The 57,671-nt window shown below is 43.5% G+C and carries 38 protein-coding genes (2 of these 38 running past the window's edge); 4 read left to right on the top strand and 34 right to left on the bottom strand.

The window, feature by feature from the left end:
• From FW774_RS04240 to ffh, 4 genes are all read right to left on the bottom strand, one after another.
• Positions 1-702, bottom strand: partial view of a site-specific DNA-methyltransferase gene (locus FW774_RS04240; protein WP_149346880.1) — the beginning only. Its footprint begins 978 nt before the window's first position; the window shows 702 of its 1,680 coding nt (coding positions 1-702); the start codon lies at positions 700-702; its stop codon lies off the left edge, out of view.
• Between the two features lie 23 nt (positions 703-725).
• Positions 726-1,157, bottom strand: a complete 432-nt coding sequence (locus tag FW774_RS04245) for a GxxExxY protein (RefSeq protein ID WP_149346881.1) — start codon at positions 1,155-1,157, stop codon at positions 726-728.
• 24 nt (positions 1,158-1,181) lie between these two features.
• Positions 1,182-1,487, bottom strand: a complete 306-nt coding sequence (locus FW774_RS04250) for a helix-turn-helix domain-containing protein (RefSeq protein ID WP_149346882.1) — start codon at positions 1,485-1,487, stop codon at positions 1,182-1,184.
• Positions 1,488-1,752: 265 nt separating this feature from the next.
• The gene (gene ffh / locus FW774_RS04255) at positions 1,753-3,093 is read right to left on the bottom strand and encodes a signal recognition particle protein (protein WP_149346883.1); all 1,341 of its coding nucleotides are present in this window, start codon (positions 3,091-3,093) and stop codon (positions 1,753-1,755) included.
• A 135-nt stretch (positions 3,094-3,228) separates the two neighbouring features.
• Between ffh and FW774_RS04260 the strand changes: the two genes are divergently transcribed.
• The 3 genes from FW774_RS04260 to FW774_RS04270 are packed head-to-tail and all read left to right on the top strand — an operon-like array spanning position 3,229 to position 4,695.
• Entirely contained in the window at positions 3,229-3,804 is a 576-nt protein-coding gene (locus FW774_RS04260) for a DNA-3-methyladenine glycosylase I (protein WP_149346884.1), read from the top strand.
• A gap of 43 nt (positions 3,805-3,847) precedes the next feature.
• Positions 3,848-4,072, top strand: coding sequence for a DUF6922 domain-containing protein (locus FW774_RS04265; protein ID WP_149346885.1), 225 nt, complete (start codon positions 3,848-3,850; stop codon positions 4,070-4,072).
• 59 nt (positions 4,073-4,131) lie between these two features.
• A complete protein-coding gene (locus FW774_RS04270) occupies positions 4,132-4,695 on the top strand; it encodes a nucleotidyl transferase AbiEii/AbiGii toxin family protein (RefSeq protein WP_187774804.1) in 564 nt (187 codons plus the stop codon).
• Positions 4,696-4,845: 150 nt separating this feature from the next.
• Here the strand turns inward: FW774_RS04270 and FW774_RS04275 are convergent, their stop codons facing one another.
• The 23 genes from FW774_RS04275 to FW774_RS04385 form a co-directional block, all read right to left on the bottom strand.
• Positions 4,846-6,435, bottom strand: a complete 1,590-nt coding sequence (locus tag FW774_RS04275) for a glycoside hydrolase family 28 protein (protein WP_149346887.1) — start codon at positions 6,433-6,435, stop codon at positions 4,846-4,848.
• A 20-nt stretch (positions 6,436-6,455) separates the two neighbouring features.
• The gene (locus FW774_RS04280) at positions 6,456-7,511 is read right to left on the bottom strand and encodes a sialate O-acetylesterase (RefSeq protein ID WP_149346888.1); all 1,056 of its coding nucleotides are present in this window, start codon (positions 7,509-7,511) and stop codon (positions 6,456-6,458) included.
• An 11-nt stretch (positions 7,512-7,522) separates the two neighbouring features.
• Positions 7,523-9,973 carry a glycoside hydrolase family 2 TIM barrel-domain containing protein gene (locus FW774_RS04285; protein ID WP_149346889.1) on the bottom strand — a complete coding sequence of 817 codons (2,451 nt, stop codon included), beginning with the start codon at positions 9,971-9,973 and terminating at the stop codon, positions 7,523-7,525.
• 50 nt (positions 9,974-10,023) lie between these two features.
• Positions 10,024-10,470, bottom strand: a complete 447-nt coding sequence (locus FW774_RS04290) for a carbohydrate-binding protein (protein WP_149346890.1) — start codon at positions 10,468-10,470, stop codon at positions 10,024-10,026.
• A 49-nt stretch (positions 10,471-10,519) separates the two neighbouring features.
• A complete protein-coding gene (locus tag FW774_RS04295; protein ID WP_149346891.1) occupies positions 10,520-13,687 on the bottom strand; it encodes an alginate lyase family protein in 3,168 nt (1,055 codons plus the stop codon).
• A gap of 68 nt (positions 13,688-13,755) precedes the next feature.
• On the bottom strand, positions 13,756-15,048 hold the full coding sequence (locus FW774_RS04300; protein WP_149346892.1) for a hypothetical protein: 1,293 nt from the start codon (positions 15,046-15,048) through the stop codon (positions 13,756-13,758).
• 22 nt (positions 15,049-15,070) lie between these two features.
• On the bottom strand, positions 15,071-16,015 hold the full coding sequence (locus FW774_RS04305) for a DUF5017 domain-containing protein (RefSeq protein ID WP_149346893.1): 945 nt from the start codon (positions 16,013-16,015) through the stop codon (positions 15,071-15,073).
• Between the two features lie 30 nt (positions 16,016-16,045).
• Complete coding sequence (locus FW774_RS04310; RefSeq protein ID WP_149346894.1) at positions 16,046-17,863, bottom strand: RagB/SusD family nutrient uptake outer membrane protein; 1,818 nt, start codon at positions 17,861-17,863, stop codon at positions 16,046-16,048.
• Between the two features lie 30 nt (positions 17,864-17,893).
• Positions 17,894-21,082 carry a SusC/RagA family TonB-linked outer membrane protein gene (locus tag FW774_RS04315; protein ID WP_149346895.1) on the bottom strand — a complete coding sequence of 1,063 codons (3,189 nt, stop codon included), beginning with the start codon at positions 21,080-21,082 and terminating at the stop codon, positions 17,894-17,896.
• A gap of 688 nt (positions 21,083-21,770) precedes the next feature.
• Complete coding sequence (locus tag FW774_RS04320) at positions 21,771-25,853, bottom strand: hybrid sensor histidine kinase/response regulator transcription factor (protein WP_149346896.1); 4,083 nt, start codon at positions 25,851-25,853, stop codon at positions 21,771-21,773.
• Positions 25,854-26,156: 303 nt separating this feature from the next.
• Positions 26,157-27,011, bottom strand: coding sequence for an HAD-IIA family hydrolase (locus FW774_RS04325; RefSeq protein WP_149346897.1), 855 nt, complete (start codon positions 27,009-27,011; stop codon positions 26,157-26,159).
• 87 nt (positions 27,012-27,098) lie between these two features.
• Entirely contained in the window at positions 27,099-28,580 is a 1,482-nt protein-coding gene (locus FW774_RS04330) for an MFS transporter (protein WP_149346898.1), read from the bottom strand.
• Positions 28,581-28,808: 228 nt separating this feature from the next.
• The gene (locus tag FW774_RS04335; protein WP_149346899.1) at positions 28,809-30,146 is read right to left on the bottom strand and encodes a sn-glycerol-1-phosphate dehydrogenase; all 1,338 of its coding nucleotides are present in this window, start codon (positions 30,144-30,146) and stop codon (positions 28,809-28,811) included.
• Positions 30,147-30,816: 670 nt separating this feature from the next.
• The gene (locus FW774_RS04340; protein WP_149346900.1) at positions 30,817-31,614 is read right to left on the bottom strand and encodes an NUMOD4 motif-containing HNH endonuclease; all 798 of its coding nucleotides are present in this window, start codon (positions 31,612-31,614) and stop codon (positions 30,817-30,819) included.
• A gap of 122 nt (positions 31,615-31,736) precedes the next feature.
• Entirely contained in the window at positions 31,737-34,211 is a 2,475-nt protein-coding gene (locus tag FW774_RS04345) for a YfhO family protein (RefSeq protein ID WP_149346901.1), read from the bottom strand.
• A 570-nt stretch (positions 34,212-34,781) separates the two neighbouring features.
• Positions 34,782-36,845 carry a T9SS type A sorting domain-containing protein gene (locus FW774_RS04350; RefSeq protein ID WP_149346902.1) on the bottom strand — a complete coding sequence of 688 codons (2,064 nt, stop codon included), beginning with the start codon at positions 36,843-36,845 and terminating at the stop codon, positions 34,782-34,784.
• A gap of 271 nt (positions 36,846-37,116) precedes the next feature.
• Positions 37,117-38,784 (bottom strand): alkaline phosphatase PafA, encoded by a 1,668-nt coding sequence (gene pafA, locus FW774_RS04355; protein ID WP_149346903.1) that lies wholly within the window; start codon positions 38,782-38,784, stop codon positions 37,117-37,119.
• Between the two features lie 11 nt (positions 38,785-38,795).
• On the bottom strand, positions 38,796-40,730 hold the full coding sequence (locus FW774_RS04360; RefSeq protein WP_149346904.1) for a phosphodiester glycosidase family protein: 1,935 nt from the start codon (positions 40,728-40,730) through the stop codon (positions 38,796-38,798).
• Positions 40,731-40,813: 83 nt separating this feature from the next.
• Positions 40,814-42,142, bottom strand: coding sequence for an IPT/TIG domain-containing protein (locus FW774_RS04365; RefSeq protein ID WP_187774805.1), 1,329 nt, complete (start codon positions 42,140-42,142; stop codon positions 40,814-40,816).
• 38 nt (positions 42,143-42,180) lie between these two features.
• On the bottom strand, positions 42,181-43,107 hold the full coding sequence (locus tag FW774_RS04370; protein WP_149346905.1) for a phosphodiester glycosidase family protein: 927 nt from the start codon (positions 43,105-43,107) through the stop codon (positions 42,181-42,183).
• A 28-nt stretch (positions 43,108-43,135) separates the two neighbouring features.
• Positions 43,136-44,416 (bottom strand): RagB/SusD family nutrient uptake outer membrane protein, encoded by a 1,281-nt coding sequence (locus tag FW774_RS04375; RefSeq protein ID WP_149346906.1) that lies wholly within the window; start codon positions 44,414-44,416, stop codon positions 43,136-43,138.
• 19 nt (positions 44,417-44,435) lie between these two features.
• Entirely contained in the window at positions 44,436-47,732 is a 3,297-nt protein-coding gene (locus tag FW774_RS04380) for a TonB-dependent receptor (protein WP_149346907.1), read from the bottom strand.
• Positions 47,733-47,954: 222 nt separating this feature from the next.
• Entirely contained in the window at positions 47,955-49,130 is a 1,176-nt protein-coding gene (locus FW774_RS04385) for a FecR family protein (protein WP_149346908.1), read from the bottom strand.
• Positions 49,131-49,374: 244 nt separating this feature from the next.
• Between FW774_RS04385 and FW774_RS04390 the strand changes: the two genes are divergently transcribed.
• Positions 49,375-50,412, top strand: a complete 1,038-nt coding sequence (locus FW774_RS04390; RefSeq protein WP_242457719.1) for a Fic family protein — start codon at positions 49,375-49,377, stop codon at positions 50,410-50,412.
• 182 nt (positions 50,413-50,594) lie between these two features.
• Here FW774_RS04390 and FW774_RS04395 read toward each other — a convergent pair whose 3' ends face one another.
• The 7 genes from FW774_RS04395 to FW774_RS04425 all read right to left on the bottom strand — a co-directional run.
• Positions 50,595-51,164 (bottom strand): RNA polymerase sigma factor, encoded by a 570-nt coding sequence (locus FW774_RS04395; RefSeq protein WP_149346910.1) that lies wholly within the window; start codon positions 51,162-51,164, stop codon positions 50,595-50,597.
• A 185-nt stretch (positions 51,165-51,349) separates the two neighbouring features.
• Complete coding sequence (locus FW774_RS04400) at positions 51,350-52,741, bottom strand: Gfo/Idh/MocA family protein (protein WP_149346911.1); 1,392 nt, start codon at positions 52,739-52,741, stop codon at positions 51,350-51,352.
• Positions 52,742-52,774: 33 nt separating this feature from the next.
• The gene (locus FW774_RS04405; RefSeq protein WP_149346912.1) at positions 52,775-54,484 is read right to left on the bottom strand and encodes a T9SS type A sorting domain-containing protein; all 1,710 of its coding nucleotides are present in this window, start codon (positions 54,482-54,484) and stop codon (positions 52,775-52,777) included.
• Between the two features lie 39 nt (positions 54,485-54,523).
• A complete protein-coding gene (locus FW774_RS04410; RefSeq protein ID WP_242457726.1) occupies positions 54,524-55,366 on the bottom strand; it encodes an endonuclease/exonuclease/phosphatase family protein in 843 nt (280 codons plus the stop codon).
• 9 nt (positions 55,367-55,375) lie between these two features.
• Entirely contained in the window at positions 55,376-56,188 is an 813-nt protein-coding gene (locus FW774_RS04415; protein ID WP_242457727.1) for an endonuclease/exonuclease/phosphatase family protein, read from the bottom strand.
• Positions 56,189-56,228: 40 nt separating this feature from the next.
• Positions 56,229-57,140 carry an endonuclease/exonuclease/phosphatase family protein gene (locus FW774_RS04420; RefSeq protein ID WP_149346914.1) on the bottom strand — a complete coding sequence of 304 codons (912 nt, stop codon included), beginning with the start codon at positions 57,138-57,140 and terminating at the stop codon, positions 56,229-56,231.
• Positions 57,141-57,146: 6 nt separating this feature from the next.
• Positions 57,147-57,671: the end of a RagB/SusD family nutrient uptake outer membrane protein gene (locus FW774_RS04425; RefSeq protein ID WP_149346915.1), read on the bottom strand. The gene runs 1,071 nt beyond the window's last position; the window shows 525 of its 1,596 coding nt (coding positions 1,072-1,596); the start codon falls outside the window, past its right edge; it ends in the stop codon at positions 57,147-57,149.

The following is a 57,671-nucleotide window of genomic DNA, read 5'->3' on the forward strand; positions in this document are numbered from 1 at the left end:
GTAAAACAAATTTGGACGATTGTGCTTTCCGAATTTTGGATTACGGTTTCTAAGTTCACGAACATTAAAAGCACCTATTTCGTCATTTAAGTTTAAATCACTTGTTTCGCTATCTTTTTCGAGTTCAAATAATTCAGTTTCTGGATTTTTGGTGTAAACGATTAAATACTCGTGTGTTTTCGCAATTTGATTATAGGTTTGCCCTCTACTGTTTGCTCTTACAATTACTTGACTGTAAAAATTGGTTTCGCCAAAAATTTCACTTAACAATACTCGTAAATTGGCAAGTTCATTATCATCACAAGAAATAAAAATAACACCGTCTTCGCTCAATAATTCACGCAACAGTTTTAGGCGTGGCATCATCATACAAAGCCATTTGTCGTGTCTTGTCAAATCTTCAATATCTACGGCTTTGCCCAACCATTCTTTAATCATCGGGCTGTTTACATTGTCGTTATACACCCAATTTTCGTTTCCTGTATTGTAAGGGGGGTCTATGTAAATGCACTTTACTTTACCTGCGTAAGTAGGCAAAAGTGCTTTCAATGCTTTCAGGTTGTCGCCTTGTACAATCAGGTTATCGTGCAAAGAAACTTTGTCCGTAAGGCTCAATTCTGCCTTTGGCACAAGTTGGTGGTATTTAACCGCCAAATGGTGGTTTTGCACAAATGTTTTTCCTTTGAAATTGAGTGTTGGCATATCTGTACCTTTGATTAAGTTGATTATTTTGATTGAGTTGATGTATGTGGCTTGTTGGGGTCAAATTTTGAATTTATCAACCGCTTGTACTCTAAACTTTTTGCTCCAAAATTGATTAACAGCCCGATTTCTAAATTATATGCTTCCAAATAATTAATAGCTTGTGTTAAATGAACGTCTTCCAATTTAATTAATGCCTTTATTTCTAAGGAAACTGCGTTATCAACGAAAAAATCGACTCGTCTTGTTCCTACAATCTTTTCTTTATAAAAGACTTTCATTTCAAATTCTCTTTGCGCAGGAATTTTTTGAAGAATAAATTCTTCTTCTAATGCCCTTTGATAAATGACTTCCTGAAAACCATTACCCAAAATTTTATGCACTTCCATAGAACAGCCAATTATCTTACCTGTCAGTTCGGAATACTTATATTTTTCGTTTATTATTTCCTTCATATCAAAATCATTTAATCATAAAAATCAGGTCAACCTGTGGTTCAGACGGTATTTTACTTTTTCCTCCGCCACTTTCAAAGCCTGTAATGCCAAATCTTCATCTTGCACTTCGTAAGCCAATTTGTCGGAAAGCCACGCAATGATTACATCATTTTTGTGCTCTTTGTAAAAGTCGGAAAGTGCTTTTACCTGTTCTCTTGTCGGCATACGTTCATCTCGTTCTATTTTGCTTAAAATAGTCGGGTCAAGCGAAAGTTCAGCTCCGACTTCTCTAAGCAAAAGCCCTTTTGCCTCTCTCAATTCCCTTAGTATTGTTCCTATCGTTTTCAATTTGCTTTATTTTGACTTGACAAATATTGGCGAATATAAGAAAATGATCGTGTTGCTAAGTAAAGGCGCTTAGACATTTTATCAACAATATTGAATTTGCCGGGTGTTAGGTGCGGTTAGGCAATTTAAACATACTCTCTCTGGCACGAAAAACTATATTAATCTGTGAAATGTTAGGATCTTCTCATTTCTATATTTCTATTAATGCTTGTATAGCCGTTCGGCAGGATTGCATCTATCTTACCAGGATAGACTGCAACTACTCTTATTTCCCAAAAGGCATTTTAGGCATTCCCCGCATCATTTTTGATGCCATTGCCGGGTTAGAGAACATTTTCATCGCTTTGCGCATATCCTCAAACTGCTTGATGAGCTTATTAACCTCAGCGATGTTTGTTCCTGAACCTTTTGCTATACGGGCACGACGGCTTTGGCTGATGGCATCGGGATTTTCGCGTTCGTACGGGGTCATGGACTGGATAATGGCTTCAATGGGCTTAAAGGCATTATCGTCAATATCAATATCTTTTATGGCTTTACCAACGCCGGGTATCATGCCCATCAGGTCTTTCATGTTACCCATCTTTTTGATCTGCTGGATCTGGCCGATAAAATCGTTAAAGTCAAATTTGTTTTTGCGGATTTTCTTCTGAAGTTCGGCAGCCTGCTTTTCGTCAAACTGCTGCTGGGCACGTTCCACCAGCGAAACCACGTCGCCCATTCCCAGGATACGTGAAGCCATACGGTCGGGATGGAACACGTCCAGCGCTTCCATTTTCTCACCGGTACCGATAAACTTGATCGGCTTGTTTACTACCGATTTGATGGATAAGGCAGCACCGCCGCGGGTATCGCCGTCCAGCTTGGTGAGCACCACACCGGTAAAATCCAGGCGATCGTTAAAAGCCTTGGCTGTATTTACCGCATCCTGACCGGTCATGGCATCTACCACAAACAGGATCTCATCCGGACGGGTTCCCGCTTTAACGGCCGCAATCTCGTTCATCATTTCCTCGTCAACTGCCAAACGACCGGCGGTATCTACAATAATTACATTATTGCCGTTGCGCTTACCTTCGGCGATACCTTCCTGTGCAATCGCAATCGGGTCTTTTGATTCGAGGTTAGCATATACCGGAACACCAATTTGTGTACCTAAGACCTGTAACTGATCAATCGCCGCCGGACGGTAAACGTCGCCGGCTACCAGCAAAGGTTTCTTGCCTTTCTGTGTTTTCAGGAAATTAGCCAGCTTACCCGAAAAGGTGGTTTTACCCGCACCATTTAGTCCGGCAATGAGTATGATGGTTGGATTTGCCTGCAGGTTCAGATCCGATGCTTCGCCGCCCATTAACCGGGCAAGCTCATCGTTCATGATCTTGGTAAGCAGCTGTCCTGGTGAAATACTGGTGAGCACATTCTGTCCCAGCGCTTTCTCTTTCACCTCATCGGTAAATGTCTTGGCCGTTTTATAGTTAACGTCCGCGTCCAGAAGAGCCTTACGGATCTCTTTCATGGTTTCGGCAACGTTTATCTCGGTAATGCTTCCCTGACCTTTCAGAACTTTAAACGCTCTGTCAAGTTTATCCTGTAAATTTTCGAACATGGTAGTAATCAGCTTTTAGCAGCCTGCAAAGTTATCATTTATCCTGTAATGCCGGTAATGATATTTGGATAAATTGCCGGCGTTTACCACACAATTTACCATCTGAAACATCCGCAATTTGTTTACCTTAGCTGTATGACTGCAAAAAATCAATCTGACCTTAAACGTTGCGGCTGGTGCGGCACAGACCCTTTGTATGTAAAATATCACGATGAGGAGTGGGGCAAGGAGGTGCATGACGACCGGATATTATTTGAGTTCCTGGTACTGGAATCGGCACAGGCCGGGCTAAGCTGGATAACTATTTTAAAACGCCGGGAGAATTACCGTGAGGCTTTCGCCGGATTTGACCCGGTTAAGGTTGCTCAGTTTACCGAAAAGGATGTGGAACGACTGATGCAGGATACGGGGATTATCCGTAACCGGATGAAGATTGAAGCTGCAATAACCAATGCCCGTTTGTTTTTGGATATTCAAAAGGAATTTGGCTCGTTTGATGCCTATTTATACAGTTTTATGCCGGATGGCAAGCCTATATCGAATCATTTAAGTGATCATAAAATGGCTCCGGCACGCACCGAAATATCGGATGCCATTGCCAAAGACATGAAAAAGCGAGGCTTCAAGTTTTTCGGTTCTACCATTTGCTATGCCCACATGCAAGCTACCGGCATGGTGAATGATCATGTGGCTGATTGTGCGTTCAGATAACAGCCTCCCTCTGAATCTTTCTGATATTTAGTATTTTTGTGTTATGCAATTGAGCAACACAGCCTTTTGGGATGTCGATATGGCGAAGATGGATGAGGATCAGCATGCAGATTTCATCATTGCCCGTGTGTTTCAATATGGCCTGATGTCCGATATTAAGGCGGTCATTAAGCATTATGACGCTCAAACAATCAACCAGGCATTAAAGAACTACCGGGGGTTAAACCGCCAGACTGTTAATTTCGCCAAAGTATTAGGCTATTTGTAATGTTGCATTTCAACACCATATCTACACCATTGCGACAATTAATCGAGCAAGTCTGTATCATGCCCGACTTTAATCAATTTTATTTATGTGGGGGTACTGCTTTAGCGCTGCAACTTGGACACAGGATATCTGTTGATGCTGACTTTGTTTCTGAAAACAATTTTGATAAAGACAATCTGATTAAAGTTCTTATTGAGCGCTTTTCGGACGTAACTGATATACACCAAAATCAATATGGCGTTTTTCTGAGAGTATCTGGCTTAAAGCTGGATTTTTTGAGCTGGAATCTGCCTTTTATTGCAGAGCCTATAGAAGAGAATAATATCCGGATGATTTATAAAAAGGATATTATCGCGATGAAGCTGTTTGCCATATTACAACGCGGTGAAAAGAAAGATTATATGGATATTGCAACGCTGCTTGATGAATATTCGCTAAAGGAGATGTTGAATTTTTATCAGGAGCGTCATAAAAATAGTGATATATCCCTCGTATTACGTTATTTGTCAAGTTTTTCTGATATAGATTTTCAGCCGGAGCCTAACATGCTGAATAACTTAACATGGGCTGTTGCGAAACAACGCTTACAGGAAGCAATAAAACAATATACGTTTAATAATTAGATTTTATTTCATTGCATTTTTAACACTTTAGTGTTTTGAACGAGTGTGTCTAGAAGGGTCCTCCGTTAGTAGTGCTCAAAGAAGAGAAATAACGGTATTTTTGATTTTCCAGGCACACTCGTTTATATCAATCAGCTCAATAGCACAGTGTTAGTTGTTCTTTGCCGTTATTTGCTTTTCATCTATTTTGCCTTTTAGTATATATGGAACTGAGGTCCCTGACAGATCATTATTGACAATGCTTACATCTTCTGCCATCCCCTCAAAGGAGCAAAATGGAATTTTAGCAAAGCGTGGTTTGTTATTGGTAATGTAGGCTCCTTTTATGGTGTTGAAACGAATGTAAGATGGCGCTGAGGATGATGTTTTGGCCTGAATATTGTCCAGTACAACATCGCCTGAGTTTTGAAAATAGAATGCCGGACGCTCGTCCTGGGCTGCTATAAAATCCATAACAATGTTATTGAACCTGATACCGTTAACGTAATTACAGTTTATACCATAGGCCGGCGTTATTCCCCAGGTATAGTAATCGGGATAACCATGAGCATTTTTATCTACCATAGTGGGTTGGGCATCCCCGGCTTTTGCGCCTCCTGCAAACTGCAAATGAATGTTGCTTAGCGTTACATTTTCTATCGGGCATTGGTCATTACCTGATATCACCATACCGATGCGCTCATCAAATTCCTTTTTATGATATTTTATGGTGGTATCTGCCCTCCATTTACCGATACCATCGGCAATGATATCAGAGATAATGATATTCTTAACCTGGGTTCCAACGGCATCTGCCCGGGTATCGCACTTTAAAAATATTGCCCCGTTTGTATTATGCATGGTAATATTGCTGAATATTACCCGGTCTGCCCTGCCTCCGTCAACAATCTCGAACGCAATGCCTGATAAACGGGTGTCATATACCGTACAATTGGAGAATACAATGTTTTCAAAAGGACCCCTGCCAACGGCTCCTAATTTAAGTGCATTTGATTCGCTGCTCACCACGCAATTAGTAACGGTTACATTTTTTACGCCGCGTTTCGTGTTACTTTTTAAGCAAATACCGTCGTCTCCGGAAAATACATTGCAGTTGGCTATACGTACATTATAACAATCAACGATATCAATTCCGTCGTTGTTGGCTACAATACGGCTTTTAATGGTAATACCATCAATCAGTACATCGTCGCAGGCATCTATTTTCATATTCCAGAATGCCCCGTTTATAACGGATATGTCTTTTATTTTTACAGCGGTTGAGCGTGAAATGGAAATAGGGAAGGGCCTTACACCGCCGCCAATGCCACCATAGTTATTTTTGCCCTGGAAGTTTTTATGACCGCCGTTTCCGTCTATGGTTCCCCGGCCTAAAATAGCCACATTCGTTAGGTTCCTTCCGCTAATCAGTGCCCGCCGCTTTTCGTTTTTCCCCACTTCATACGGTTCCCATTCATAATCTTTGTAATCGGGGCTTCCTTTTAATACTGCGGAGGGTTCCAGGTACAATGCCACATTGTCCTTCAGCTTGATGGTGCCTGAGATAAACACCCCGTTAGGAATAATTACCTGGCCACCGCCATTTTGGGCACAGGCGTCAATAGCTTTCTGGATAGCTTTTGTGTTCACGGTTTTACCATCGGCAACAGCCCCAAACTGCTTGATATTAATTATCTCCTGGGCTTTTAAGGATACCAGCAAGCTTCCTAAAAGGTACGTTAAAATCAATTTCTTCTTCATTATTGTTCTGCTAAAGGTTTTTACCGGATGGTTATTGATGAAACCGGGTTTGTCAAACGGTTGATACTTTTAGTGTATTTTGCAGGTTTATCATTCAAATTATCCGGATAACAAAGCACCTGTGCACCTTTGTTAATGTCTATGGATCTGATTTCCTGCTTGCCTATACCGAACCGCTCCAGGTCCGTACTGTTATAAGTTCCTGGCTTGAGGATAACAGACCGGCCAGTATAATCTTCACCGGTATACAGCGTTACGTCTCCCGGTGACAATTTATAAATTATTTGCAGCACCTTATCCGCGTAACGGCCACCCAACACCAACTGACTGTATGTATCGAAATGCGGATTATTCTTTTTCACATCAATGGATGTAAGTCCGGATGAAGATACCCAGGTACTGTAAGGGATACTGTCCTGTATTTGGCGAATTACCGGATTGACACCTTTTCCCCGGCCGTTCCAGGTTCCTACCTCACCAGCTATGAACGGCAGCTTGTCATTTCCGAGATCAGTCCGTAAATCTGCTACCAACTTCTTCAAACGACTCATATACAATTCATTTTTAGGAGAGGAGTTATCACTTTCGCCCTGATGCCATATAATGGCCTTGATAGTGCTGCCGGGGGTAGCTGCCAGGGCAGCTTTTGCCCTTGCTATAGCCTGTTCGTATAAGTTATAATCATTCGGCCCTTCATATCCCTTTTGCCACCAGACTATGGATGTGCCTCCTTTCGCATTAACAACAACGCCAATGTCCTGCTTAACATAAGCTGTTAATTTCTGGGCAAAACCATAACCCGGTCCCAGTTTCTGAGGATATGATTTTTTTACGGTAGAATACCGGTTAAAGCCTTCTTCCTGGGTACACACCGCTTTTTCCCATTGGTTTTTATCGTTAAACAGAAAGACTTTTGAGAGCGTATCTCTTTGTAAAGTACTCACTTCGGCTACACCAGCCATGTTGGATTGCCCGATAAGCAGGTAAATATCTAAATTTTTAACGGGTTTATCTTGTCCCTTTACTGTTGCTGTAAGTAATAGCAAAAGGCTTACTTGTCTGACAAAATATTTCATGCTAGTTGATTTTAAAATGTTAATGTTGCTGTTTTCAAGCCATCACTCTTGACTATAATGGTATTGATACCGCTGCCGGTTTGCACCCGGATGCTGCCTCTGCCATTAAATGCCTGTACCTTGGATGAGCCGGTAGGAGTGCCCAGGTTTTTAATCAGTTTACCGTCTCCTGCAAGCGAAAAGTACAGGTAGTTTTTCGCGTCCAGGCAGGGAACGCCATTCGCATCTGTTAAGGTAACATTCACCTTAACGGTATCATCATTTTCGATGACCTTTTCTAATTTAATAGTTGCAGGCTTTCCCCATTTCTGCGTTTGATAGGTAAAAGTGATGGTATCCCTCACAAGCGCTTTGTCCTTAAAGCCGGTAACATGGATCTTATTTTCACCTTCCCTGAAATACAGGTTCCACCGCAAGCCTGCGGCGGGAAAATCCTGGCTGTGTCGCTTTCTCTTACCCATGCTTTTACCGTTGAGGAATAACTCCACCTCATCGCAATTGGAATATACTTTAACCTGCTTTTCCTCGTCCGGCTTTCCCCAGCGCACTGGCCACGTATGCCCATAGATATGTACCATGGCTTTCTCTGTCCAGTAGGATTGGAATACATAGTAAGCTTCTTTTTTGGTGAAATCGCGTTCTACAACGCCTTTCTGATTCACATAGGGTACCGGATTTTCGGGCCGTAAGGGTGTAGAAAAATCTTTAAAACACCAGTATGCAGTCCCGTTGAGCCAGGGCATGGTTTCCTGCTCTTTCAGGTGCCAGTCAATCAGGTCGCAAACATAGGTTTCGCTCCAGTCGCCGTCCTTGGCTATCCTTGGCGGACCGCCGTTCAATAACGCATCGCCGTCTTTTTCGGCTCCTCCGTTACCGGTTTTAATAGGAGGTAGATTTTCATAAGGATTTTCCGCATGACGCCCCGCATGGCTATCGCCGCCCCACTCTACATGCAGGAAATGGTTCACCTGTTTCATTTCAGCTTCTGAAATGGTTTTGTACTCCTTATACAAGCCCCTGTACCAGCCGGCCCATATAGATGGCGAATAAACATCCACAATGTCCTTACAAAAGTCGCACCGGCGGATAGCGGTTTTCCGTGACGGGTCTAAGCGATGAGCCAGATCATTCAGCTCTTTCATAAAAGTCCGGATCTTTTGCTTATCAAATTCCTGGAAATCACCGGGCCAGTCGTTCTCATTCCCCAGCCCCCATATCATCACCGAAGGGTGGTCATAATGCTGCTCGATCATGTTGGTGAGCATCCGTTTTGCCTGCTCCTGGTAAACGGGGCCGCCTAAACCACCGCGGCACCAGGGAATTTCTTCCCATACCAGGATGCCCAGGCTGTCGCACAGGTTAAGTACAATCTGCGACTGCTGGTAATGCGCCAGACGAATGAAGTTCACGCCCATGGCTTTGATCAGCTTCATCTCGGTGCGTATCATATCTTCGGTCATGGCAGCGCCTACGCCGGCATGGTCTTCATGACGATGAGTTCCGCGTAGAAGCAATCGTTCTCCATTCAGGAAGAATGGCCCCTGTTCTTTAAAGATCACATCCTTGAAACCGATTTTTTCAGTATGTGTGATTTCACCGACAGCGGAACGAAAGCTTGCTTTTACAGTATATAATGCCGGGGTTTGCGGCGACCATAGGCGTGGGCTTTTAATAGTTAGGTTCCAGAACGCTGTTTCTGTTACGGCTTTCTCTCCCGACTCTTTTTCTAAAACCAGTTTGCCATCCGGCCCGTATACCCGTAATGTGCCCGACACTGTAGCGATATGATCCGGGTTATAAAACCGGGGCGTTACCTGTAAACTCCCCAGTTTATCAGCCAACGACACATGCGTTTTGATAAATAATTTTTCTACAGACAAAGGCGGGTTGTATACCAGGTTCACATACCGGTAAAGCCCTCCATATACATTAAAATCAGAAAGACTGGAAGGGATCATTTCCCTGTCGCGTGAATTATCTGTTCGGATAACAATGGGGATTTTATGTTTAAACCGTGTATTGTATACGGCTTTTTTCTTAAAATCGGCTACAGCCTGGGTAATATCTACCGTCCACTCATCATACCCGCCTACATGACTTCCTACTTTCTGGTCGTAAATATAAACCTCGGTTTTTTGCCCGGCTCCCTCAAAATGCAGCAGGGTATTGCCGTTCGGATAGGGATTATTAATATCGAGCACGGTACGATACCAGGCGGGGCCCTGGTAATAATTTACATCCGGATCAACCGCATCTTCCGCATTGTAGCAATGCGGCAATGTAACAGGCTGCCACAACGGTACAATTTCTGCACTATCGCCCTCCACAGGTCTGACAGCTTCCCACGCTGTACTTAAATCCTGTTTAATAAACTGCCAGTTAGCGTTTAGCCGCTGTGCCTGCTGTGCATAAGTGGCCGGAATAAGCAGGAATAAGACAATGATCAATTTAACTTCTTTCACAATAAATTAAGTATACGTATCGGCAAAAAAATTTCAAGCTGGTTGGCAGCTTATTGTTCTAATGAAATCCAGTCTAATATAACTCCTCCCTGGCTGGAAACTACCACAAGGTCTTGTATTCCTGAAGTTCTAGTAATATCAATAACCTGTTCAGATAATACGGTCCATCCTGCTGTTTTAATATCAGCTTTACCCAACAGCGGGCCCGTTTCACTTCCTGTCCTGAATTCGAGCGTCGCTTTTCCGTCTGAACTTCCGCTGCCTGCCTTTATCCTGATTTTGGATATTCCGGTCTGGAAATCGATCTTATCAAAACGAATCCATTTACCCTTATCGAATTTATTGACTACGGTACCGGTTTCGGTCTTTTTACGGGCTGCTCCGCTTGTTTCGCTAAAACTTTCTGCTTCTATTTTATGACTGCTTTGTGCATATACTGCTACAGATATGCTCAAGGCCATGATACATAGGGCTACTACTCTTTGGTTCTTTTTCATTGTTCTCTATTTATGTTATGTATATCTGATAATTTTTCATTTGCAGGTTTTAAAAAATAAATTTAGAGGTGACTATGCCAGGCTGCATATCCAGCTTTCCTACGTAAATTCCAGGCAATAAGGTTGAGGAGGGAATTTGAATATCCTGACTGCCCTGATTTAACATGATACTATGGCTAAAGATCACCCTGCCGGATAGATCGTTTATCACGAGTTTGCCCATACCCGTTTTCACAGCATAAATACGAGCATAAAGTGATAGATCGCCGGCTTTATAAAAGGACAGACTTGCCCGCGGTGATAAGGATCTCACACTAAGTGTGCCCAACAGGTTAGAACTACCATTAAAATCTACTTGTCGTAACTGGTAATACCCGGTATTTGCTAAAGGCTGATAATCGATATAGCTATAACCCCGGGTACTTTTTGAGGTTCCGTTTCCTTGAACAGCTCCCAGCAGGCTGAACGTTTTGCCATCGGCCGACCGCAGAATATCGAATTGCATAGTATTATATTCTGACACAGTTGTCCAGTTTAATTGAATACGACCTGACTGATAATCAGCATTAAAAGCTTTCAGGGATACCGGAAGTGTAAGGTTCGGAAAAGTCATATTTATATGGCTTAGCGTCAGGGTAGCTGAATTTGCCGATGGTGATGTGTTGCCTGTACTGGTAATGAGAAAAGCGTTTAAAGCTTTATCTGAATCGAGCTCCGTTTGCTGGGAGTAGGGGAAATTATAATTGCCCAGATCTGACATCCGCAGACCGTTTACCCAAAACTGGTAACGCTGCGGTGGTACAGTGTAACCTACGCTTCCGCGGATATATTCCTTACCAACAGTGTCATTATTCAGATATAATTCAATATCGTACTCATTCCCTTTAACAAAGTTTGCAATGGTGGTATATGATATCACACCATCTGACACGGAGCGGTAGCATAGCCTAATACCTGAATCTGAATATATCCATCGCAGGGATGAAAAAATACTGCTGTTCACTGTCGATGTACTCACCTGGCTACCGCTCGTAAATACACCACCCGTTCCGTTACCTACGCTAAAGGCATACTCACCATTTGTTCCGCCAGTTCCAAAGATGATTTTAAAGGAGAAAGCGGCGGCAGGACCAGCCTCCGTAATATCGTATACCGAGAATTTATTTAGTGCTGCTGAATTCGCAGTAATTTTTAAAGCCGCATCTGATGTCCCTAAATTCAATAGCTCATAACCTCCATTGCCGGTAGAGCCCTGTGCTACCCGGGCCGAACCTGACGGGGGTGAAGGCAGGAAACCAACACTGCTTCCCGATGAAACAGAATTGGAGGCAGATGTGCTATGGTAAGTTGTTCCCAGTGAACCGCCGGAACTTAAGTCATAACTCCATGTAGTAACGGGGTAGTTCCATACACCGGCGCTGTCCAGTTCTGTAGTTAACTGCAAGTTGGTGTAGGTAGTGAAGCCCAAAAAGGTATTATCACTTTTTACTCCGTAGGGGCTTTGCTTATTCCGGAACGAGGCCAGCGAATCGGTCTGGTAATAACGGTAGGCCGTTTCTATGGCAGGCTGGATAACGTTGTTTGCCGTTGAGCAATCGCGGCAGCCAATCTGTCCTGCAAAGGCTTTGGCAATCCAGTTCCACCCCTTTCTCAGCCGTTGTGCATTGGCCTCGTATAAGGAACTATCCGTCTGTATCCTGGCCATTTCTGCGGCATAGGTGAACCCACACATGGAGTACTGCGGATGCGTACAATCTCTGGAACAAAGCTCAAATACCTCACCTGTGCTTCCATCAATAATCTCAGGCAATAAGCGTTGTATGATTCTTTTCCCTTCGGCATATTCAACAGCATTATCCTGGAATATGCCAATAGCCATTTTCGCATAACCGGCAGATACCCCCTGGTTATTCAGTCGTAAAGGTTCATTAGCGTCAACAGCTTCTACCATCTTGCTGATGTAGGTAGTATCCAGCCTGGTTAAAAAAGCAGAGCAGGCAGTAATAGCTGTAGATTGCCATCCGGAGCCGTTGCTGTTTACGGTGTAATTTTTTAATATCTCGGCAGCAGCGGCAAATGAGGGTGCCACCCACGATGCCTCCAGCCATTTTTGTGCTTCGGAAGTGCCGGAAACTACCTCATATCGATCAAAATTGCTTGCCCAGCCATTTAAAATATAGATCGCCGAATCAGCATCGGCAGTTAAGCCGGTACGGGCCCAACGCAATGCCCAGGCATAGGCTAAAATAGCATCTGTTCTGATCTGGTCTTCTGTTGGTGTACCGCCTGCTCCTTTTGCATATACTACTGAAGGGAAAGATGTCGGTACAGGGTTTGCAGCGATAAACTCTTCTACTTTCTGATATCCGGCCAGGCGGTATCTGTTGCCGGCATTGGCCTGCATAGCTATTTCGTCCAATTGCTCTTTACTCACACTGATACCGGGATGCGTAAAATTGGCAAGCGAAACTACCATCAGGTTATCCATATCATAGGTGGGTGTTCCTCCTGTCGCAATGAATTTGAAATTGGATAAGCTTATCGTAGCCGTTGTAGCGTTGCGATCGGTTGAGAATTGTTTTACATCGTCTACCCAGATATTCCATTTGCCGTTTGCCAGGGTATATTTATTCCCATCCGGACCGGTATATTGGCAATCGGCTCCCGAAGCATTTATAAACCAGGTAACCAGATGCTCGCCTGAATAGTTATAGGTACTGTTAGTGCCAGTTGATACATCCCTTAACGCATAATGGTAATCACCTGCCGATCCCACTAAACTTATTCCAAATTTGGAATTTATGTTTGTATTATCTTCCTGAGTACCGTCGGCAGAAAAGCCACTGCCGAAGAAGAACTGCGCCTGGCTGCTGCCAGTACTGGAAATGTTACTTACAGACAGTTTAAATCGTACAGCTATACACTGTGAAGCTGGATTAAGATTGCTTGTCCTTGCGAAAAATCCTGTGCCATTGGCTGCACCACTAATGGTTCTTTCAACATGCAGGGCATTATTGACCACCGTAACCGTTACTCCATCCGAACCGCTACTCCCGGTCATGACCCCTGCAGCATTAAACTGACCAGCCGAGGGATTTGCCGGGTTTATGTAGTCCGCAAGTAACGATGAAGTGCTGAAGTCCTGGCTGAACATAACCTGGGCCTTACTCTGACCTATAGACCACAAAGCAAACAGAAAGAACAGGTGTTTTTTCATCTTTATTTTAACTAAACGGTTTTAAAAAGATAGTCTGGAACAGGATTTCTGAACAATACTTCTGCGGTTTATTTATTAAACTTAATACGATACACGCTGTTATTTTCAATAACACTGGCGATGTAAGTTCCTGATTTGGAAAGATTTAAAGGAACAAACAGCTCATTATATCCCTGGTTTAACTGTAATTGATCCTGCATTAAAGAATGCCCCGATATGTCAGCTACACGCAGTCTTATGGATCCGGCTGTGGCTGCGTTAATACGCACACATAACCGGTCATCGGACGCCACAAATGCTTGAACGTTACCGGAATTTAATGTTGCTTTTAATGCAATGGTACCTAGGATCCTGCTCTGGCCGTCAAAATCTACCTGTTTTAACTGGTAATAGCTTATACTGGGTAACGGTTGCCGATCAATATAGCTGTACCGGTTAATCTCTTGTGAAGTTCCATTACCGGTCACTTGTCCGAGGTAATTAAATTGCTGGCCATCAGCAGAACGGGATACTTCAAACCGGGCATTATTTTGTTCTGAAGCGGTGACCCAGTTGAGTTCGGCCTGGCCGGTCCTGATATGTCCTGTAAAAGATGTTAATGATACGGGCAGCGTACCGTCAAGCGCAGTCATTACAATATCATCGATATCGTACGTTGCTGGATTTCCTGTTGCAATAAATTTAAAATTTGAAAGCGTTGCACCTGCGTTTATTCTGGATATATCGTTTGTAAATTGTTTCTGTGTACCTACCCAGACATTCCACTTTCCGCTGGCAATAATATATTCGTTATTATCCGGCGCCGTATACTTACGGCTGTCAGGGGTAGCATTTAAGATCAATGTAATAGTTTGCTCGCCTGTAAAAGTTCCTGCACCATTACCGTTCCCTCCCGAAACATCTCTCATTTGAAATGCACCTCCGGTCGCATAGTTTATTCCTAACCTTGCAAAATTAGAAGCTGTTTCTTGTGTCTCATTAACAGCATAATTGTTTCCGAAAAAGAATTGGGCCTGGCTGTTGCCTGTGGCAGAAAAATTGCTTATGCTGAGCTTAAATGATACTGAAACAAATTGAGTAGCAATGTTCATATCCGTGGTACGGACGAAATACGCCGTGCCGTTAGCAGATCCAGCCAAAGTTTTAACAATATGGAATTTACTGTTGTCTATAGCCGCTGTTACACCTAAGCCACTACTGCCTGCCGCAACACCAATGGCATCAAACTGGTTGGCAGATGGTGTGGTACTTGCGTAATCTGTAAGAATCGTGGACGAGCTAAAGTCCTGGTTGAAAAAAACCTGGGCCTGGCTTCCTGTTATTATACACAGGAGCACAATAAAGAGTACATTCTTTTTCATAACTGTTGATTTTATTTAATGATTAGTTTGCGTCTACGTTAACTGTCCGTATAACCGATTTTTCGTGTTTCAGCGTGCTGTTTTGCGCCACAAATACCACAGTATAATTTCCCGGTTTTGTATAGTTGTAGGTATAGCTGTTCAATACCGGGTCCGTATAACTTTTTATGGCGATAGACCGGTCAGGGCCTAGGTTTGCTTTGCTGGTACTGATAGATTTACTAATGGCCCACGTCTCGGTGTACACGTTAATGTTCACGTTGTTACCCCGAAGGTTAACTACATTACCTGATTCTATTTGGGCTCTGCCCGGATCAATGATTTCACCATCATTAACCAGCAGCCATCCTGCGCTTACCTGGTCAGATAAGGTAATAGGGCCGATATTAGACTGACCGGTAAGTAAAAAATTTCTGATCTTCCATGTGTTTTGAGTACCGGCTGTTGATTGTGGCAAAGTCACATACTTAAACCCTATGTAAAGCGGTTTGCCTTCGACTTTCAGATCAGAGATATCCTGTGTCCCTGAAGAGGCTGGTGTTGATGATCCTACCGTTGCAGCCAAGGTAAACCGGTTTGTAATATTGGTCCAGTTAGCAGCATGAATATGTTCGGGCGTATAGGTGCCATCGAAATCTGTTGATGCCCATACTGATAATTGATTAGGTTGGGTACCATATTGTACTGTAGTGGAGAATGACATGAGCAGGGCATCATAATCCAATTCTCTGCCCTGGGCATAGGCATAATCATTACCTATTTCACCGGGATACACTGAAATAAGTTTGGCGTCGCCCTCAAAATTAAAGGTTACCTTCTTTACCGGGTTACCTAAGGTATCCACGTCATCAGCTACCGTGTAGCCTTTAACATTAAAGGTAGGCGCATCCAGGTCGAGGCTTTTATCACAGCCTGCCAATACGAGTATGAAAGCTGATATGTAAATGACAATATATTTTAGGTTCATAACTGATGAGTTTAATTGTATATACTCTGTTTACCATTCCGGGTTCTGTGTCAATGCCCGGTTTAGGGAAAGCTCATAAGTAGGAATGGGCAGCAACAGGTGCTTATTCCCGATATTTATACCCGCCTGTGCCGCGTACGGAAATGTTGAAGGTACTTCCTGCATGACTTCATTAGCTACCTGTTTCATGGTGGATACAAATGTTCCCCATCGTATCAGGTCCATTTTCCTGAGACCCTCAAAACATAGCTCTCGCGACCTTTCTTCCCGGATAGCGTCTCTCAGGGTTTCATAATCGGCGGTCTGATCGGGCAGTAGCTCATAATCATTACTCAGCGTAATGATCGCTGACGCGGTGGCCCCGGTGCCGGCTCCTGAGATTGTTACCGTGGGGTTAGACGTATAAAAGCTTCCCCGGTTGGTAATGGTGATGGACGAGATTTTACCGGATGATACGGTAGCTGTAGCTGTGGCCCCGCTTCCGCCGCCGCCCGAAATGGTAACCGTAGTGGTAGCGGAAGCATAGCCAGAGCCGCCGGCAAGCACATTGATGGTTCTTACCCGCTCGCCATGCACATCCTTACCGAATCCCCGCCGCCTAACCGTATTAATTGCCGCGATGATGGCATCTTTATCGCCGCTCAACTCGTTTTCCGCTTCGGCATACATCAGCAACACATCAGAATAGCGCAGCAGCGGAAAATTTTCAGGTGTATAATTTTTATTCTTAGGCACAACCACTTCATATTCCCTGCGCCATTTAGCTACATTTCTGTTGTATAATTGTGTGGCGGTCCAGTTGGTTTTTGTTCCGTCGTTACTGTACTTAAACGGAGCTATGGCCCAGTCCCTCCGGTCATCTAACGCGTCGTACCGACGGTATTGTCGCCCTAAAGCGCTTACCTGGCCATAAGAATATCCAATGCCGGTATCATCATTACGCATTTCTATCCCGTTACGGGAACCTACTCTTCCGCTCGACACATATGAATCCTGCCTGTTTCCCCAGAACTCTACTTCCCAGATACTTTCCTGAGGATCATATTTGTCGGCCGCGTAATTGATAAATACCTGTTGGTACGATGGATTCAGCTCGTGCCGAAAATCGGGGTCATCCATTACTTTCTTCGCCCAGTTCCTGGCATCGGTATATTTGGAGACATCCTTTAAGGGTTCTCCTGCCATGTAAAGGCATACTCGTGCCAGTATTCCCCTTACAGCTGATTTGGTTACCCGGCCGCCAAATTTTACATCTTTCATACTCGCTACCAAACCTTCTGCCTCTTCCATGTCCTTCAGTATCTGGGCATATACATCCTTGATCGGTGTGCGAGGCATCTGAACGTTTTCCGGTGAGGTAACCGGCTCCAGTACTAACGGAACGGCTCCCCAGTTTTGTACTAACAGAAAGTAATAATAGCCCCGCAGAAATAAGGCTTCTCCCCTGATCTGCTTGCGCTTATCGTCACTCATTACCGGCTTGTTAATATTGGCCAATAGAAGATTTGCATCACCAATACCCTTATAAAGTGCCTGCCAAAGGCTTCGTATATTAGGGTCAGAAGCGGTATATTTATAAGCTACAATATCAGGAAGAGTGCTGCTGGTACTTACCAGCGACCAGAACATCTCGTCCGAAATATCAAAATAGCTCCACAGGTTTGCACCATACGTAGCGTCGGGTGTAAGCCGGCTGTATATGGCTGCCAGTGCATAGTTCATGTCGTCTTCTGTATTGTAAGAATTTACAGGCGACAGAAAATCTGAGGGCTCTGTTTCCAGCAATTTTTTACAGGAACTACCGGATAACAGCAGGGTTATGATGAGGATATATTTTATATTTTTCATGTCTCTTCATATTTAAGTATTCCTGTTTAACTAAAAGGTTGCTTTTACGCCAAATACAATGGTTCTGGCCCGAGGGTAAGCCGAATAGTCAAATCCGGGTGTCAGCGTGGTATTGCGCACAGCAACTTCTGGATCCATACCGGAATAATCTGTCCACGTAAACAGGTTTTGTGCTGTTACGTTAAAGGAAAGGTTTTTGGCAGTGATGAGTTTACTGTACCGGGCCGGCACATCGTAAGAAAGCTGAACGGTCTTTAACCGTAAGTATGAGCCGTCTTCAACTTCGCGTGAAGAATAATAACCGGTTGGGCCTCGTCCTCCTGTACGAAACAGGGTGTTACTTGGATTATCAGGTTCCCAACGGTTCACGTAACTGGCGTATTGATTCAGGTTATACCGGTTTAATACATTTCCTTCGAAAATGATCCGGTTGGCATTATAGACGTCATTCCCGTATTTCCATTGAAAGAATATGTTCAGGTTAAATCCTTTGTAACTGAAATTATTTGAAAACCCGCCCGAATGTATGGGTAATGTCCGGCCTATCAGCGTCTGATCGGCAGTGGTAATCACACCATCGCCATTCAGGTCTTTATATTTGGTGTCTCCTGGCTGGATCAGCCCCCTGTCTGTGCCATAATAGGCCATATCCTTTTTAAGTACGCCATCTTCAAAATCACTTGTCTGGTACACGCCGTCCCATACATAACCATAGAACATAGCAGCCGGTCCACCCACCTCGGCAATGTACAGGGGAACGGAATTCCAGGCACTTTCCCAGGTCATGGTAGACAGTTTATTTTGCTGGTTATCTACCAATTCCAAAATTTTATTATTGTTAAAGCTAATATTGAAATTGCTTTCCCACCTGAAATTTCGATTCCGGATATTTACCGTATTCAATGTAAACTCTAACCCTTGATTACGAATTTTACCGATGTTCTGGTATACGCTTGAAAACCCGGTCGCAAAGGGAAGGTCTGCATTTAATAATAGATCATACGTCGTTTTCCGGTATGCATCGATTGTTAATTCTACCCGGCTTTTAAAAAGGCTGATATCGTAACCCAGATCGGCCTGCAGGGTACTTTCCCATTTCAGGTTAGCGTTACCCATATTAGTGGGTGTAATGCCGGGTGTAGGTGTGGCATTGTTGAAGGAGTAATAATAGCTGTATGATTGTCCCAGCGCTGGCAGGGGTGCAAAATCACTCACCCGGTTATTCCCTGTTAATCCATAACTGAACCGTAATTTAGAATCATAAATGACTCTTGAGCTTTTCAAAAAGGGCTCATTCTTCATGCGCCAGGCAAATGCTGCCGAAGGGAAATACCCCCAGCGGTTTTGAGGCGGAAACTTTGAAGAGCCGTCAGCCCGGAATGAGGCGGTAAGGAGGTATTTTGATTTATAGCTGTAATTCACCCGGCCCAGGAACGATACCAGGCCATTGTCTGATATGCTGGCGGTGGAATTATAAGGTGTGCCTGTATCCAGGCCACTCATGCCCAACACCTCGTTAGATATAAGTTGAGAATTATAGCCGTAACCTTCGCTATGATTACCCTGCATGGTAAATCCGGCCACAGCATCCAGGCTATGCTGTTTATTGAATGTTTTCTTCCAGGTCAGCGTATTTTCATTGAGCCAGGTATTGCTTTCCGTATAACCTACGGAACCGTTTACTCCCCTGATATTTCTTGGCAAAAGCGGTGTGCCGTGGGAGGTTTGTGAGTTATTGAATGAATCGTTGCGGCGCATCCACAAATTGAGTCCGCCTGTTGCTTTGAAGGTGAGCTCGGGGGTGATATTATACGTTACGTATGCGTTGAAATTTGATGTGCTGCTTCTTCGGCGTCTCAGTTCGTTCTTTGCCGATATGATGGGATTCACCCGGGTATCGGTAGAACCATCAACCACATCATCTGTTAATTCATCTTCTAAGTTCAGATCCTGGTCATCATCGTCTATTGCCCCGATGGTTATAGGCCGGTAACCCCAAACACTGTACATATAGCTGCTGGAAGCCGAACCGCCCGAAGACGCGATTTGTCCATGATTGGTAGTGGAACTATAGTTGATATTGATACCCGCTTTCAGGCGTTTGTTAATTACCTGGTCAAGTACTGCCCTGCCCTGATAACGTTTTTGCCCGGAGTTAATAATTACGCCCTCCATATTATAAATGGAGCCGGAGACCGAATATTTGGTTTGTGCGTTTCCGCCTCTTAAAGAAAGGTTGTGAATTTGTGTGGGAGCCGTATGGAAGATCTGATCCTGCCAGTCGTATCCTTTCACATTTTTATATAGCTCCAGATCTGTTCCATACCGTGTTTCGGCCGCTGATGGATTAAGCTCGTGTTGGTATTTTACAAATTCATAAGGACTCATCATGTCCATGGTTTTAGTTACCTTCTGAAACCCGAAAGACCCGCTGTAATTAATAACCGGTTGCCCCGCTTTACCTTTCTTGGTTTCTATGACAATAACACCGTTAGCGCCACGGGCACCATAAATTGCAGTAGCCGAAGCATCTTTTAGAACGGTAATGGACTCGATATCATCGGGATTGATCGCCGCATTATCGGGCGATTCCATGGGGAAGCCGTCAACAACATACAGTGGCGAGTTATCTTGCGTTAATGAATTGCCCCCGCGGATAACAATATTAGTACCTTCCTCGCCGGGTTGTCCTTCATCTGATGAAACGTCAACCCCGGCTATCCGCCCGGCAAGCGCCTGGTCAAAAGATATTACCGGCGCTTTCTCCATATCCTGGATATTCACCTGGCCTACCGATCCCGTTACATCGCCCTTTTTAACAGTTCCATAGCCGATAACAACAATTTCATCCAGACTGGTGGATTTCATTTTCAGCACCACATTGATGACCTTACCAACGCCTGCCGACCGCTCTACGGGCTGGAACCCCAGGTAAGAAAACACCAGGATAGCATTGGCTGGAACACCGGCAATGTTGTAGTTCCCTTTATTATCGGTAACCGCTGCTATCCGGCCACCTTTTAAGGTTACTGAAACGCCGGGAAGCGCCTCGCCCTGTTCATCGGTTACCTGTCCTGAAATACTGTTTTGCTGATTTTGTGCGACAGCAGTTTGTATCCCTGTACACAGGCATAGCACAATAAACAGGCAAATGCTTAACCATAGAAAAGTCGGGATACGTAATTTCTGTACGAAATAGTTTACATAAAGGTGTAGCATAATTTAATTTATAATTGGTTTGAGAGTCCTTTTTCCGAAATATCAATATTGTCTGTCCTTTATCCCCTAGACAATCTATAATATCAGAAAAAGTATATAAAACATGAGCAGCACTAATAAAACAGATACAGACACCTGTTTTATGTGATTACTTCTGTCACGTTTCATGGAGCCAAGATAGGAGGTGAGTCTGGAAAGAAAGCATGATTGCCGTTCAGAAAACACAGGTCTAACGTATGCGACTGGTTGTTGTGAAATGTGTAAATTGCTGTATATCAGTTAAAAGCGATTTTTTGATTTTATGAAGGTAAACAAATGGTATCGGTGTATGGCAAATTTTCTTTTTGTTATTACTTGTACTGTTTTTGTTGCAGCAATACCCATTACCGTCATGCTGGACTTAATTCAGCATCCTAATGCAATATACAGTACCGGTTTTCCGCTTTAATCCCGAATACTCGGGATGACTCGCGTCAGGATGACGTGCTTCGGAATGGCCTGCAACTTGCATTTCCGTTCCTATTACCGTCATGCCGGGCTTGATCCGGCATCCTAATGCAACATACTACACGATTTTCCGCTTTAATCCCGAATACTCGGGATGAGCCGCGTCGGGATGATGACAAAGATCTTTCTATGTGAAAGTGAAATTTGCTGTGCACCCGAATAATATGATCAGACCTGGTATTTATTTTGATTGTTTGCTGTATTCTTTTGGAGTGAAGCCAAACTGTTCTTTAAAACATTTTCTGAAATAATTAATGTCTGAAAAACCTACAATATAGGCAACCTCGCTTATCGTATGTTTACCTTGTTCAAGCAGCTGAGCAGCTCGCTTTAGCCGGATGGATCGTACAAAATCATTGACAGTTTGCCCGGTAAGCGCTTTAATCTTTTTATATAATGTCGCCCTGCCCACAGCAACTTCCCTGCTTAACTCGTCAACCGTGAGATCCGGGTTATCCAGGTGTTGCTCGATATAGCTCATTAAATCCATCAGTAATTTATCATCGGCCGATGACAGCACAATGTTTTGTGGTTCAAGACGTATTTCCTTTTTATACCGTTCGCGTAATTTCTGCCTGGAATCCAGCAAGTTCCACACCCGTGCATTCAGTATGCTAAAGGCAAATGGTTTGGTGATGTAATCATCAGCCCCGGTTTCAAATCCTTCGATCTTAAACACCAGCGAACTTCTGGCGGTTAGTAAGATAACAGGTATATGACTGGTCCTGATATCAGATTTTAACCTTCCGCATAATGCTATGCCATCCATTACAGGCATCATCACATCGCTGATGATGATATCAGGAACCAGATTTGCGGCCTGTTGTATGCCCAGTTCACCGTTTACAGCCGTGTGCACTTCAAACTCATCACTAAATCCTGAAACCATAAAGTCCAGTACTTCCGGATTATCTTCTACCAGCAACAGCGATGGTTTTTCTTTTTCAAGCCCTGCTAAAATTTCCTGCTTGCGTTGTGAAAATTGTTGCCTGCCTGTTGAAGAAAGGGGCTGATAATCTTCAACCCGCTCTTCATCGGTAATTGTGCCGCTGAGTTCGTTTGCTGCGAGATGCGCTTTACCCAGCGGTAAGGTCACCGTAAAAGCGGTATAACCGGGCTTTTCAGAGGTGGCCTGTCTGCTCTCCACTGTAATTTCGCCATGATGCAGCTTCACCAGGCTTTTAGAAAAAGCCAATCCCACGCCTGAACCTTCTTCGTTCTGACCATTTTCATTATAAAATTTAAACTGCTCAAATATATTTTCTATATGTGAAGCCGAAATGCCGCATCCGTTATCTTCTACGGTTAATGTCGCACAATCACCGGTTTGCCGGATAGAGAAGGTAATGGAGCCTTCGTAAGGCGTAAACTTAACCGCATTGGAAAGCAGGTTATACAACACTTTTTCAAGCTTATCGCCATCAAACCAAACCGGCAACTCCGGCATTTCAGCATGAAAGTTTAAACTGATGCGCTTTTGTTCTGCCAGTCCTTTAAACGCTAAAAAAACTTCCTTTGAAAAGCGTACAATATCGCCTTCGGTGGCTTGCAGCGCTTCACTGCCTGAATCAAATCTCCTGAAATCCAGCAACTGGTTGATGAGCCGCATTAAACGTTGCCCGTTACGGTGCATCAGTGCTAACTGATGCTGAACCTTATGATCACCATCGCTCATACCCAGCAAGCGCTCTATAGGAGCAAGGATCATGGTTAACGGTGTTTTAATTTCATGAGAAATATTGGTGAAGAACGTCATTTTACGCTGGGCAAGCTCCTGGTCTTTAACATGACTGAGACTTTCCAACTCGAGTTGATGCCGTAAACGTTCTGTTTTAACCGAGTAGTAATTAAACAGGTATAACAGGCCGGCAAATAACAGGAAATAACCGATATAGGCCCATGTTGTTTTCCAGAAAGGAGGCAGTATGGTTATTGCTATACTCCGTCCGGTTTCATTCCAGATACCATCATTATTAGATGCCTTAACCCTGAAAGTATAGTTGCCGGCAGGTAAATTGGTATAATTAATGATACGCTGATCGCCGGCGTAATGCCATTCATCGTTTTTATCAAAACCTTCCAGTTTATACGCATATTGATTTTTAGATGAATTGATATAGTTCAGTGCTGCTACTTTAAAGGCAATGGAGGCTTGTTGATAATTCAGGGTCAACTTTTTAGTATCGTCTATGGGCAGCGTTAAAGGGGAGTCTTTGGTTCTGCAGGTTACGGGCTTATTATGAATTAAAAAATCGGTGAAGACAACGTGGGGCTGGTATTCGTTTTTTATAATCTTCTCGGGGTAAAATGTAGTGAGACCATTTACCCCGCCGAATAATAGCTCGCCCCCAGCGGTTTTAAAAACAGCGCCCGGTAAAAACTGGTTGCTGGATAAACCGTCATTAGAGGTATAATTATGTATTGAAAACGTGGTACCGGCATGGTTAATTTTTGATATTCCCCGTTGGGTGCTTACCCAGATATGTCCCGAATTATCTTCTGTAATGCTTTCAATTACATTATTAATTAAACCGTTTTGGTCGTTTATAAGCTGCCTTTTGCCTGTTTCAGGATCAAACAGGTTTAAGCCGGTTTCGGTACCCACCCAAAGCCGGTTCTCTGAATCTTTAAAAACAGCTAATATCACCTGTTGATCAAATGCCTGATAACGAGTAATGTTGTTGGTTTGACGACTATAAAAGTTGAGTCCGTTTTGTGTACCGATCCATATTCCTTGCTTGCCATCCCTGTATAATGCATGGATACAGTTGCTGCTTAAGGTATATATATTTTTAGGATCGTGCTTAAAAGAAGTTGTAGTGCCGTCTGCACGAATCAGCCAAAGCCCGGTTGTGTGCATACCTGCCCAAACTAGGTCTCCGTCAGCAATTAATGTATTCACCCGCCTGTTTACCATTGGGTATTCCTGGTCTATTGGTAAATATCTGACACTGCCGTCTGATGGGGTGAAAATACCCAGACCTTCCAGTGTACCCACATAAAATTTTCCGTGGTTATCCCTAGCCATCACCTTTACAATGTTACTGGAGTGCTGCCTGCTTTTGTCAACCAGGGGAATATAACGCGACTGCTTTGTCGCCCGGTTGAGGTAATTAATGCCTCCGCCATCGGTAGCTACCCATAAAGCTCCATTAGGGTCTTCAAGTATAGCATTCACAATAGGCTGGCTAAGACCTACGTTATCGCCAACCTTTTCACCGATATTATCAAAATTGTTAAAGCCGGGATAATATACATTCAGTCCACCAGCATAGGTCCCCATCCAGATATTTCCTGAACGGTCACGCAAAAAGTTCCATACCGAATTCTGGCTCAGGCTATTCACATCACCACCAATGTGCTGGTAATTGGTAAACGTTAAATTCTCTTTATTGAAAACACTCAAGCCCATGCGGGTTCCCAGCCAGATATGTTCTTCATCATATACCAGCAGATCTTTAATCACATCGGAGGGAATACTATTGGCCGTATTGATACTGTGACGAAAATTATGACATTGATTAGCTGCTGACTGATACCAGAATAGGCCTTTATCTTCGGAAGCAAACCACAGATCGCCGGCTTTATCTTCATGGATAGCGGCAATTTTAGCATTTAAAAGGGTGGCATTGTTTTTCATGGCATCCGGAAGAGTAAGCAGTTTTCCGTTTACCGGGTCAATACACTTCACACCGCTTTCAAGGCCAACCCATATTTTACCCCTTTTATCCAGAAGCAAAGCCCGGATACGACCACTTTTTAATATATCTTCATTCCCGCTCCAGTTTATTGCCTCATTTCTGTTCTTGTTCAGGTTAATTTGTTTTAAACCTCTGTATGATGCGATCCACAGATGCTGCCTCTTATCTTCTAATAGGGCAACCACGGGTTGCTTGTCTGAAATATCAAGGTAGGTAAACTTTTCTGTAGATGGATTAAACCGGTTCAATCCGTTAGATGTACCGATCCAGAATATACCTTTTGAGTCCTGGTAAATAGCTCTGACCAGGTTATGACTAAGGCTGTTAGCATCACCTTCCCTGTGTTTGTACGTGATAAACTCATATCCGTCATAACGGGAGAGCCCTTCGCGGTTACCTACCCAGATAAAGCCCTTTTTATCTTGGAAAAGTGCGCCAATGGGACTTTGCGATAATCCCTGCTCATAAGAGATATGCTTAAACTTCAACGGATAATGCTGCGCAGCAGAGACGGCACAGATGCCTGTAAAGCAAATACATAAAAGATATTTAAACCACCTCATCGCTATAGTTGCAGTTTACAATGCTTTGCTAAAGATATACATTATAATTATATGCTATTGCTGGGTCGGCGTTAGTTTGACGTAATACCATAAAATTACATGAAGGTTGTACAGGTGTTTGGAAGAAATTAACTCGCGTTAACTTAATGACATCGCGAAAAGTCTGCAAAGAGAAGTGATATTCAGACCTGATTTACCTGTCGATTGGATATTCTCGATTCCGGATATACCGGAGACAACGTTCAAAACGTTGTCTCCGGTAAAACTCCGAAAGGTTAGGCAGTTACTTATGTGCCTGCTATTTTAAGCCTTAGCTTGTTGAATAAATTCCTGTAATTCGGCCAGATCCCGGACTACAATATCCGGTTTTACGGTTGATTGTTGTACGTCTGCGGCGGTAGCTTCGCCGGATAGCACCAGAACACCTAATGCTCCGGCATTTTTTGCCATTTGCACATCGGTATAAATTCTATCGCCGGTCATGGCAATTTCGCCCGGCTTTAAGTTGTATTTATGAATAATGCCATCCAGCATCTGAGGATCGGGCTTGCCGATTACCGCATCGGGCTTTCTTTTGGTAGCGCCCTCAATGCAGGCGCATATCGAGCCGCAATCCACCAAAATATTAGGCTGGTCGGTAGGGCAGACCCAGTCGGGATTTGTGGCAATGTATGGCAACTGTTGACTTGCCCAATAGGCTGCCCTGCACAATCTCGAATATACCAGCGTGGTATCAAAGCCTACTACCAGCGCATCGGGCTTATCATCGGCGCTATCGGCAGTAGAAATAAATCCGGCATCCTCAAACTCCTTAACCATGCTGGGTGTGCCCAGAATAAACAGCCTTTTAACCGAAGGATGATGATTTTTGATAAAATTGATGGTTGCTACTGCTGAAGTGTACATTTCTTCCTTAGTTGCCGGAATACCCATTTTTTCCAAATGTTTAAGATAATCGGCAGTGCTTTTAGACGGGTTGTTGGTTAAAAAAGAATAGCCAATGCCATTAGCCTTTAAATAATTTAAAAAATCGTTGGTGTATGGAAAAAGTGTACTGCCATTATAAATGGTGCCGTCCATGTCCAACGCGAAATGCTTAATGGCCCCCAAACCCCCAAAGGGGGCTTTTTCTATTGTTTCATTGTTAAATTGTTTCATTGTTGATGGTTAATAGTTAATAGTTGATAGTTTGGGCGCATACTGTTAACTTGCCAACTGAAAACTGTCAAATTCCCCCTTTGGGGGCTAGGGGGCTTCATCATATCCATGTGCCTTTGCTTTCCACATTAAGGCAAAAATGAATATACAGAGTATCGCCATACCTATCATCATCATGAAAACGTAGTCCCAGGCTTTTTCGGGGTGACTTTTGCTGAGCACATCTACCATATAACCAACGCCAACACCCGAAACCAGGCCACTTGCATAGCCAAACAAGCCGGTCAGTCCGTTTGCGGTAGCCGCAGCCCGGTTGGTTGCCTGATTTGCTGCCGCGATACCAATAAGGGCTTGCGGGCCGTAAATAAAAAATCCGGCCATAGCCAAAACCAATATCATTACCCAGGGAGGGGTGCTTGGCGGCAGGTATAAGAAGATGGTCATAAATATGGCCACACCTACCATGCAATACAAAGAGGTACGATGCGCTTTTCCGGCCAGGTACTTATCGGTAACCCACCCGGATACCAGCATACCCATGATGCCAAAAATCTCAAAAACGGCTACAGTCCATCCGGCATTGGTCAATGTCATGCCATGCGCTTCTTTTAAAAATGTAGGGCCCCAGTCTAAAACCGCAAAACGAACCACATAAACGAAGAAATTGGCTATTCCCAATATCCAGATCCATTTGTTACGATAAACCGATTTACGGATGAAAGCCTTAAACTCGGCAGAGGAGTCCTTACCTTTTTTATGGGTTTTATGTAATTCGGGCAAGCCTACGGATGAGGGCGTATCCCGCAAGGTGATGAACAACCCGATAGAACCCGCTAACGCGATAGTAGCAGGTATCCAGAAACACCATTTCCAGGCACCGTAATGCGAAGCAGATTCAATGACACTTTTCATCTTTTCGGTATCTGCCGGATCTACTTTCAAATTTGCTGCGATGGAGGCGATCACTTCCGGGTTAGCGCTCATGTTAGTGCCCATTGAGCCCATGATGTAGCCGGCAAGAATAGCCACCAGGGCTGCGCCGATGGAGTGTGAGGTGTTCCAGACCGACATTTTTGTGGCCAGTTCATTTTGGGGTATCCAATGGGTTAATAAACGGGCTACGGGGGGGAAGCCGCTTCCCTGAATAAGGTTGTTTAAGATCAGGATGATCCCGAAGATGAGCACCATAGTATTTGTAAACATCGGCCCGCCGGTCTGACCTGTGAACAGGGCGCTGAGATCGGCGCCCCAGCCAAATGCAAAATTGGCTATGGCACATAGAAATAAGCCAACAGACATGTGGTAGCGGGCATTTACCCGGTCTGCTATCAGTCCGTTGAGAAAGCGTGATACCCCGTAAACAATGGTAACCAGGGTCATGATTATGCCAAAGCTTGTTTTCGTGATGCCAAATTCAGCTGTTAGCCCGGGAATGGCAAAGGAGAAATTCTTACGCACAAAATAGAAGATGGCGTAACCGATCATGGTGACGATGATGGTTCGGGTTTGCCAGTATTTAAACAATTTTGATGTGGTTTCGTCTTTGACGTTTGTTGTTTCCTGGTTCATATTCAATTGGTTAATTCGTTGTCTATTTTTAGTTTTTCAGCCCTCAGCCCTAACTCCGCCAACTGGTGGAAGAAGGGAACCGGACAGTGCAATTTGTTTAGTTTGAGCCTTCTGCTTTCGGTCTCTTCTGACTTCCTGACTTTCGGACTATCATCTATGAACTATAAGCTATAAGCCTTTTACCTTTCTTGTCTCTATGCTCTTGCTTCTATTTGATCGCTCACCTTTTCATTCAACCTCCCAAATGCCGCCTTTGCCAAAAAGCTGATCCAGCCATTGATCCAGGTAGCCGGTTCTTACCGCAAGGTCAAGTATCGTAAATCTTCTTCTGATATACTGCGCCCTCACAAAAGTTTCTTTCAGTTTTTTTCGGGTAATACCGATATGTTCCGGTTCGGTTGGGGCGCCAACAGTTGCCAGGCGTGATTTTGCTTCTTCAAAAGGTACAATTTGTCTGGCTAATCTTTCTTTGATAGCGCTCCAATTGTCTTTCAATATCTGCAATTGTTCTTCCAGGGCTTTATGATCAATGTATTTTGCTGTAGTTTCCTGTAAGCCGATTTCAGGAAAATCGGTATCCTTAAAAATAGCCAGCGATTCTGCTTTCAATTCGTTCAGTGTTGGCCATTGTTTTAATGCCGCCTGTATATCTAAATTTTCGAAAGGTGTTTTCAGCACCAGACCGTACAGGGCGGTAATGGCCAGCGTGCCTATGCTCACCTGAAACCCATGTGAAACATGCTCGCCATTGTTAAGGTGGTGTTCCATATTCCATAAATGGCTAAACTGGTGCTCGGCGCCGGAAGCAGGCCGGCTGGATTTTGACCATTGCATGGCGAAACCGCCCAGCATTAACCCTTCCGTTAACTGTGTTACCGCTTTTGGGTCTCCGTTTTTAGTGCCTTTCGGATCAGAAAGGGCTTCGTGTAAGCCATCCTGTACAATAGACCAGGCTGTTGGATCTATTGCCTCAACCTGCAGGGCGTCGGCTAAAATCCAGTCTGCACCGGCAGTTATCTTGGCAAATAGATCGGCATAGCCCGATGCGGTCATTGCGGCAGGAGCTGCGCTCAAAATATCAATATCGGCTAAGCAGGCCTGCGGCGCCGGGCAATTAAAGGTTTGCTTGGCACCATTGGCTGTAATAGAAGCTCCAAAAGCGGTGTAACCGTCCATTGAAGCAGCGGTAGCTACGCACATATAGGGCCTGCCGGTAAGGTGCGAAGCCAGTTTGGTCAAATCGTTAATCGTTCCTGAACCTACGGCAACGGGAATGGCATCATAGTTTTTCAACACCGCAACCAACTCGTCTACATAGCTGTATTCCGCATAAATTTCCGGATCTGAATAGATGTATGGGTTTTCCTGGTCGATGTCTTCACTTTCAAATTGTTTGCTTACCGTTTCGCCGGCCACGCCAAAGGTAATGGTATCGGCCACGATGATAGCTTTTTTACCTGGAAATTGTGCTTTAAATAATTGTGCAGCTTGTTTCAATACGCCCCGGCCTATGATCAGGGCTTTGGTTTCGCTGGCAGCTTTTAGTGCTGTTTCTACTTTAGACATGTTTTAAATATGTGTTAGCTTTTTAGTTAGGAATGGTCAACCTGGCAATGTTCTCAAACGACCCCGGAGCTTAATCTATTGAGCAGTCCGTTTCATCTTATTATACAACAAAAACATATAATCCACAAACCTAACAAATAAATGAAAAATAAAAATAAATCGAAATAAATATTTTTCATTATGTTTCTTTTTTTTGCTATTTCTTAACAAGAATGCTTTTCTTTTTTTGACTTTTGGGTTAATGCGCTTTACGAAGCCGGGCAAATAAAAAAATTAAGCATTGCCGTAAGACATAAATGAATGTCAGGCTCGCTGCAAAAGAGGGCTTTATTCATGTGGCAGATATTGCCTGAAACCTCAATTTGATTGTTAAACCCGCATACAGGTAGCAATGGAAAAGAAAAAAAATAAGAATAAAAGAAAAGCAACTTATCGGGATGCTCGTTGCCAGGCTTATAATAACTGAAGGAAATATCACCTCTTATGCAGCGGCTCATTAAAGTGAAGGAGTAGAGGTTATTTTATTGCCAGGTAAAGCGGATATTGCTACCGGGAAAAATCCCGGTTAAGCCATTATAGAACACTCTTTTGCAATGGTTTCAATTAACTCGTTATACTGACGAGGAAAGGAAAAAAAATCTCCTTCATAGCAGCGCTGAAATTAATATTCTTACGTAGCGGCAGGAATATCCTTCCAGTTTTCACCGCGTTTTATGCGCAATAGCTGGGTTTCGGTAACTTTAAATTGCTTGGATAACGACCGCAGCGATTTGCCCTGTGCAATTTTCTTCTTGATCAGCATTACCCTTGTAGGCGTTAATTTATATACTTTTGAGTTTTCCGGCCGGCGCCCGGGGCGGTTCTTTTTATCGGCTATTACAGCAGGGCTGTTTTGCTGATGGGCCGAACTTTCTGCCTGTGTAACCCATTGCAGGTTGTCTACATGATTATTCAGCTTATTAAAATCGTGGTGAATAACCAGGTTATGCTCGGGCGAAGGCTTTTCTAAAAAATATTCTGCCACCAGGCGATGTACCAGCAAACCTACATTAATGGTTCGCTTGCGCTCATCTGCTTTATAGGCTTTGTAATATTTTTTGGTTGCAGTTTCCAACTGCTTTTTATCGGCTTCCAGTTGTTTGGTAAGCTTATCAGTTGGCGTTTTTTGCTTTGAAACAGCTTTTTCTGTTAAAGCCAGTTGCTTTTTCTGTTTAGCAATTTCAGCTTTTAACCCGGCCAGGTATTCCTGGGTTTCTGCATCGCGGGCCCTGAACAGTTTAAGACGTATAATTTTATAGCCTCCTTGTCTTGAGCCTTCTAAAAGTCGCTCCTTGGCTATTTTTGTAGAACTTTTAACCCGCCCATAATTTGAAATTTCAATATTCTTCTCATTAGTGCAGTCTAAATCAAACTTAACCGGTTTCCATATCTCACCGGCAAACTGTTGTATTCCTGTTCCGTTTTTCATTTTACAATCCAGAATATGCGCTATTCTGCTGCGCTTATAAGTTGATATATTCTTACATTTAAAGGTAGTATCAGCTTTTAACGAATAAAGATAAAGGATAGTACAATATAATCGCCAAAAAATTAATTCACAATTTTATTTTTATTTTTTTTGCTTCCCTGGTAAGCGGCAAAGCCCAAACCTGCTATTAACAGGATGGATGCGGCCAGTGAAATGTTCTCACCGGCGTAATAAGATGCCGGTTCAAACTTAAATTCCAGCTTGTGATTTCCTCCCGGTAATACAGCTGCCCGCAGGATATAGTTGGCCCGCAGGTGCGGAATTTTTTCGCCGTCCACATAAGCGTTCCAGCCTTTATCATACCATATTTCGGCAAAAACAGCCAGCGCATCATGCCCTGAAGAGTATTCATACGTTAAATGGTCGGGGCGATAATCTGTCAGCGTTATCTTATCGCTGGGAGAGAAAGCCAGTTTGTGGGCATCAATAATAGATTTAAAGCTTTTGTCCACAATAGCTTCTTTTTTAGGGTTAAAGCTGTTGATGCCTGCCATCTCTTCGTCGGCATTATTTACATAATTAATATTTTCAACAAACCATGCGTTGCCGCACGTTGTGCTGCGGTTTTCGATACGCTGCGATTGCCCGTTTTTATCACTGGTAATAACGTATTTGGTGTTCAGCATATCCAGTACATCTTCGTTAATGGAATTATTGAATTGCTTATCAATAACTTCCTGGAAGCGTTTTAGCTTGGCTGCATGATATCCGCCAACGGTTTTGTGGAAATAAGAAGCTGTTGCGCTTGAAAATGTAGGTATGGTGAGATCCAGTACACGGTAATCCAAACTTTGGTCGCGTAAAATCAACTGGTCAACCTCGCGGGGCTGAAACTGCCGGTTTAGTTCCGATGAATCAACAAAGTTGTTATTATTCAGATACCGACGGTCAACAGTCCACATATCCACCAGGATTAATGCTCCGATAACCAGGAATGCCGTTTGCAGCTTCAGCTTTTGTTTCATGAACGCCCAGAGGCAGGCAGCTCCTAATGCTATAAATATCAGTGACCGGAAGGCGTCCATACGGGCCATGCTGATCCTGTCCTGAACCAATGCGTTTGAAATGGCGTCGGCAAAGCCACGGTCGCCGCCTGTGGCCTGCATTAGCTGTTGTACAAACTGCTCGTTTCCGGCTGGTTTAAAGCTGAAAAACAGTGAAGGTAATAACAGTATAATGAGTGCAATACCACCGGTAATATAAAATGAGTACTGCAACTGCTTTTGTAGTTTTTTGGGTTCCGGTTTGTTGAAAGCTATTTCAGAAACAGCCATTACAGCCAATACCGGCACCAGGAAGTCGGCAATAACCAGGGCGGATTCTACGGCCCTGAATTTATTGTATAGCGGGAAGTAATTGAAGAACAGATCTGAAATGAGCGGGAAATTCTTACCGAACGAAAGGAACAAGCTTAATAGCGAGGCGGCAAGTATCCACCATTTTATCCGGCTTTTAACCACAAATAAACCCAGCACAAATAAGAAACATACAATGGCACCGAAATAATAAGGGCCGGAGGTAAATGGTTTATCGCCCCAATAGGTCGGCATTTGTTTAGCGAATCCGGCCGCTTGTTCTGCGGTAGCGCCTTTGGTTTGTAAAAGCTTAGCAACGGCCGAATTTTCATCTAAAGCTTGCGACGATGATGAGCCACCATAAGCGTTGGGAACTAAAAACGTGATGCTTTCGCCTACGCCCTGACTCCAGGCATAAGCATATTCTTTATCTAAACCGTTTTTAGGCTCTGATTTATCAACCGTAAGGTTTGATTTGCCGCGAATGGAATGCTGGCCGTATTCGTAAGTGGTCCACAATAACCCGGCATTTACACCAACAGCAACCATAACGGCAATGGCCAGGCTTCCTACAGATTTCAGAAAATCGGCTGTAACCTTCGCTTTAATGGCATGATATAATTCTATCCCGATAAGGATAAGCAGGGCAATAAACAGGTAATACGTCATCTGAATATGGTTCGCCCTGATTTCCAATGCCAGGAACAACGCTGTTAAAGCGGCACCGGTAAGGCGTTTACCTTGCAACGTGAGCAGAATGCCAGCCAGCAGTGGTGCAAAAAAGGCAATGGCCATGGCTTTATTGCTGTGTCCGGCTTCAATAATAATAAAGTTATAGGATGAAAAAGCTACGGCAATGGCTCCTGCGGCAGCAAGCCATGGATTGATGCGCAATACGCAAAATAACAGGTAAGCACCTAACAGGTATATCAGGACAGTATCAACCGGAGTTGGAAAAACGGTCTTAAAGAATGAAATAATATATGTGGTAACGTTTTTAGGGAATTGTACCCAGATCTGGTAAGCAGGCATTCCACCAAACATGGCGTTTGTCCACAGGGGCCCTTTTCCGTCTTTAGCCTTAAAATCCATAATCTCCTTTTGCATAGCCTGAGCCTGCAATACATCATTCTGGTATAAGGATTTCCCCTGTAAAGCCGGGCTGAAATATACAAAGCAAAGTGCTATGAAAATGCCGGTAATAATGAGGTGAACGCCATTCCGCTGAAACCAGTTATTCATTGATTAATAGTTTAATGTGGCCAAAAATAGAAAAATTGAAGTGTAATGATACTATATTTATTCTTATCTTTAGCTATAGCAATAAAAATGTTATAACTGCTAAAAGCCTTTTAGTAGCAATTTCTGAAATGCTGCAAAAGCAGGACAGTCAGCTGCAATACTTGAAGTATACCGTAAAGCGCTTATGAATATTAGCAATCGGCTGGAAAATTCGAATAACCGATTGGAGAAAATTGAAAGGGAGGATGGAAAAAATCAATGATACCCTGAAAGATTTTGTGGATATTTCGGTAAAACAGCTCGAAGATCAGCAAAAGCTTAATAAAGCTTTCTTTTCAGGAGCTAAAATATGTAAATAGGTGGCCTGGATAAGCCTCATTTACCATAAAAGTACAGTCCAGTGCCGTAGCTATATAATGGCAAACGCCAGAATATAAGCATAAGCGGCACGTTGCGGCCGGTGAGACAATAACAAAAAGCAGAATTAATCAAATTAATTCTGCTTGAAAGCGTTCTTACCCCAGCCCTCATTGGATTATTCTAAAAAGAGGACTTTCTGTTTCTGAATCATTACCTGTTTATTATTACCTTAACCGCTTTTACAGTATTAGCCCGCTGAATTTTCGCAACGTATACACCTGCCGATAACGATGAAACATCCATTGTGGCCATATCTCCTGCCAGGTTTGTTTTTACAGAAAGGCGCTTGCCTCCGGCATTATATAATGCTACCTTTTGTAATTGTTGAGCCTTTATAGTGTATGTTGCAGCTACCGGGTTTGGGTAACATACTATTTCATTTTCCAGGGCTAATGGAATGACTTTGATATCCGAGTAACTGGATGCACCATCATAATCTTTCTGGCGTAAGCGGTAATAATTGTTACCTGTATTAGGTGCATGGTCTGTATAAGCGTAAGTAAGAGAAACATTACTTGTTCCGTTTATACCTTTTGAAAGTACAAATGTCAGGGTTCTCCATTGCCGCAGGTCATTGCTGCGTTCAATGTAGAAACCGGCATTATTGCTTTCGCTGGCAGTATGCCAGGCCAGATTTACGGCATTGTCCTGTAGTGAAGCTGTAAATGTTACTAAACTTACAGGCAAAGGGTCAATTACCAAAGCGCCCATAGTGCTTTTGTCAGAGCGGCTGTTACCGTTCATGTCGGAAGCAATCAAATTTTCTAACGGTGGACTAAATGTATTGCCCAGGGCAGTTAAGGAACTGGCGGACATACCGTAGGTAAGCGCCGGATTATCTTCTCCTACCGGTAGAAGTAAGATGTTTAACATCGTAGCAGCATCAAAAGTTGCACTGGCAATAATGTTGCCATCCGCATCATAAACTTTATCTCCAATTATTGTTGATGAGGTTGTAGCCACACTACCTTCAATTTGTCCGTGCGAACCGGTATTGCCGGCGACAATGGTATTATACAGGTTCAGGATATTTGTTCCGTTGGTGGTTACATTAATACCACTACCTGCTACGCTGGCAGAACCTACTGCTCCCGAATTATTAACAATAGTAGAGCTGATAACATCCAGTTTAGCCGAACCATACAGTTGAATACCTCCGCCTGCACCCGTGCCACCTGCCTTATTACCATACACGGTACAGTTAACCATAACACCTTGTGATTGCTCACGCCCATAATATCCCGCCGCGGCACTATTGGCTCCAAATATCCCGGTAACGTTATTGGCAATGGTAACATTATACATATAGGTATAAGAAGTACGGGTTGTATTGATGGCATATATGCCGCCACCTACACCACCAATACGGTTTTCGCTGATCGTAGAATTGTACAAGTAGATGGTAGAACCATCATTCCACATACCGCCGCCATTAGAGGATGCTCTTGTTGCACTATTCTTACTAATGCTGCTGTTTTTAATGGTTACGATCGCCTGATTGGTTACATACATGCCAGCCGCATGGTTATTGGTAGTGTTTTCAATAATCTGGCAGTTGTCTATAGAAACCCTTGCGTTACCGATGATCATACCACCACCATGAGCACGGCTAAAAGCAGTTCCATTGATGGTTACCGTACCGGAGCCTCCAGCTTCGCCTTCGCGTATGGTAAGCCCTTGCAGCGATACCTGTTTCCCTTCTTCCATAACGGCACTCACTGTAACAACATGTCGTGCTTTTGCGGTACCAAGGTTTCCGTTCAGTATTGTTGGATTTGTTTCAGGATCAGGTTGTGCACCATCCTGAGCATTTGCCGGGTAACCACCAATCAATTGTACGTTAGTGCGAATCTCAAATGTATAATCCTTTAATTCGCTTGCCGTACCATTGGTAATAACACTGGCCGGTCTATAAGTGCCCGCGGCAATATGAATAACATCGCCGCTGTTGGCTATTTGCAAGGCATTGTCCAGCGTGGTTGCCTGGTCCCATGATGAGCCATCGGCTGTAGCCGATCCATCTTCTTTTACATACAAATGCCGGTCAGGCGAAAGATCAAACAATACGCCTGCGGCTTGCGAGACATTTAAAGAAATAATTGCAATAGTACAGGTTAAACAGATTAATGTAAGCCACCTTTTTAAATTATTGAATAGCGGATATAAAGTGTGACAGCCACTGCTGCCATAACCTTTAGTAGAAAAAGTATACATTTGTTTTAAGTTTTAATGGTTTATTTATTCGACCAAAGCAATGATTAATGAATCATGAGAACGTAATCTGTCGGGAGTGCAGCCACACTCCCGATGATTGTTATATATAGTAGCTATGTCATAGCTCCCCCTTTCTCTTTAAAAAGTAAATTCTAATTTTGAAGGGACTGCCTCTTAATATTTGTCATCCATAATATATGAGTTAGCCGTTCCCGATAATTGTTAACGTATATAGCCGGCGACAATTGAAATGCCTGTTATGTGCTTGTTTTTAAAATAATGGTTTAAGCAATTCTTCTATCGGTTCACCGATACATCCGCCGGGAGCCTGGATATGCAGTAAAGCACTTATAGTTGGAGCAATATCCGTCATATACGTTTGCCGGGTGGTGCTTCCATGTTTTACTCCCCAGCCCATCCACAAACATGGAATATGGGAGTCGTATGGGTTCCAGCTTCCGTGTGTGGTTCCGGTTTTAGATTGTCCGCTGTACCATCCGGCTTTAAATACCAATTGTATAATTCCGCTTCGTTCCCGGTTATAGCCGTTTATAATTCTCTCTTTAACAACAGCAGGGAGGTTTGCTGTTGCTACGCTATCCATATCAATAGCCCAGGCAATCCCTTCTTTTTGCTGAAAGAAATCAATACAATCTTTGCGTATAGCTTGTTCATCCAGATGCTGTTCTTTGATGAGTGTATTGTTCAAATGAACCTGATTGTTAATCAGGCTTAACACTATACGGGCTGGGCCGTACTTCTTTTGAAGCAAAGCGTTTATCTCGTTTAAAAATAAGGGGCTGTTCCAAAGTCCTCCGGGTAATTTATTATCTGCCAGGAATACCGGATTATGCGACCCGCCGTGGTCGGCTGTCAAGAATACCGTGTAATTTCCCTTGCCTACTTTCTCATCCAGGAAAGTAAAAAAGTCTGCAAAATTCCTGTCCAAACGTAAATAGGTGTCTTCTACCTCAACCGAGTTGATGCCAAACTGATGGCCGATATAATCTGTAGATGATAAGCTGACCGTTAAAAAGTCGGTGACTATGTTTTTTCCTAATAGTTCATTTTCAATAGCTGCTTTAGCCATGTTTAGCGTTAAGGTATTGCCGTACGGTGTTGAGCGGATGAGCCCTAACCCGTTTGCTTTTATTAGTTCCGATGTTTTTACAGGAAAAACGGGTGCCGCCGCTCCTTTAAATTTACCCTCATATTTGCTGTTATCTGTTGTGCTTTGTACATACGTATCAAGCGGATATAACGTATTCCAGTCCTGTTTTAGATAATTTTCTACCAGCTTCTCGGCATTGATCTTAGTTACCCATGATGGTAGCTGCTGCATATACCAGGTGCTGCTTATCCAGTTTCCGGTAGCATCGTCAAGCCAGTAAGCGGCATCGGCGGCATGCCCAGCAGGCAGGATGGCGGCACGATCTTTCAATGCGATGCCAATAACCTTTGACCTGAAATTAGTTGCCAGCTTTAATTCATCGGTAATGGTGGAAACCAGCAGGTTTTTAGGCGACATTTTACCAGCCGGCGATGAACTACCGACTGTTTGTACGGTACTATCACCGGCACAATACAGGGATTTACCGGTAGCCTCAATAATAAAATCATTGCCGGCCATGCCGTGTATCGCGGGTACCGAGCCTGTATAGACAGAACTATGTCCAATTGCTGTGTACGTAGGAATATAATTTACGGACGTGTTTTCACATGAGAACCCCTCGTTAAGCATTCGTTTAAAGCCGCCATCCCGGTAACGGTCATAATACCTGTACAAATAGTCCCAACGCATCTGGTCAACAACAATACCTATCACCAGCTTGGGCCTTTGTAATGCCGGTTTGGATAAGGTGTTATGCTGGGCGAATACGGTTATTGAAATGAATAATAAGACTGGAAGTACCAGCCTGTAATATTTTATTTGAAGCATAAAATAGATAGTTAGTTAATGATTTTGACCAGACGGATCCTGTTATTAGCGTGATCTGCTACATAAATATTAGACGAGGCATCGATGGTGAGAGCAGTGGGCTGGTTAAATTTAGCCACCGTACTTGTTCCATTCTGATAGCCTGGAATGCTTCCGGCAAGAGTGCTCACCTGCCCTGAAGCTATTTTGCGTATACGCGAGCTGACCAAATCTGCTACATACACGTTTCCGGATGCGTCAACGGTAATGCCGTAAGGATCGGAAAATTTAGCTGAGCCTGTAGCCCCATCTGTAGTGCCGGAGGTTCCGTTACCGGCAAATGAGCTGACAACTCCAGCTGTAGTGATCTTCCTGATCCGCTGATTTAAGCGGTCGGCTACATAAATGTTGCCGGATGCGTCTACTGCAACTCCCGAGGGGTTTTTAAATTGTGCGGCAGTGCCTGTGCCATTGGCATATCCTGCCGTACCGTTTCCGGCAATAGTTGTAACCACCCCGGCAGGTGTTACCTTACGGATACGATGACTGGTATTATCGGCTACAATAATATTCCCTGATGGGTCAATGGCTACATCCAACGGCTGCATAAACTTGGCAGCGCTTCCGGTTCCGTCTGCATATCCGGCTGTGCTGCCCGCCAGCGTGCTTACTATACCCGCAGGGGTGATCTTTCTGATCTTATAATTATCCCGGTCTGCCACATATACATTACCTGACGCATCTACAGCTACTTTCCACGGATTGTTAAACCTGGCCGAGCTGCCCGGGCCATCCGCGTAACCCGCAACACCAGTTCCGGCAAAGGTGCTGACTGTGCCTGATGAAGTTATCTTACGTATGACATGATTATTTTTATCTGCAATGTACATGTTACCGGATGCATCAACTGCCACACCTTCCGGACTGTCGAAACGGGCGCTTGTATTACTTCCATTGAGTAAACCTGTTGTACCCGTTCCGGCATAGTTGCTGGCGATGACTTTACTGATGTAAACCAGCCAGGCATTGGCAACTGTACGTGCTGTGCCGTCTGAGGGTCGGTTTCTAACTTCCAGGATGCCTGTTCCCGGATTTCTTGTCATAAAGGTAGACGAGCCGCCGCCATCCAGGTTAACGGCATTTTTTACATTAAAGGCCATGAAGATGCTGGATAGTTGCGCATAGTTCATTCCATTGGAATAAGAAGCACTTCTGCCATCTATCACCACAAAATAAACGATGCCGTTATCATCATATCCTACCGATGTTCTTGGTTCAATGGCGGTATAAGGCTGCGACACAGCTACATGGTTGTGCACCAGTAATACACCGCTGCCGGTGCTATTATATAACTGGGAGCTTAAAGCGGAATAACTGCTTTTGAGGTCGATGTAGGGAACGTAGTCTTCCGAAACGCCGAAAAAGCTGACTGCCTGTTGCGGTCTTACCGTGTTATCATCAAAGGTGTTTTTAATAACAACGCCATTTTTATGAACAATGCCCCTGGGCTCGCCTGTGCTGATATTAAAAAAATCGCCATTAATTCCCGCAATTACTTTATGGGTAGCAGTATCTACTTTGGCTGCCTGATTGGGTACGGTTTGCCTGCTAAAGGCGGGAAGATTAAACGGGGTAGCTACCTCCATAAATACCTTAGGCTCGTTCAGATTAACCTGAAGGATAAATAAATGCATGGCTTTGCCGGCTGTATCGGTGTAGCTGATGTCTGTTTCTGTAACGCCGGGCGCTATGGTTATTTCATTATCTGAGATCACGCTTCCAATCAGGCTGGTGCTGTCAACTAGCTTTTGGGTTAAGCTGCAATAAGACAGTGTTTTTGCAGGAGAGGGATGCCCTTGTGCAGGTCTTATCAGGATTTGCTCAACTGGTTTGGTACAGTAAATATGGACAGAGGCCAGGATTAACAATACGGACAGTATTATCCTGCTGGTTTTAGAATATTTCATCTGTTTATCTTTTTAATGTTTGTCAGGTAGAAGATGTCTCCTACGTTTAGGATCAAACGCAGGAGACTTTCGTAGTGCCAGGTTTATTTAATCAACCGGATTTTGCGGATGCGATGATTGGTTACCTCGGCTACATAAATATTCCCTTCTGCATCGGTATCCAGATCAGTAGGCTGATTGAATTTCGCTGTAGTGCTTAAACCGTCTGCGAAACCTGCTGAACTGCCGGCAAGTGTACTTACTATGCCATTAGGTGTTATTTTGCGAATACGGGCATTGGTTAATTCCGCTACCAGGATATTGCCGTTGGCATCAACTGCCACACCGTATGGGTCGGCAAATTTTGCTGTTAGCGCATCGCCGTCCAGCAAACCGGATGTGCCGCTTCCGGCAACAGTAGAGACTACTCCGGCAGGAGTAATTTTACGTATGCAATGGTTGAGCCGGTCGGCTACCAGGATGTTACCACTGGCGTCAATGGTCAGACCTGAGGGGTTCTTAAACTTAGCGGCCGTACCTGTTCCGTTAACCAACCCGGCTGTTCCATCTCCGGCGATGGTGCTAACCGTTCCGTCAGGAGTTACCTTCCTGATACGATGCCCTGTGTTATCGGCTACGATGACGTTTCCCTGGGCATCAACCGCTACGTCCAGCGGCTGCATAAACTTAGCGGCTGCTCCGGAACCATCCGCATAACCTGCTGTGCTACCGGCCAGTGTGCTTACTATTCCGTCGGGGCTGATTTTACGGATCTTGAAGTTATCTCTATCGGCTACAAAAATGTTGCCCTGCGCATCAATGGCCAGTTTCCAGGGTAAATTAAATTTTGCGGTTGCTGCCGGGCCATCGGCATATCCGGCAGTGCCGTCGCCGGCATAGGTGCTTACCACACCGTCAACGGATATTTTGCGGATAACACTATTTTGCCGGTCGGCTACAAATATGTTCCCATTCGCGTCAACCGCTACGCCTTCCGGGTTCCTGAACTCGGCCGAAGCAGCAGGGCCATTTACTAACCCGGCAGTGCCGTCGCCGGCATAGGTGCTTACAATATATTCGGCAACGGGCGCTTCCCGGTAAGTATATACAGGGCCTTCAACGGTTTGGTTATTGGCGATTATGGTTACTTTTCCGGTACCCGCATTTTCGGGAGATACAACCTGTAGCTGAGTTGCCGATGCCTCGATAACAACGGCGTTTACCCCGTTAAATTTCACCACATTGCCAGTAACGGTATTGTCGAAATTTTTACCATTAATGGTCACTATAATGGAGCCGCTTCCGCTGCTTGGCCACAATGAAGTGATGTGTACATCGGAAGATACGACAGGAGCTTTTGTGTCTTTTTTACAGGCTGTTATAACTGTTATGAACAGACTTGTATATAATAAGTGAGTGATTAACCTTTTCATTGTTATTTGTTTTTAAAGGTTTACATGATAGTTTTTTATTACGGCTGAGTTTTAGAAACAACCAGCCAGGAATTGGCTATTGCCCTGGGCGAACCATCGGATGGCATATTTCTAACCTGCCATATATCGGCCAGCGGATGTTTGATCATAAACGTAGAGGAGCCGCCTCCATCAACATTAATGGCGGTTTTGGCGTTTAACGCATACATCAGCTTGGCTAACTGTTCGTAATTAATACCGTTTGAATAGTAAAAGTTGCGGCCGTCTACTACGATGAAATAAACTACATTGTCGTCTGTTACGCCGATAGCGGTTCTGGGGTCTACCGTTGGAATGGTTTGCTGTACTATCCGGTGATCGCGAACAAGAAACACGCCGCCGCCCAACGCTTCTTTCAATTGCGAACGTACGGCAGGGTAGTCGGTGTCTTTATCGCCGATGAAGGCTGTGCCATCAGATAAAATGCCTAAAAAGCTCAGTCCCTGCTGTGGCTTATCGGTATTATCTGAAAATGCGCTTTTTACTGCTACACCCTTCTTGTATACAATGCCCAGGGGCACATAGCTGGATGTATTAAAAAAATCGCCGTTAATACCTGCCATTACCCGGTGGTGAGGGGCATCTACATATTTGGCCATTTCGGTTACTGTTTGCGCTCCGTAACTGGGGGAATCGTAAGGAGTTGCCGCTTCCAGGCTGATGTTCGTGTTTTTTAAATCTATTTTCAGGATGAAGGCCCGGGTAGTTAAGCCCTGCATGTTTAAATAGTGAATATCAGTTTCTTCAACTCCCGGATGCACCTGGAAGGTGGTGTCTGAAAATACGGTAGCTATGATATCGGTTTTATCTACAATACTTTGAGTAACCGCTGTATAGTGTTTCTCTGCTACGGGAGCGTTGTCTTTTTTACAACTGCCAAAGGCAATAAAAAAGAGCAGCAGCGGGTATATTTTTATAGGTGCCATAAGTTACAATCAGTTAAAAGGTGATTTATTAATTAACATATCCTGGATTTTGCTCAAGAGCGGTATTTAATACCAGCTCCTTTTCGGGCAAAGGCATTTTTAGCTGAGCATCGCTAATGCCCAGGTCTTGTTTCGCCCGCTGCAAGCGTACAAGGTCGTACCATCTGAACCCTTCGGCCAGCAATTCACGACGTCTTTCCAGCAAAACGGCATTGATATAATCAGCATCATTGGCCGGACTGACGGGCGTCAGGCCCCTAAATGATCTCAGCTCATTTAACCGGCTAAGACCGTTACTTAACCCTTGTGCCTCGGCACTGATAAGATACATTTCCGCTAACCGGGTAATGATGATCGGGTCGGTTCCTGATTGTCCGCTGGGATATTTATTGATCACATTATCAGAACCGTAAATGTCAATTGACATGGCCTTGCGTTTGTCGCCGTCTTCGTATAGCTGCATTACATCGGCTGCAGGAGCATAAGCATAGCTGCCTTTAACCGGGTGTGCGTAGGTATAAAACAGGGTGCTAATGGTGATGCTTGATTCGGCTGTCAGGTTCTTAAAAGCAAAAATCTCTTCCGTATTTTGCTGGTTCCTGAAAATCTTTTCAAAGCTATCCAGTTTAAATGCCCCTGAGTTAATGAGGCCTTCTGCCAGGGTTGCTGCCTCTGATTTTTTACCTTCGGCCAGCTTTACACGGGCCATAAGCGCCTGTGCCGCTTGTTTAGACACATAGTAATAATCGTTGTATGCAGGGGCAAGATTAATAGCCTGTGTCAGTTCTGATTCAATGAATGCCCAAACTTCTGCCTCAGAATTCCGGGGGAGGTTATCCAGCGTATTTTTTTCGATGATTGGTACACCGCCCCAACGGGTGATCAGGTTATAGTAGATATATCCCCTGAAAAAGTGAACGATGCCTAACACTTCATTTTTACGGGCAGATTCTTCCATAGACTGCGCCGATTCCAGCAATACATTTACCTGGTATAATGCGCCATAATAGCCATTCCAGGCAGCGCTTACCATCGATTGCTCCGGTTTCATAATGCTGTTTATCAGTTGGATAGCCCCGCCTGTTCCCCGGGCGGTGATGAGGTTTCCGCCAATCAGGTCAAACATGATGTAGGATTCTCTGCCGGGAGCGTTTTGCACTTTGTTGTAAACGCCGTTTAAAAACAGCTCTACATCTTTTGCCGATAAATTTGCAGAGGATGCGGCTGAGTGCGGGTACAGATCCAACTGCTTCTGGCAGGATGTCAGGGCAGCAAATCCTGCTATGAGTAATAATATCTTAATTTTCATCGCTTTAGTTTTTAACGTGCTAAAAAGTTAGATTAATACCAAGGTTAAATGAGCGAAGCTGTGGCATAACCAGGTTATCATCTCCGATAAATTTAGGGTCGAGGTTATCGCTTACTTCAGGGTCTATGCCAGAATACCGGGTAAGCAGGAACAGGTTATCGGCCTGTACATACACACGAAGCCGTTCCAGCTTAAGCCGGGTCAGCATTTTCTTTGGGAGGTTGTACCCGAGGCTTACATAACGCATCCTGAGATATGAACCATCTTCAAGGTACCGGGTTGAATTATATGTGTTATACGTATTGCCGGATATGGCCCTTGGTATGGTATTGCTTGTACCCGGCCCTGTCCACCGCCCGTTGGCCTCGCTTTCCAGGAATGGAAAGTATGTGCCGCCCAAACGGGATACATTGATACGCCACGGAGCATAAATTTCGGCTCCGTATGAATAGGTTACCGCAAAGCTGAAATCAAAATTACGGTACTGGAAAGTATTGTTCCATCCTCCGAAAAAGTCGGGGTTAGATGATCCTACAACCTGCCTGTCGTTTACGTCAATTGCGCCGTTGTTATCCACATCATCGTATTTTACATCGCCGGCCCTGATACCGGTATTATACAGCGATTGCGGAACCTCCGAGTCATACTGGTAAATGCCTAATTGCTTATAGATGTAGAAGCTGCCCACTTCTTCGCCTACCTTCAATACACGGTTAGCGCCTATCAGCAAAGGGTCATCTCCGATTAACGATGTGAGCTTGTTCTTTATAAATGATATATTGAAATCAGACGCCCATGAAACCGGCCCCAAATTGACGTTGGCGTTTAATCCGAATTCGTATCCCCAGTTTCTCATAGAGCCAACGTTGGTTGTTACGCTGGTAAAACCGGTTGTTGCCGCTGTGGGTTTCTCATACAGCAGGTTGGTGGTATTTTTTACAAAGTAATCGGCCGTAAGGCGGAATTTACCATTATTGATACCCAGGTCAAAACCTCCGTCAAACTGGTGAGCCGACTCCCAGGTAAGATTGGCGTTGCCAACATTGGTGATGGCCAACCCACTGCTATTGTTGTAATTATATCCTCCTCCGGCTAAAGCCTGGTAGGCGTAGTTGCCAATGCCCTCCTGGTTACCGGTTGAACCGTAGCTTGCACGAAGTTTCAGATCGGTTTTAGCTGGTTTCCAGAAATCTTCTTTTGAAATATCCCAACCGGCAGAAACTGATGGAAAGTAACCTACCCGTTTTTCGGGTGCAAACCTGGATGAGCCATCAGCTCGCATCGATAAAGCAAGCAGGTAGCGGCTGTTATACGAAAAATTAGCCCTGGCAAAATAAGATTCGAGCGCATTTTCAGATAGCCCGGTCGAAGCATTGCTAATGGTTGCAGCAACTGAATTAACATCAAACGACGATGAAGGGAAGCCATTACCATCTACCAGATTGGTAGAAGTAGCTAATTTTTGATAAGAGTGCCCGGCCAGCAACTCCATATTGAGCTGATTGAACTGCTTTTTATAAGTCAGGGTATTTTCAACTACCAGGTTGCTGATAAGACGTGTATTGTCTATCAGGCGACCATTGCCGGTACCATACGGATGATTTTCATTGTAATATACGTAATCATGGGTATAAATAATATCGGTACCCAACGTGGATCTAAACGTCAGGTTCTTTGAAAAATTAATATCCGCAAAGAAATTACCTAAAAAACGATGATTATCGAGGTATGATTTTTCTTCGTTAAGTATCTGGATGGAATTATTGCGTAACATTTCTGAGGTGCCGCCCACATAATAAGAGCCATTAGGTTTATACGGCCTATCAAAGGGGCGTTGCTCAAGGCCTCTTGCCAGCACGGTAGAGCCTAGGTTTGAGCCGGGTATTCTGTTATTGTGCGAAAAACTGAAATTGGTATTAGCTCCTACCTGCAGCCAGGAAAATACGTTTTGAGACAAGTTGATCTTCCCGGTATATTTTTTCAGGTTATTGGTTATTATCGCTCCGTCCTGGTTTAAATAGCTCCCGGAAACATAGTATGTTCCTTTATCAGAACCGCCGGAAAAAGAAACATTCGCACTATTTGTTTTGGCGGTACGCAACACCAAATCCAGCCAATTGGTATCGGGCAAACCCGGGTATGGATTAGTAATATAAGGTACAAAATTACCTACGCCCGGTTCATAGCCATATTGCAGGTTATAATTATCAATAGCTTCATTGATAACATCTACGTACAATTTTGAATCGGCCATTTTTAATTTACTTAAATAGGGAACCTGCTGGATGCCGGTATAAGTATCTACGCTGAGCCTTGATTTGCCTTTTTTTCCTGACTTTGTAGTAATCAGAACTACGCCGTTTGTTGCTCTTGAACCGTAAATTGCTGCGGATGCGGCATCTTTCAGCACGTCTATGGATTCGATATCGTTAGGATTGAGCTCTGAAAGTGGGTTCATATCCTCACCAAAATTGAACAACGCTGCGTTGTGCGACCTTACCGGGATACCATCAATAACATATAGAGGTTCATTGCTGGCACTTAATGAACCTATGCCGCGTATGCTTACCCGGTTAGCGCTACCGGGATTCCCGGAGCCGGAAGCTACCATCACGCCTGCCATTTTACCCTGGATCATCTGGTCGGGGCCCAGAACCGGTCTTGAATTAAGCTCGTTGGGTTTAAATGTGCTTATTGCGCTGGTAACGTCACTACGCTTTTGTGTGCCATAGCCCACTACGACTACCTCTTTCAGGTTTTGCAGATCTGCGGTAAGTGTGATCGTAATCTCAGATTGGTTATCGGCAAGAGCCACCTCGCGTGTAACAAAACCGGTATAGGTGATGATTAATACTGCATTATCGTTAATGCTTTTAAGGGTAAATTCACCCTTACTGTTTGTAAGCGTAGCTAACGATGACCCTTTTACCCGTACCGAAGCTCCCGGCAACGGCTCTCCTTTGCTATCGGTAACTTTACCCCTGATATCATGTTGTTGAAGTGGTAAAGACAACAGATCGCCTGTTTTCTTCCTTACCACGATGATTTTATTATCAATAGAGTAGATAAGGGGCTGATTTTTAAAAGCCTGTTCCAGTGCCTGTTCTACCGGGACGTTTTGAAGGTTCACAGTAACAGGGTTAGCCTGCTGTAGCTCGTTATATTTATAGAAAAAATAATATCCGCTTTGCTGCTCAATGGCTGACAACACCTTTTCAAGCGTTACATTTTGACCGGAAAAACTGATGTTTTGAGAATAGCTTTTTGCACTGAGCTGCAAACAGGCGATTGTTACCAGAAATACCGTTAGTTTCATTATAAGAAACATTTTGGATGGTAAAACCCAATGGATTTTACCACTAAAGTTTAATTGCATACTTTTGTGATGTTTAGTTAATCAATAAATTCTTTCCAAGAGATGATAAGGTTATGCTAAGCACAGCTGGAAATGTTGGTAGCGTTTCCGGCTATTTTTTTGCCAACCTGTAAAGCGTTGTCTTTATGTATCCATACTTTTTCGTTTTTAGAGGTTAATAAATCAGTGTATTATAACTAGTTTTTTCCCTTCTGCCCGGCAATTGACGTTACTTAATTTAAGTACCCGGATCACCTGTTCAATAGTCGCGTTGCGTGGTATTTTACCTACAAATTCATCGTTGGATACGGTGCCCTGGTAAGCCACTTCGAAATCGTACCAGCGGCTTAGTTGCCGCATAACGGTTTGAATATGTTCCCGTTTAAACAGGAAATAACCATTTTTCCAGGCTACGGCATCTTCGGCGTTGACGTTTACCACTCTTATACCGGATTCTTTGTCCAGCCGGGCCTGCTGACCGGGCCGCAAAAGATGTGAGCTGTGAGACGTGAGATTTGAGACTTTTACACTGCCTTCAAGTAAAGTTGTACGAATGGCTTCTTCATCGGTATAGGCATTGATATTAAAGTGCGTACCCAATACTTCTACCTCCTGCTCTTTGGTAGTTACTATGAACGGCACCCTTTTGCCTTCAGCCTTACCACCTTCTACCTTTTTAGCTACCTCAAAATATCCCTCGCCGGTTAACGTTACCCGGCGCTCATTACCGGTAAATGCGGCAGGATAGGTTAAAGAGGATGCGGCGTTTAGCCACACTTTTGTGCCATCGGGTAAAATAACCCGGTACTGACCGCCACGCGGAGTTTCAATGGTGTTGAAGGCCTCAGCCCCGCTCCGCCAGTTGGCGGAAGAGGGAGCTGTTTTTGTTACGGTATAGACCAGTTGACCATCGGCTGCTTTGGCAATCTTTACACCAGCTTGTTCAGCCAGTTGTCCGTTGGCAGCATCAGTTAACGATATCTTTTTACCGTTGGCTAACGTTAAGATGGCTTTATTGCCGCCGGGTTGTATCGCGTTATCTGCAATGTCGGCATCCTGTGTTGTCAATCCCGAACGGCTATTGTAGGTATAAATGGCTAACGTTGCAGCAATAATAACGATAGCCGCGGCAGCTATTCGTGGCCATCGTACTACTTTTCTGATAGTTACAGGCCGTTCTCGTTTTATGTTGTTCCAAATTTTATTTTTAATAGCCTGGTAATCCGGTTTTTCCAGGCTGTCATCATCTTCTGCTGAAATTTGGTTCAGGTACCAGCTCTCTACCCATGCTTTTTCTTCGGGAGTGCAACTGCCTGCATTATATTTTTTTATGAGTTCTTTTACTCGTTTGTCTTCCATAACTGCTTTACCCCTTTAAGGGCTGTTTATGGTTAAGACAGCTTACCGGGATACAGGTAGTAGAAAAATTTGAAAAAAATAAAGCTCAGGAAATGTATGCTTCGGGCTCAAGGTAAGATTAGTTTGAGCTACAAATTGGCTGACGGTGAGCTTTATGATGAAATATGGCTCACTTTATTTATGAATACAGCTCAAATTCAATTTGTTTTGAGCTATATTTGGTTTAATGTTGAGCCTAAATAAAGTGACTGAAGTTAATAAAGAGATACTGACTTTTATACGGGAACATCCCTTGTATTCGTCTAAAGAGATCTATTCCGGCTTAAAGCAGGAGATAGGTTATGCTACTTTAAAACGGATATTAGCTCGTCTTGTTGCTGATAATTTGATAGTCAGGCAGGGCAAGGGCAAAGGGACAAAATATGCCATTAGTTCCGCTTACGGTTTACTCCAGCCGGTTGATGTAGAAAGCTATTTTAAAAAGGAGCAGGATGATCGCCAAATAAATGACAGCTTTAATTTATCGCTGATCAATGAGGTGTTAAGGCAGGCAAAATTATTTACAGCAGATGAAGAACGGCGCCTTAACGAGCTTCATGAAAAGTTTAAATATAACGTTTCACAGTTGTCGCCAACAGAATATAGTAAAGAATTAGAGCGTCTGGCAATTGACCTGAGCTGGAAGTCATCCCAGATTGAGGGTAATACCTACTCATTATTAGAGACAGAACGGCTGCTAAGAGAAAAAGAAACGGCAGCCGGTAAGCCAAAAGATGATGCTGTTATGCTCCTGAATCATAAGGAGGCGATTAACTTTATAGTTGAGCATCCGGATTATGTAGTACCATTAACTATCAGGAGCATAGAAGATATTCATAGCCTTTTGGTTAAAGATTTAGATGTTGACCGGAATATCCGTCAAAGAAGGGTTGGTATATCGGGGACGAATTACAAACCTTTAGATAATGAATATCAGATTCGGGAGGCCCTGAATGATATGTGCGCATTGGTCAATGAAAAAGAGAATGTGTTTGAAAAAGCTTTGCTTGCTTTGGTTTTACTTTCTTATATACAGGCATTTGCCGATGGTAATAAAAGAACAACTCGTATTGTAAGTAATGCGATATTAATTGCGAATGGCTACTGCCCTGTCTCTTTTAGAACAGTAGATTCTATTGCATATAAAAAAGCTATGTTGGTATTTTATGAGCAAAATAACATTAGTCCATTTAAGGAAATATTTAAGTCGCAGTTTGAGTTTGCCGTTATGACTTACTTTTAATTTAGTGAGACAGTCATTGTCAGCAATTACGGAGTTAAGAGCCTGTTTAAATTTCAGATAACGGTTTTACAGGTTTATTAATGGACGGTGAAGACACCGTCCATGGCTTCCTGCCGCTGCTGGTGTCTCCACCAGCAGCTCCGTATAACTTAATTTTTTTATTTTTAAACAGGTTCTAATTATCAAAATAAAATCACGGTAAATAAAGCGCCTAATTTTAACCGGAGAATTTTAATGGCGTTGCTCATTTGTTTTTTTACCGTTTTATCAGAGATATCCAGGCTGTCGGCAATTTGTTTGTACGTCATGTTGGCCTTCCGGCTCATTTCAAAAACCTCACGCATTTTTTTGGGAAGTAAGGCAATTTCCTGCTCAATTTTGGCGGCGAGCATCCGCTCCCGTAACAAATGATCGGTGATGTTTGCCCCGGCATCTATAAAGTTACCCAATGATGCGATGTAATTAGATTTAACCTTATCCCGCTCAAGCAAATTCAGTATTTTGTTACGGGTTGTAGCGTATAGGTAAGCGCTTAAAGAAAAGTTAAATTGCAATTCGGTCGCCTTATCCCATAGCAAGACAAATACATCCTGTACCACGTCTTTTGCCAGTTCATCGTCTTTGGTCATTTTGCGGGCATGCCGGTAAATGATGGCCCAGTACCTGTTGTAAATTTCAGCGAAAGCTTCTCCATCGCCTGCATGTAACAGCTCAGCAAGTGTATCATCAGTATAAGTACGATATGCTGTCATGATAATTACAACAGATGGCTTGAAACGTTATGTTTTGAGTGAAATGATAAAATATTACTATCAAAAGTACAAATATTTTATTTTCAGCACTATCAAACAGCCATTAAGTAATTATTAAATGTTTAAGCAATAAAAAAGGCAGGACTATCAATTAATCCTGCCTGAATAAAGGTGTTAAATGCGTTTTAACTCATTTTGATATCCATTATTTTTCCGGTTTTCCTGCTTTCTTCTGCCATAAAGCCCAGGATATGTGCTTCGATAGAATCATCGATAGTTGAGGTTAACAATTTGGGATCCTGTTGTGATACCGCTTGTACAAAGTCTCGTACCAGCAACCAGTCTCCGCCACCATGACCACTGTTTTTATACGCCTCTACATCTTCAGCGTGTGGCATCAATTTAATTTGTTTATCTGTTCTGAAATCTGTAACCACCAGCTCTGTCATATCGCCTACCATATCACCCATAGAACCCATAAGCCTGGTGCGGCGACCATGATAAGCGGTAAAGGCTTCCATTGAGAAACTGGCGGTTACACTGTCTGCAAACTGGATGTTAGTAATGTAATGATCTGGTTGATCATTATCCATCCTGTACACGCATTTGCCATAATTGGTGGTTTTTAGGTATTGCAAGATGGCATCGTTTTGTTTGGACTTGTCTTCAGGCAAATCAAAAACGTATGTATGCCGGCCTTTCTTCAGATATATCTTCATTGCCGAATAAGGACAATTTGGTTCAACGGCGCAGCCATCTGTACATCGCATGGTGCTTCCCTGGGGAGCGTTTTCTTTTTTAAACCATTTTAAATCGCCCATAGCAGAAATACGCTTGCCGGGTTTATTAATTAACCATTTAATAATGTCCAGGTCATGACAGGATTTAGCCAAAATGATAGGGGTGGTTTCTTTTGAATTATGCCAATTGCCTCTTACGTACGAGTGGGCCATGTGTATGTGTTCTATGGGTTCCAGGTGCTGTACACTTATTAAGGTACCAATGGCATTATTCCGTAGTAATTCCCGCATTTTTATGAAATACGGAGCGTAGCGTAATACATGGCAAACCGCTACAATACGGCCTGTTTTTTTGGCCAAAGCCAGAATATCGCGACACTCCTGCTCAGTTGGAGCAATTGGTTTCTCCAGCAGGATATCGTAACCCATTGACAACGCTTTCATGCAAGGAGCGTAGTGCAGATTATCAGGAGTTGATATAATTATCGCATCTGCAAATTTGGGTTGTTTGAACACATCTTCCCAGGTGTTAAATCTGTGTTTGTCGATAATTTTGTGCTTGTCGGCATATTTTTGGTTCCGAAACGGTATGGGTTCAGCCACACCTACTATTTTCAGTTGTTCGGGATAATTGGCCGCATAATCACCATATACATTTCCCCGGCTTCCGGCACCCAATGTGATGGCTGTTACGGGCTTGCTGACTGGCTTATACAAAGGATTGGATGGTAGCTTATATTCATAAACATCTTCTGCTATTTTTGAAAATGCCTCTGTATTGATAAAGCTTGCTCCAAAGCCTAATCCTAACGTTCTTATAAGGTTTCTTCTGTTCATGCTTTTTAGGTTATCAACTATACTTAAACTGAGCTATTTAATAAGTTTAATACTTGTTTTATTATTGCTGAGTACGAGTGTGGCGATATAGATGCCCGGTGGCAGACTGTTAACAACAACTGACTTGTTATTCTTACCATTTTGTAAGAATATTCTTTCTGAAAGAACCTGTTTGCCGGAGGCATCTGTTAGGTAAAAAGTTGCCTGCTCTTCTTTTGTCGTAGTAACCGACAATTCCAGCATATTGTCAGGTTTGAAAAATGCCCTGAAGGAGCCGGTTTCGAAGATTGCGTTAATGGCAATTACTGTTGATTTTTCTGATTTGCCATCAAAATCCACCTGGTTGAGCTGATAATAATTTGTGCCGGGCAAAGGTTTTTCATCAGTAAAAGAATAGTTGTGAATGGTATTTGACGTGCCATTACCCGTCATATTACCGATTGTTGTAAAGTTATCTTTATCGGCAGATCTTAAAATCTCGAAATATGAGTTGTTTTGTTCTGATGCTGTGCTCCACGTTAAATGGATACTGCCTGAACTGTTTAGTTTGCCATTAAATGAGCTAAGTTTAACAGGTGTAGCTGAAAGAGGTTCCGGAGCAAGAGCAACACCTCTAAAGCTGGTATTGGCAGGGGCTGTTGCTAATTTAGTCATAGTTGTTGAATTGCTCAAGTTGTCATTTAATGCGTTTTCTACCTTGTACAGGGCAGAAGGCGTGTTTCCATCGGTTGTGCCGGCAGTTGTACAATAGATGGTGGCTGTTGTTGTTGCTTGGTCGTACTTTACGGCTAACCATCTCATATTATTAGTGATATTATCTTTCCAGATACTTCCTTTGTTTACCCAACTGCCGCTTTCGAGCTTATATTTACAAATAGCTCCAACTGTAGAAGAGCCGTTGTCTGTTGCCAGATACATGAGGTCTGGCTGTTGATCGTTATCCGTATCAATTAATATAAATTGGAATGGATTAGGTTTGGTACTACTGGTAGAGAAACCTTCAAAAAGAGTACCGGTAGAACTGCTAGTGGGTACTCCTGTACCCACTTTGTAAACAGATGCCGTAGTAGAGTAATACAATTGATTATAAAAAATATTAGTATTAAAAAAAGCTCCTCCTCCAACACCTATATAAGTAGGAAGTGAAAAATTTTCAGGCTCGCTCTTGGCAATGCCTTTATTTAATTCAAAGGGTACAGCAATCATACCTGCAACTGTTCCGTCAACTGTTTTATTTAAGCCTGTACCTGCCACCCAAAATGTTGTACCATCCACACTGGTCGCAGCCCTGATAGATGAAATCATGTTAGCGGTTTCACTTAATGTATTTCTGTGTTTAACTGCTGTGGCCGTATTAATTGTGCCATCAAAAGAAGCCCTGCCAATTACTCTAGGGCCATAATTGGTCGTAGTGGCATTTACATCTATTTCATATCCACAGAAGATGATGTACCTGCCATCTGCCGAACGGGTTAAAGTTCCCTCTTGGTGGCCGCTGTTAATTCCTGTTAAGCCCCTATCGCCTGTTGTTGTATTTGTTGTAGCTGATATAGGAATACTGCGAACAAGTGTGCCATCGGGCTTATATTCATCTAAGAAAACAGCAATATTTTTGGTGTTAGAGGAAGCTGTAAGTGCGCTGTTATAGCGGTAAACCACTAGATTACCTGAAGTAAATGCTGTTTGTGCGTAAACAAAAGCAATACAAAAAAGAAGTGTAGTTAGAAGTAATAGCTTTTTCATAATTCATTCAAATTTCAGAGCTCCGTAAAGAGCTCCTGGTTAATAATCATTGATTTTAAATTGTGCTACTAAGGGCAGGTGGTCTGATGCATTTTTTTCGAGTACAGTATTGTTTTTTATCACTTCTAATGCATTTGCCGGTTTGAAAAAAATCAGATCAATAGCTTTTGTAGGGAATGTGGCTGGGGCTGTATTGTAGCATGTTTTCGGGCAGGTTCTGGAAAAATATTTATCCAGATAATTAATTGCCTCGCTTCCGGGGCCATCATTAAAGTCTCCACCCAGAATGACAGGATAGGGTTTATCTTTAAAAATTTCGCAGATTTTTTCAGCCTGAAGCAGGCGATGCTCCTGGCTGTCAAAATGGGTGGCAGCAAAAATCAGCTTTTTGCCATTCTGTAGTTGAACGGTTATCCAGGCCACAGTCCGTTGTTCGTATGGAACTCCGGCTTTCATGGGTAAAAGCTGTTGTCCCGATTCCTGGATAAGGTATTTACTCAATATAGCCACGCCGTATTCGCCACCTCCATAATCTAAGGCTTTTGCAAAGAAATACTGCCGGCCGGTTAGCCTGGCAAGCTCCTGGGCTTCGTTGAGGTTTGTGCCAGAGCGGGTTGTATTAACATCAATTTCCTGCAATGCCACAAAGTCCGGATCCTCTGTATTGATAACCCTGGCTATAGCTGCAACGTCAATAACATCGGCTTTTGCCGGAGGGTTGCAATGATGTACATTATAGGTCATTACTTTTAATCCGGGACGTGTATCGGGTTTATCATTGGATTTACCGGGTTCTGATCCTTTCTTACCGCATGCCAGGATAATACCCGCCATGATCAATACAGCATAGAAGAAGTTATTTCTTTTTAACAAGGTGCTCATAATCTGTTTTTAATAAGTGTAAACGCCTAATAGTGGAAGATGATCTGATGCTAATTGCCCGGCAACGGCATTATAGCTTTTGACGGTTAATTTTTTGGCTGCTGCCGGATTGAGCACGATGTAATCAATTGTTTTTGCCGGTTTATCGGCAGGAAAAGTAAGCGCACAATTGGTTGTACAGCCTAATGAAAACTCTTTTTTTAACAGCGCAATCTCCGGAGAATCCGGTGTGGTATTGAAATCGCCGGCAACAAGCAATGGGTATTGCGAAGCTTTAGACAGATCGTTTAACTGCCCGATCTGGGCAGTTCTGTTCTCTAAAACCAGGTCGAGGTGAGCACAGGCGAACCTGATTTTTTCGAAATCAGGAATCTCTACCGTAACAATGGCAACGGTGCGTTGCTCTCCACCCGCAGCCTCGTTAGAAAGCTCTATCCGTTCTGAAGCAAGTACCGGATATTTGGATAATACGGCTATACCATACTCTCCTCCATCATAATTTATTGATTTCGAGAAGAAATAGGACATCCCTAACTGTTCGGCGAGCACTTTAGCCTCGTCCAATCCGGCTCGCTTGGTGTTTTTATCCACTTCCTGCAGCGCAACCAGATCAGGATTCTGGGCCTTAATTACTTTAGCAATATTATTCAGATCAACAGCTCCTGATGCTGAATTAATAGGTGTACCGTGATGTATGTTATAAGATACAATACGTAATAGCTTGTTTTTTACAGGCGCAGGCTTATCAACCGCGTTGCTTTTGCCGCAAGATAGCAGTAGAATACCGATTAGTAATAAACTGAGATTTTTTATGGTGCTCATGATGTTAATCATAAAATTTAAGTAGGGTATAATGAATAGATTATTCTTCGTTAAGCGTTAATTTCAGGTCGGCCATAATGGGTAGAAATCCGCTGGTTGTTTTGCTGCCTGCACTGTAATTGGTAACACTAAACCGGTCTGACGGCTTATATGCAACAAAATCAAAAATGCCGGTAGGAGCAGCTACAGGAGAGTTTAAGGCACATCCGCCACCTATGCAACCAAACGTAAACTGATCAATAATATAGTTGTATACCTGTGTGTTGGTAATATTGTTATATCCCTGCCCGGATAAATTGAAATTAAAGTTGCCGGCTAAAATTACCGGATCGGTAAGATCATGAGTGTAAGTTAGCACAGGTAAGATCTGGCTTATACGTGCACTTTCATCCGTTTTAAAGGGATCTAACTCTGTTCCGGCAAAAACAATAGTATTCAGATCGTCAATTTTTACAGTAATTGCAGCCAATGAACGTACTTCTGTACCTCCTTGTAACAGAATGCTTTTTTTGCCAACTATTGGATACTTGGACAACACCGCATTGCCATATCCTCCGGTTTGGTAATCAAATGCTTTGGCGAAGAATACGTTCATCCCTGTTGCATCAGCAACTTCCTGCGGCCTGTTGATTTTATTTGCCCGGGTGGTTGCGCTATCAACCTGCCGTAACAACAGTAAATCCGGCTGATACTCTTTAATATAATCTACTAATGTTGTAAAGTCATTGGCATTGGCCAATTTTGCATTATATGACATTACTTTCAGTGTAATCGTCTTTTTGTCATCAGGGTCATTATTTCCTGGTCCGGGGTCAACAACGTCATGTGTGAGAATATCCCAATTGCCGGGATCAATAGATTTTTTGCAAGCCGTTACTGATAACAGCATAAACACATATACAAAGTATCCGATGGTCTTTGTTATGGATTTTGAATTGTTTGTAGTTATCATAATATTTTAATATTTAGGATTTTGAGTCATGTTCGGATTGGCGTCAATCTCTGTTTGAGGAATTGGCCACAGAAAATCGCGATTTAGATTATACACCCGCGTCTGCACCTTTGCTATTTCGCCGGTTTGCGGATTAGTAGCTCCGTATACGTCTCCGTTCATCACATCATTCACTATTCCCCAGCGCCTGATATCAAAGTAGCGTTGGCCTTCAAAAGCAAGTTCAGCCTGGCGTTCTCTTCTGATTAGTGTTCGCAGCTTATCCTGAGTATTGTATTTAAAAGTCTGTACAGAAGGCATTCTTGCACGGTTGCGAACTTCGTTCAGGTATTTAAGCACATCCGGATTTTGCCAGTCACCAAGTTCCACGAGCGCTTCGGTATAGTTAAGCAGCACTTCTGCATACCGGATGATCATAAAATCCAGCGTTCCTTTTTTTGCCGCCTGATCTAATGGGTCAATATATTTCTGTACCCAGTAGCCGGTTGCAGTAGATTTTGTTGCACCGATTTTGTCTGTATTGTTATAAAA

This window comes from Pedobacter sp. BS3 (assembly GCF_008274585.1).
Classification (GTDB): domain Bacteria; phylum Bacteroidota; class Bacteroidia; order Sphingobacteriales; family Sphingobacteriaceae; genus Hufsiella_A.

Bases quoted from the DNA above. Each gene is read 5' to 3' on its own strand.
- pafA (WP_149346903.1), bottom strand. From the start codon at position 38,784: ATGCTTCAAATAAAATATTACAGGCTGGTACTTCCAGTCTTATTATTC.
- FW774_RS04335 (WP_149346899.1), bottom strand. From the start codon at position 30,146: ATGTCTAAAGTAGAAACAGCACTAAAAGCTGCCAGCGAAACCAAAGCC.
- FW774_RS04300 (WP_149346892.1), bottom strand. From the start codon at position 15,048: ATGAAAAAGAATGTACTCTTTATTGTGCTCCTGTGTATAATAACAGGA.
- FW774_RS04305 (WP_149346893.1), bottom strand. From the start codon at position 16,015: ATGAACCTAAAATATATTGTCATTTACATATCAGCTTTCATACTCGTA.
- FW774_RS04265 (WP_149346885.1), top strand. From the start codon at position 3,848: ATGCAATTGAGCAACACAGCCTTTTGGGATGTCGATATGGCGAAGATG.
- FW774_RS04420 (WP_149346914.1), bottom strand. From the start codon at position 57,140: ATGATAACTACAAACAATTCAAAATCCATAACAAAGACCATCGGATAC.
- FW774_RS04260 (WP_149346884.1), top strand. From the start codon at position 3,229: ATGACTGCAAAAAATCAATCTGACCTTAAACGTTGCGGCTGGTGCGGC.
- FW774_RS04405 (WP_149346912.1), bottom strand. From the start codon at position 54,484: ATGAAAAAGCTATTACTTCTAACTACACTTCTTTTTTGTATTGCTTTT.
- FW774_RS04400 (WP_149346911.1), bottom strand. From the start codon at position 52,741: ATGAACAGAAGAAACCTTATAAGAACGTTAGGATTAGGCTTTGGAGCA.
- FW774_RS04270 (WP_187774804.1), top strand. From the start codon at position 4,132: ATGCCCGACTTTAATCAATTTTATTTATGTGGGGGTACTGCTTTAGCG.
- FW774_RS04290 (WP_149346890.1), bottom strand. From the start codon at position 10,470: ATGAAAAAGAACCAAAGAGTAGTAGCCCTATGTATCATGGCCTTGAGC.
- FW774_RS04415 (WP_242457727.1), bottom strand. From the start codon at position 56,188: ATGAGCACCATAAAAAATCTCAGTTTATTACTAATCGGTATTCTACTG.
- FW774_RS04295 (WP_149346891.1), bottom strand. From the start codon at position 13,687: ATGAAAAAACACCTGTTCTTTCTGTTTGCTTTGTGGTCTATAGGTCAG.
- FW774_RS04245 (WP_149346881.1), bottom strand. From the start codon at position 1,157: ATGAAGGAAATAATAAACGAAAAATATAAGTATTCCGAACTGACAGGT.
- FW774_RS04345 (WP_149346901.1), bottom strand. From the start codon at position 34,211: ATGAATAACTGGTTTCAGCGGAATGGCGTTCACCTCATTATTACCGGC.
- FW774_RS04360 (WP_149346904.1), bottom strand. From the start codon at position 40,730: ATGAAATATTCTAAAACCAGCAGGATAATACTGTCCGTATTGTTAATC.
- FW774_RS04365 (WP_187774805.1), bottom strand. From the start codon at position 42,142: ATGAAAAGGTTAATCACTCACTTATTATATACAAGTCTGTTCATAACA.
- FW774_RS04385 (WP_149346908.1), bottom strand. From the start codon at position 49,130: ATGGAAGACAAACGAGTAAAAGAACTCATAAAAAAATATAATGCAGGC.
- FW774_RS04380 (WP_149346907.1), bottom strand. From the start codon at position 47,732: ATGAAACTAACGGTATTTCTGGTAACAATCGCCTGTTTGCAGCTCAGT.
- FW774_RS04315 (WP_149346895.1), bottom strand. From the start codon at position 21,082: ATGCTACACCTTTATGTAAACTATTTCGTACAGAAATTACGTATCCCG.
- FW774_RS04395 (WP_149346910.1), bottom strand. From the start codon at position 51,164: ATGACAGCATATCGTACTTATACTGATGATACACTTGCTGAGCTGTTA.
- FW774_RS04275 (WP_149346887.1), bottom strand. From the start codon at position 6,435: ATGAAGAAGAAATTGATTTTAACGTACCTTTTAGGAAGCTTGCTGGTA.
- FW774_RS04410 (WP_242457726.1), bottom strand. From the start codon at position 55,366: ATGAGCACCTTGTTAAAAAGAAATAACTTCTTCTATGCTGTATTGATC.
- FW774_RS04375 (WP_149346906.1), bottom strand. From the start codon at position 44,416: ATGAAAATTAAGATATTATTACTCATAGCAGGATTTGCTGCCCTGACA.
- FW774_RS04340 (WP_149346900.1), bottom strand. From the start codon at position 31,614: ATGAAAAACGGAACAGGAATACAACAGTTTGCCGGTGAGATATGGAAA.
- FW774_RS04325 (WP_149346897.1), bottom strand. From the start codon at position 27,011: ATGAAACAATTTAACAATGAAACAATAGAAAAAGCCCCCTTTGGGGGT.
- FW774_RS04310 (WP_149346894.1), bottom strand. From the start codon at position 17,863: ATGAAAAATATAAAATATATCCTCATCATAACCCTGCTGTTATCCGGT.
- FW774_RS04350 (WP_149346902.1), bottom strand. From the start codon at position 36,845: ATGTATACTTTTTCTACTAAAGGTTATGGCAGCAGTGGCTGTCACACT.
- FW774_RS04320 (WP_149346896.1), bottom strand. From the start codon at position 25,853: ATGAGGTGGTTTAAATATCTTTTATGTATTTGCTTTACAGGCATCTGT.
- FW774_RS04330 (WP_149346898.1), bottom strand. From the start codon at position 28,580: ATGAACCAGGAAACAACAAACGTCAAAGACGAAACCACATCAAAATTG.
- ffh (WP_149346883.1), bottom strand. From the start codon at position 3,093: ATGTTCGAAAATTTACAGGATAAACTTGACAGAGCGTTTAAAGTTCTG.
- FW774_RS04370 (WP_149346905.1), bottom strand. From the start codon at position 43,107: ATGGCACCTATAAAAATATACCCGCTGCTGCTCTTTTTTATTGCCTTT.
- FW774_RS04280 (WP_149346888.1), bottom strand. From the start codon at position 7,511: ATGAAATATTTTGTCAGACAAGTAAGCCTTTTGCTATTACTTACAGCA.